This is a genomic window from Virgibacillus sp. LDC1 (genome assembly GCF_025792345.1).
Lineage (GTDB): Bacteria > Bacillota > Bacilli > Paenibacillales > Paenibacillaceae > Paenibacillus_AQ > Paenibacillus_AQ lautus.
The window spans coordinates 1-55,022 of sequence record NZ_JAOXLZ010000009.1; the positions used below are offsets into that span (position 1 = coordinate 1).

Below are 55,022 nucleotides of genomic sequence, written 5' to 3' on the forward strand. Positions count from 1 at the left end.
TCACCCGTCCGCCGCTAACCTTCAGGAATGCAAGCACTCCATCAAGTCCGCTCGACTTGCATGTATTAGGCACGCCGCCAGCGTTCGTCCTGAGCCAGGATCAAACTCTCCAATAAAGTGTTTGACTTGCTCATTTCTTAACTGACGAGAATTTGTTCAATTCTCTATTTCAACGTCCCACCAAAGTGGTTCGTTTTACTCACTCGTTGTTCAGTTTTCAAAGATCAATCTGCGTTTCTCTTTTGTCATCCGCATCTCAGCGGCGACTTTTATAATATATCATACTTCCTATCAACTTTGCAAGTACTTTTTTTAAAAAAGTTTTTTGAAGTTTGTTTTGAAGTTTGATGGCCGCCGGTAGGCGGCATCACCTTCGAAAAGGAAGCGAAAATTAATTTACCATATACTCAGCCGGTTAGTCAACACTTTTTCGCAGAATTAATGTTTGATTTGCGGAAACTTCCCGTTACGCGCATATTTGGAGAGTTCTTTCTGCGGGGCAAACCGGGCATACATGCGGAACACCGTTTTATATCGGTTAGCTATAGCCTGCCTGATGTTTTGGTCCAATCGTTGGTCGCTCAAATCCAGCAGCATCTCATCCAGTTCTTTTCGCAGTACATAATCAAGCTCTTTGCACTCTTTTTCATTGAATAGCATTCCCAGCATGATAGGACCTCCTTGTATAGTTAAGCGAACATGTAACGTCACTCCATCGGATTAAAGCTTCTCTTGCCTATGTAATGGTGATTAACCGTGTTGGCGGGATCTCTAAACCGAATGTATGCTGTCTGCGCATGATGATGAACGCCCTGTCCACGCAGCTCTCTCTTTACTCTGCTAAGCTGCTTTATTAGGTATGCACAATTTCAGGGAAAATTATGACATCAGCCACAACGTAATTGTACTTTCGATCATTGCGGCAACGAGCAGCAGCAAGACAACCCATAAGGAGGCAGTACCCAGCTTACGCCAAAAGCCGCGCCACTCCGCGCCTATCCCGCTTCTGCGCTCGCCTGTCGCCGTTACGCTTCTTAACACCAGCCCGCCAAAAGCAAGACCATATCCGCAAGCGATCACTATGACCGGTATCTCGATGATCCCATGAGGCAGCAGTCCTTTCACAATCAGATCAAACAGACTCTCTCCGCTCTCCCCCACGACTTTCAGTAAGAAACCAATCACCATACCATTGATGACCAGGAAGAAGAACGGTATCACGCCAAGCAGCAGGCCTGAGAACATGACCAACACACTCTTAATGCTGTTGTTAAGAAAGATAAAGACAAAGAAGCTCCATTCCGGATGCTCGGAGGAACCCAGCTGCTGGCTAATCTCCCCTAATCCTTGAAGCTGACCTAGAAGGAATTGTTCGAACCCCTCTGAACTCGCTCCCGCCACGATTCCGGCTATAAATAAGACCGCTGCCAAGAGCAATGCCTTCCGGATGGATCCTAAATCTCTGAGAAAATTGCTAAAACGTAACATTCGAGAACCTCCTAAATTGGTATAACTGGCAAGTACGAGCATATGTTGAAAGTAAACAAGCTATTGCACACTGAAGGGAGAGGGGCGTACGTATTATGAATTCTTTTTATGTATTCAACGGCAGAAAGATTAAGCGGTTTTTCTTCGTTCTTGCCGCAGCGATCTTTGCAATCGGCGTTATTTATGTGGAGAGTGACAACATCTCGGTCTTCTCCGAGAACAACCCGTCAGCGATTTACAGCGTGTCTACGGACAAGAAACAGATCGCGTTAACGTTTGACATCAGCTGGGGCGAAAAACGCGCAGAGCCTATTTTACAGGCCTTAAAGGACAATGGAGTTCAAAAAGCAACCTTCTTCCTGTCTGCGCCATGGAGCAAAACGCATCCCGATATCGTGAATGCCATTAAGGAAAGCGGATATGAAATCGGGAGCCACGGCTTCAAACACGATAATTACAGCACGCTCACCGATGAGGAAATACGCAAGCAGATTTCTTCGGCACATACTATTTTAACCGCAATGACCGGACAAGAACCCAAATTAATACGGATGCCTAACGGAGATTTTGACAAAAGAGTGCTCGGTATAGCCCAAAGCCTTAACTACACGGTGATCCAGTGGGATACTGATTCCAGAGACTGGAAGAATATCGGCGTCGAGAAAATTGTGGACCGCGTAGTCTCCAAAGCGCACCCGGGAGACATCGTGCTGATGCACGCCAGTGACTCCGTGAAACAAACCCATGAAGCACTCCCACTTATCATCAAGGAACTTCGTAATAAAGGCTATGAGTTCGTTACGGTAACCGATCTGCTTCAACAGGGCAGCACCCAAGGCACCGAGGTTCGCGATCACGCTTCATTGCAGAAGAGCATCGAGGATGCAGGTGGACTATAAACTCTCGAGGAAGTCCTCCTGTAATTGAATAATGCTTAACAAAAAAAGAGCTAAGGTGTTAGCTCTTTTTTTCGTCCTGTGTAACTTTATGAAGCGTCAGAATTTGGTATGCATTACAGATCAGCAATGGTACCACCATAAAGATCGTGGCGTTGCTGACTCCAATTTGCAGTACACCGATAATCTCCACAATGGAAATCGCCATCATAAAGAAAAGGGTTGGAATCCATGCATTAGCATTCGTACTCTTCACTTTAAGATAAGCCACGACAACGGCAATAATCAAAATGGAAATACCCAAAATCAAATCTTGCTGCAAGCTAGTGGATCCGCCGACAAAGGTACGGAAGAACATCAGCTCCAGCAATGCTAGAACAGCCAACACAATCTGAATGTATTGCCAGGTTTTCCTGCGGAAAATGCCTATCCCCATATAATTTAAAGTCAGGTACGCAAAAAAGCCCATCTGGGAGTATACGCTCACCAGTGCCCCAGAGCCCAACAAAATCAGCGGGTATATCAATAAATCGGCCATTCCCGTGAATTCGATCGCGCCGTTAAACAACTGCAGGATCAGACCTACAATTAATGCCGCCACTGCCCCAACGAGCAGCGTTTTCAAAAACAATTTAGACCACTTTCGTAAGCTCAACTAACTTCCACCCCCACAGATCATTATTTTACCAACGTTCACAATAAAAAACCATTCTGAATCCGACATATTTCTGCAAATCCATCACATACTATGCGAAGAAGCGTAAGAAAAACATCTATCGGCGTACTTTTACAGAGGACTGACCGCATGCAGAGGATGTTTTTCTTGCGATTATCGAATTTGTTCAGCTCCGCTGAAAACTTATAAATTCAATGATCTTGAAAAAGGAGGACAACGGTAATGAAGTGGCCGTTATTTCGTTTATGTATTATCGTCATCGTTGCTGCCGTGGTGCTTACCGCTTGTGGTGCAGAACAAAGCTCGTCCCCGCAGCTCGGATATAAAGAGATCAAGTCCATGGTGGTCGACATTCTCAAAACCGATGAAGGTAAAAAGGCGGTAGAGGAAGCGCTTGGCGGCGGATCCGGCGGTTCCTCCGGCAGCGGCGGCTCGATGGGAATGCGGATGATGTCCGCCCAGTCAGGGGATCAAATTCGGATGGCAGTTAAGGATACACTGGTGTCGGAGGAATATAAGAAGGAAATTGAGAAGATTATGACCGATCCGCAATTCGCCGGTGATTTTGCGAAAGCCATCAATTCCGAGAGCAAGCAGCTGCATATGCAGCTCATCAAGGACCCAACGTATCAAAAAGCGATTCAGGATATGTTAAAGTCTCCGGATGTGATGAAATCGTTTCTTGAATTGACCAATACCCCGGATTATCGCAAACAGTCCATGACCGTCATGCAGGAAGCTATGCAGAACCCGCTGTTCCGCATGGAGGTGCTGGAACTGCTCAAAACGGTTGTGAAAGACGAACTTCAGCCTAAAGTGGAGAAGAAAAAACAAGGCGAAGGACAGGGACAAGAAGAGCAAGGCGGCGGTGGCGAAGGTGGCGGCGAAGGCGGTGAAGGTGAAGAAAGCGGAGAAGGCGGAGGCGGCGGAGGCGGCAGCTAAGCAACAACTCCCCATAAACGAAAACAAGCTCCCTACCTAGGGAGCTTGTTTCATAATATGGAACTTTTCTAAACGGATTCCTCCAGCTTAGCGGCAATTCTTGCGGCTATCTCATCGTAGATCCCTGCGCTCTCGGTACCTGCCTTATACACCGATGGGGAGAAATCAGGCTCTGATGGGTGGTTGTCCGGCGCGCCTAACGGAAGCTGCGCAAGCAGCTCGGTATGAAGCGTCTCGGCAAGCTTTCCGCCGCCTCCACGACCAAATACATAATCCTTCTCCCCGCCATGGGAACAGACATAATAGGACATATTCTCCACGACGCCCAAGATTTCGTGATCGGTCTGCAAGGCCATCGCGCCCGCTCTGGCGGCAACAAAAGCCGCGGTAGCATGCGGGGTGGTTACAATGATCTCTTTGCTCTGCGGAATCATCTGATGCACGTCAAGCGCTACGTCCCCTGTGCCTGGCGGCAGGTCCAGCAGCATGTAATCCAGATCCCCCCAAGCGACATCCGCGAAAAATTGACGCAGCATTTTGCCAAGCATCGGTCCGCGCCAAATCACCGGACTATTCTCCCGGATGAAGAAACCCATGGACATCACCTTGACACCAAAACGCTCAACCGGATGGATGACGCCCTCTTCGGTTACGGACGGCCCCTCTTCAATGCCCATCATGTCCGGTACGCTGAAGCCATAAATATCCGCGTCAATCAAACCAACCTTCTTGCCTTGGCGAGCCAAAGCTGCAGCTAAATTCACCGTAACGGTGGATTTGCCAACGCCGCCTTTGCCGCTTGCAATCGCAATGAAATGAACGCCGGACTGCTCGCTAAGGAGCGTATTCTGCTCCATGCCGGCAGCATGCCCTTTGGTTAGCTTCTCACGATCGTTATCTTCCTCCCGGGTTGCTCCGCTAACAGCGTTGTCTAGAGGGCGCATGCGGATATGTATATCCTCCGCCCCCATAGCTTCAAGAATTTCTCTGATCTGCGCTTCCAGGGAAGCGCGTACATCTTCACTACTGTAAGTCACGGATAATCGGACCGTGCGTTCCTTTACAACAATATCTCGAATACGCTGGAGCTCCATCAGGCTCTTCCCGGTTTCGGGATCGCGTAAAGGCTGGAGTATCTCCTGTACCGTTTCTCTAGTCAGCATATAAGCACCTCTGCTCTATGTAATGGAATAGACAGTGTTTCGATTTCATGTCCATTATACCATTACTCTGCAGCTTGTGACGACTCGTTGGTGGACTCTCCGGAGGTATAACGCAGAATGCCATTATACACGGAAGCTGCGACCTTTCTCTGATATTTCTCATCACGGAGCAATTCGGATTCCTCTGGATGGGACAAGAAACCGACCTCCACCAGTGCAGATGGCATGCGCAGGGCCTGGAGCAAAAATACCTTATCATCCGTTTTGGCCAGACGCTGCGTATTCTCCAGGTTATGTCTGATTTCAGCCTGAATCCATTCGGCGAGTTTTTTACTTTCCCCGTTATTCGGAGGGAAAAAGGTCTGCGCCCCTCTCCATCGATTGGACGGAATGCTGTTCAGATGCATGCTGATAAACAGATCTGCTTTACTGTCCTCGATCATCCGCACGCGTTGTTTGAGGTCTTCCGTTTTACGCTTGGAATAGCCCTTTGTGCTTTCTGCAGCCAGATCGTAATCTCCTTCTCTTGTCATAATGACGAGCGCGCCTGCCTGCTGCAAATAATCCCTTAAATACAAGGTGATCGCCAGGTTTACATCCTTCTCTATGACACCTTGTCGGCTTACTGCCCCGCCATCTGGTCCGCCATGTCCTGCATCAAGGGCGATGACTTTGCCGGCAAGCGGCAAACTCCAGGTATTCGACGTTTTGGCAGATGGGATTTCGTATGTTACAACGATAATGAGCAGTGCCAGCAGCACAGCTCCAATCATGGTTTGCTTGATTCTCTTCAACGATATCCACACCGTAACCTTGTCCGTTCTCCGCCTGGACATAACAAAACCACCTCGTCCCATGAGTTGTTCTACTCCATCATATGGGACAAGGTGGCTATTTATGCCTTTGTTATACCGTAATCTGCTCTTTCATGCCTTCGATCAGCACTTGCGCGACTTCCGGACGCGTAAATTCCGGCGGTGGGCACTGCCCTTCGCGAAGCAAGCCACGGACTTTCGTTCCCGACAAGGTCAGATGATTTTCCTTAGGGTGCGGACATGTTTTGCTTGAGGCCATGTTTCCGCAAGTGGTGCAGAAGAAGCTGTGCTCGAAGAACAGCGGGGTAATACCCAACTCTTCAGCAGTGAAATTCCTGAAAATTTCCTGCGCCTCATACGTACCGTAATAGTCACCGACTCCTGCGTGATCCCGGCCAACGATAAAATGGGTGCATCCATAGTTTTTCCGAACTATAGCATGAAATACAGCTTCCCTAGGTCCCGCATAACGCATAGCAGCCGGAAATACGCCCAGGAAGGTGCGATCCGCGGGATAGTAGTTCTCCAGCAAGGTCAGATAGCTCTTCATTCGCACATTGGCAGGAACGTCATCCGATTTGGTCTCTCCTACAAGCGGATTGAGGAATAATGCGTCTACAATCTCCATTGCACTCTTCTGAATGTATTCATGTGCACGGTGAACCGGATTACGCGTCTGAAAGCCGACAACCGTATTCCAGCCCTTGGCTTTGAACTGTTCGCGGGTCTCTGCCGGATCAAAATAAAATTCGCCAAACCGTTCAGGCTGTGGACGATTTAATACTTGAATCGGCCCGCCTACATAAGTAGAATGACGTTCAAAAAGCTTTTTCACGCCTGGATGCTCCGGATCATCGGTCTTAAATACTTGAACAGCCTCGACTTGCTGATCCACCTGGTAGACGCTCTCTACATCGATAACGCCATAGACGACCCCATCTTCTTCGCCTACAAGTGCCGCCTTCTCGCCGACGACAAGTTTAGCCGCTGTCTGCTCATCAACAGCCAGTGTGACCGGTATGCTCCACACCGTACCGTCCGATAAACGCATAGAGGAAACCACAGACTTGTAATCCTGCTCGTTCAGAAATCCTTGCAATGGTGAAAATGCCCCGACCCCGATCAGATCCAGGTCCGATATGGTCCAGGCGTTTACAGGGACTTTATGAAGAGTCTCGACCTGTCTCAATAAATCTTCACGCTCTGCTCCTTGGGCTACCCGCTGTACCAGCGTACCGCCATGAGGGAGTATGGCTGTCATGAATAATTCCTCCTTCTTATGCTGTAACTATACGATCCTAAGTCGTTCATGATTGGTTTATTTATGAAGTCCGCACTCCGTCTTCTCATGACCTGACCAACGTCCAGCACGTGGATCTTCGCCTGGCATGACCTGTCGTGTGCAATGTTCGCAGCCAATGCTTGGATAATTCTGATCATGCAGCGGGTTGTAGATGATCTCGTTAGCTCGGATGTAGTTCCACACATCCTCGCTAGTCCAGCCTGCGATCGGATTGAACTTCACCAATCCGAACTTGGTATCGTACTCAATCTTCTTCGAATTAGCTCGGGTAGGTGCTTGATCTCTTCGTATCCCTGTAATCCAAGCCTCATATTGAGACAGAATCCGAGTCAATGGTTCTACCTTTCGGATGTTACAGCACTCCGTCGGGTTGACGCTCCATAATGCTTCACCATGCTGAGCCGCTTGCTCTTCCGGCGTAATGAGCGGAGAGACCCGCACAAATTCCAGGCCATAACGTTCGGCCATACGATCCCGCGTCTCGTATGTCTCCTTGAAATGAAAATCGGTATCCAGATAAAAAATATCCGTCGACGGGCTAATCTTTTGAATCATATCCACCAATACCACATCTTCTGCTCCAAAACTGCAAGCAAACGTTATATTGGGAAATGTCTTGATCGCAAATGCGATGACTTCCTCTGCCGATGCATGCTCAAGCTCTTCTGCTTGCACTCGGATCAAATCCTCTTTCTCCAGCAAATTCATGATTGGATGCCTCCCCCGTAATTATTCCCGATAATCCTACTGAAATAATATGAATTAAATACAGTATAAAACATTCCTAATAAATGTCAACCATCAAATCGATACCAATAAAAACGAAAAAACCCTTCCTGCACAAGCAGAAAGGGCCTTCCTTCTCTTCAATTTCCAAACATTTTGACAAATACCAATCTAGTCTGTTGTTGCCACCGATACCTCTTTAGCTCTAGTACCAGCACTGGCACTTTTCCCTTCCGAATCCTCCGGTTTGGGAGCCGATCCCTGATTCGAGGTCCGCAGTGGAATTTCTTTTAAGAAGAATACGAGCAGCAGTGCGACTACGAGAACTAACGTCCCTGTGAGGAACACCATCGACAATGTATTTCCAAGTGCATCGCGGATACTATCGATCATTTGTACGAATAATGGCTGTACCTCCGCAGGAAGACTTGCCTGCGTCTGCTCAATCAGCGGTTTATTCATCAGTGTCTGCGGATTGGCGAAGGAGAGCATCTGCTGAGCCAGCTGTGGATCCACAGAGCTAAAATCCGGTGCATTAGCTGACTGAAGAGCTTCCTTCAGATTCTTTGTCAGGTTGTTCGACATAACCGTACCCATGACCGCGATCCCGATCGTCCCCCCAAGATTACGGAACAATTGGGATGAAGCCGTTGCTACACCGAGCTCATTGTGGGGTACCGCATTCTGCGTAGCCAGTGAGAATACCGGCATACCCAAGCCAAGACCGATACCGAAAATAATGGTACTAACCACAGTAAGCCAGATGTTGTCCATGAACACCATAATTCCCATACCGACCATCATAATTGGAACTCCAAGAAGTGCGTACCGTTTGTACTTACCACTCTTCGCAATGAGTTGACCTGCTACGGCACTTGTACCCATCATGAAAATCGACATGGGTATAGTTACATAACCCGCATAGGTTGGTGAGATACCAAGTACACCTTGAACATAGAAGGAAATATAAATCATGGCACCCATCAAACCAAAGTTCATAAAAAATCCAATCAGATTAGAAACCGTAACGACACTATTTTTAAACAAACTAAGTGGCAATACAGGTTCCTTCGCTTTCATCTCTACCAAGATAAAGATAAGAGCCGATACAACCGAAGCTGCGATGAGTCCAATAATCTCCGGCGATCCCCAAGGATATTCCGTACCTGCCCAAGAAAAGGCCAGCAGTAAAGGAACGATAGACGTTGTAAGGAACAGAGAGCCCAGATAGTCAATGGACTGTCCAGGTTTGCGTTCAACCTTCGGAAACAGCGTCCAGATCATGATAAAGGCCACTACACCCAGCGGCAGGAAGATCCAGAACAACCAACGCCATTCGATGTTATCGACCAGATACCCGCCTAGCGTAGGACCAAGGACACTGGAAAAACCGAATACCGCGGTCATCAGCCCCATCCATTTACCACGTTCCCGAGGAGGGAATAAGTCCCCGACCGACATAAATGCGGTTGACTGGATAATACCGGCACCTATACCTTGAATACCACGGTAAATAATGAATTGGTACACGTCTGTGGATGTGCCTGTTAGGAACGCCCCTAACATGAAAAATAATATACCGATCAAAATAAACGGCTTACGTCCGAACATGTCGGACAGCTTACCCACCAATATCGTTGCGATCGTTGATGTTAACAAATAAATGTTGATGGTCCATGTATAATAATCCATACCATCGAGAATGGCGATAATCCGCGGCATTGCGGTGCTTGTTATCGTCTGGTTAATGGCTGCGAAGAACATCGCAGCCATGATCGCTATCATAATTGAAATTTTACGTTTAAGCGTTAAATGCTCCATGCTCCACCTCTACCCATTGTGATTGTCTTTATCTATGTTTGACAGCATCAAGGAGAAGATTCTTCTCAAATGCTGAATGTCTTCCTCAGAGAGGAAGTTAAAAAAACCTTGAATCATTTCCTTCTGATCCTTCTTCACTTTCTTAATGATCTCAAGACCCGGTTCCAAGAGCGTGATGTTGACAACTCTGCGGTCATCCTCAGCGCGTTCTTTCTGCAGATATCCTTCTGCAACCAATTTATCCGTCAGTCCGGTTATAGCCGGCGGTGTCAGTGACAAGACTTCAGCAAGCTCCGATACCTTCAGAGGCCCGCGCAGCTTTAATACATACAGTACCTGAAATTGAGGAAAGCTTAAATTGTATTTCCCGGCGCTCGACTTGTTCCATTCCTGAGAAATGTTCTTCATCAGTGCCCGGAACATCGACGACACCTTAAAAATCTCTTCATTGCGATCCAACTATATCCCCCCTTCCTTGCTCCGAAAATTACTTATTTAATTAATGATTAAATATTAATTATTTAAGTGCTTAATTAATTCGCAATAAATAATATATCTCTATTTACATATCAAGTCAAGTGGTTAACGATGTAAGAACATCCATATGCATATCCTTCTATCCGCAGGTTGTGCACACATGTGAACAACCTACCCACATTTGGCGAACGAATTCCAAGTGTGTTGTCAATGATGTGCATATCTTTGTGGACAAACTACTTTCTGATAACGTAAAAAAGCCCTTGACCATAATGGCCAAGGGCTTGGTAAATCGGAAATATTAACGCTTGGAGAACTGAGGAGCGCGACGAGCTGCTTTAAGACCGTATTTTTTACGTTCTTTCATACGAGGGTCGCGAGTCAGGAATCCAGCTCTTTTCAGAGAAGGACGGAATTCTGGATCTGCTTTCAGAAGAGCACGGGAGATACCGTGACGAATTGCTCCAGCTTGACCGGAGATGCCGCCACCATGAGCGATGACAAGCACGTCATATTTGCCCAGTGTTTCTGTCAGATTCAAAGGTTGTTTAACGATCAGTTTGAGTGTTTCCAAACCGAAATATTCATTAATATCACGTTTATTGATGACAATGCGTCCTTCACCCGGTACGAGGCGTACACGTGCTACCGAGTGTTTACGACGACCTGTCCCATAGTATTGTACTTGTGCCATGAAACTGTCCTCCTTTTTAATTAACCGCGAAGTTCATAAACTTCTGGTTTTTGTGCTTCATGTGGATGTGCTGTGCCTGCATATGCTTTCAGTCTCAGCTTCATTTTCTCGCCCATGCGAGTTTTAGGAAGCATTCCGTGAACCGCGCTTTCGATTACGCGCTCTGGGTATTTAGCAATCAGGTCTTGAGCTGCAGTTACTTTCAATCCACCTGGATGCAGGGAGTGACGATAGTATTTCTTGTTCTCCATCTTTTTGCCAGTGAGGTGGATTTTCTCGGAGTTGATAACAACCACGAAATCCCCTGTGTCAACATGTGGAGTGAATTGAGGCTTATGTTTGCCGCGGATCAGAGCCGCAACTTCACTTGCCAAACGGCCAAGCGTCTTGCCTTCGGCATCAACGATGTACCATTTGCGCTCAACTTCATTTGGCTTCGCCATATAGGTGGTACGCATGTATAGTTCCTCCTTGTATTCGTCCGAAAATCATCATTAATTTTCATTATTTATCTTCGATCATGTTTAAAGCATTGTCATGGTGTTGCAGTCTTGCATTCGGTATTTTCTTAACCGGGGCTGTGGGAGAGCCGTTAAGAAAACACAACTTATATAATACAGGATTACGCCCACTTCCGCAAGTGTTTTTTGGTTTTCCACCTTACACCATGCGTGTTATTCAAACAAGTCACCCATCACGTCCAGAAGCGATTTCTTCTTCTTTTTGTGATCGCCTGGTCCGTGGTCTAAATATCGACGGTCATTGAGGTTAACCCTTCTCGGCGATATCATACTCCACTTCCCATAACATCAGGCCCTTGCCCATAGCTGTTGGACCGGCTGCTGCCCGGTTTTTGGCTTCCAGTATGACCAACATGTCATCCGGATGGCGCTTACCTTCCCCTACCTCAATCAACGTCCCCATAATAATCCGAACCATATGCTGCAGAAACCCATTCCCGGATACATACGTATGAATGACTCCTTGATCTCTCGTGCCCGGACGGCACATGGACGTATCCTTCTCGATCCAAGCATCAAAAATAGTACGAACATGGGACGGCTTCGTCGACTTCCGTGACGCAAACGTTGTATAGTCATGCGTTCCGATCAGATGAGAAAGTCCCTGCTCCATCGCTGCGATATCCAGTTTCCCATGATGGTGGATCTGGTACCGCCGGTTAAATAGATCCGGATATTGGTTTGCATTGATGGTAAAACGATAGGTTTTCCGTTTCGCTGCGTGGCGGGAATGGAATTCCATAGGTACCTCCATCGCATCCGAAACCACGATATCTTCCGGCAGCCAAGTGTTTAATGCCATACACCAACGCTCTACGGGAATTGGAGAAGCTGTGTAGAAATTGAATACCTGGGCACGAGCATGCACCCCGGCATCTGTCCGGCCAGAAGCCGTAATCTTAAGCTGTTCACCAGACAAACGGCGGATCGCTTCCTCCAAATAATCCTGAATCGTGTGACCACCGGGCTGGGTCTGAAAGCCGTTATAATCGGTACCGTCGTAACTGACCTTCATCAGAAGATTACGCATTGCTGACCTCCTGAGTGCTTTCATCGAAATACGCCGCAACAACGAAAGCCTGTACACATTATAAGAAAACATCAATCGCGGCTTTTCTCAAGGATGAGCGACCGCGATTAGAAAGTAGGTTTTCTTGGGATATAGAATTGCATCAGCTTCGCTGACAACCTATAAATTCTATATTTATCAAAAAAGAGCCCCATAGGAGCTCCTTTTCATCATGTTAAGCCGAACCCTTCGAGTCAGCCACATGACTAGAAGGTCCCCGTTATTGTTGCCCATGGAGTAGTCGAGACGAGTCGAACCAAATGATCGACTATATCTCGCACCACTTCCCGTTCATGGCTCCAAGAATAAACATCTACGGAGCCGGGCATACATAACTACAGTCACTTCAATGGAACAAAGCTAATTTACGCGCGATCTACCAGTTCCAAGTAAACCATTGGAGCTGCGTCACCACGACGAGGACCCAGTTTCAGGATACGAGTGTATCCGCCTGGACGCTCGGAGTAACGAGGAGCGATTTCGGAGAACAATTTTTGGATTGCATCTTGTTCACCGTCTACTGTTTCACGACGCACGAATGCAGCTACTTGACGACGAGCGTGAAGATCACCTTTTTTTGCTTTTGTGATCAACTTCTCAGCGATCGAACGAACTTCTTTCGCTTTGGCTTCAGTCGTTTGAATGCGCTCATATAAGAAAAGGTCGGTTACCAGGTCACGGAACAACGCTTTACGCGCACTGGAATCGCGGCCCAACTTTTGGTATGCCATGTGTTTTTTCCCTCCTTTGCTAAGCTAAGCCGAATCTATGCTATTCTTCCGTACGAAGTCCCAGGCCCAACTCTTCAAGCTTCTCTTGAACTTCCTCCAAGGATTTGCGTCCGAGGTTCCGGACTTTCATCATATCCTCTTCGGTTTTCGTGGTCAGCTCTTGTACCGTATTAATGCCGGCACGTTTCAAGCAGTTGTAGGAACGAACGGAAAGATCCAGCTCTTCGATCGTCATTTCAAGCACTTTTTCTTTCTTGTCTTCTTCTTTCTCAACCATGATCTCCGCATCCTTCGCTTCGTCGGTCAGACCTACGAAGAGGAACAGATGCTCAGTCAAGATTTTCGCGCCGAGACTAACAGCTTCTTCCGGGCGGATGCTGCCATCCGTCCAAATTTCAAGCGTCAGTTTATCGTAGTTGGTTACTTGACCAACACGCGTATTTTCCACACCGTAGTTAACACGGCTAATCGGAGTATAGATCGAATCGACGGGAATGACGCCGATAGGCTGGTCATCGCGTTTGTTCCGATCCGCCTGGACATAGCCACGACCGCGACTGGCAAAAATACGCATATGAAGTCTTGCACCAGGGCCGAGCGTTGCAATATGAAGATCTGGGTTCAGAATCTCCACATCACTATCCGCACGGATGTCACCAGCAGTAACAACCCCTTCACCCTCCGCATCAATCTCGAACACTTTCTCTTCATCGGAATGAATTTTCAGAGACAAAGCTTTCAGGTTCAGGATGACCTCGGTCACGTCTTCCATGACACCCGGAATCGTGGAAAATTCATGCAGTACGCCATCGATTTGAATCGATGTGACTGCAGCTCCCGGTAGTGAGGATAACAAGATGCGGCGAAGCGAGTTCCCCAGCGTCGTGCCATACCCTCTCTCCAGAGGCTCAACTACGAATTTCCCATAGGTTCCATCTTCATTGACATCAACGGTCTCAATTTTCGGCTTTTCGATTTCAATCACGCAAGTACCCCTCCTTCAAACGTCGCTCCTATATGAAACTGTCATCTTATCCAGTAATCCATGTAGTAGTATGCCTAAACAACCATTATTAGCAGATTGCAACGGATTTATACCACATTAACAGGATGACTTCATTATACGCGACGACGTTTTGGTGGGCGGCATCCGTTATGTGGAATTGGTGTAACGTCTTTGATCAGGTTTACTTCGAGACCTGCTGCTTGCAGAGAACGAATTGCTGCTTCACGACCAGCACCAGGACCTTTAACCATTACTTCCACCGCTTTCATACCGTGTTCCATAGCCGCTTTGGCAGCTGTTTCAGCAGCCATTTGCGCAGCGAACGGGGTCGACTTACGGGAACCTTTAAATCCAAGGCCGCCGGAGCTTGCCCAAGAAATCGCGTTTCCGTGAGGATCCGTAATCGTTACGATTGTATTGTTGAATGTGGAGCGGATATGAGCCACGCCACTTTCAATATTTTTGCGGTCACGACGTTTAGTACGTACGACTTTTTTTGGTTTAGCCATTGTCTATTATCCCCCTTTCTTATTTCTTCTTGTTCGCTACGGTACGACGAGGACCTTTACGTGTACGAGCATTCGTTTTAGTACGTTGACCACGAACAGGCAATCCACGACGGTGACGAATACCGCGGTAGCAGCCGATCTCCGTGAGACGTTTAATATTTAAGGAAATTTCACGACGCAGGTCACCTTCTACCTTAACCATACCATCGATCGTTTCGCGCAATTTGCTGACTTCATCTTCTGTCAAATCACGGACACGAGTGTCTGCATTGATTCCAGTTTCTTTCAGTACTTTCTGGGAAGTCGTTTTACCGATTCCGAAAATGTAAGTCAAGGCGATCTCAACGCGTTTGTCACGTGGCAAATCCACACCAGCTATACGAGCCATTTTACGCTACACCCCCTTCTTTAACCTTGTTTTTGTTTGTGTTTCGGATTTTCACAGATAACCATTACGTTCCCTTTGCGGCGAATGACTTTGCATTTTTCGCAAATAGGCTTTACAGAAGGTCTTACCTTCATGCTAATTACCTCCTCCAAGTTTTACATTGTAAAACCAGCTTCGAAACTAAAGTAGTTTGTTACCGCTGCTGAGTTTTACGTCAGTAAAACCGCTTCGCAGCTTTCCTTGATTCCCCAGGGGAACCTTGAATCTATTTACGGTACGTGATACGACCTTTGGTTAAATCATACGGCGAGAGTTGAACAACCACTTTGTCTCCTGTAAGGATACGGATAAAGTGCATCCGCAGCTTTCCGGAAACATGAGCGAGAATCTGATGACCATTCTCCAGCTCGACTTTAAAGGTAGCATTCGGCAACGGCTCAATGACCGTTCCTTCGACTTCAATGACATCTTCTTTAGCCACAGTTAGTCTCCTTTCTGATCTGCCTTGGATTTATCGGATACAAACCGGTCCAGTGCGAAACGCAGTTTACCGTTTGTAACCCGACCGCTTTCTTGCAAACTGTTTACCACTTCACTGCTAATGTAGGATTGAGGTTCAAGATGAAGAACATTCTTCTTCTTGGCCCCGTCAAACTTGCGTTTGTCCCCATCCGCAATCAACACGAACCTGCTGTCCTCAATCGAAACGATAACGGCATACTGTCCGGCATCTCTACCTTTCAGTATCTTAACAATCTGACCGGGTTGAAGCATGACTTCATTATTCATGTTATCACCCTATTCCGGCAGCTTCGTCAAAATTTCCATGCCATCCGGCGTGACTGCTACCGTATGCTCGAAGTGAGCACATAGTGAGCCGTCTACCGTTACAACCGTCCAGTTGTCTTCCAGCGTCTTGACATTCCGTTTACCCGCATTGACCATCGGCTCGATCGCGAGCACCATGCCCGGTTTGAGTCTTGGTCCGCGGTCTGGGATGCCATAGTTCGGAATTTGCGGATCCTCATGCAGATCGGTACCCACACCATGACCAACGTATTCCCGGACGACAGAGAACCCTGCATCCTCGATGTGACGCTGTATGGCATGAGAGATTGTAAACAAGCGGACATCGGGTTTGATTAGCGCAAGTCCAGCATAGAGCGATCCTTCCGTTACGTCCAGCAGACGCTGGGCTTCTTCGGAAATTTCTCCTACAGCGTAGGTCCATGCCGAGTCACCATGGTAACCCTGGTACTGTGCACCGATATCAAACGTAACGATATCGCCCTCGATTAATTTGCGTTTGCCTGGAAATCCATGCACCAATTCTTCGTTGACTGATGCGCAAATGCTGGAAGGAAATCCGTTGTAGCCTTTAAAAGATGGCACAGCGCCTTGGCTTCGAATGAACTTGTCGGCCATAAGGTCAAGCTCCCCGGTCGTAATGCCCGGTTCTACATGAGCGGCAAGGAGTTTGTGGCATTCCGCCACGATCCTTCCTGCCTCTCTCATCAAGCTCAGTTCCGTTTCGGATTTACAAATGATCATTATACTTAACCTCTCAGTGTAGACGCAATTTGTGATGAAACCGCGTCGATTTCCTGATCACCATCGATTTGACGCAAAAGACCTTTGTTCTCATAAAACGTGAGGAGTGGTGCTGTTTTGTTGATATATTCGTCTAAACGAATGCCGACGCTCTCTTCGTTATCATCGGAGCGCTGGTACAATTCGCCGCCGCATTTATCACAAATGCCTTCCTGTTTAGGAGGATTAAAGATCACATGATAAGTCGAACCACAGTTTTTGCAAATCCGGCGGCCGGTAAGGCGAGCCAGAAGCTTTTCCCGATCAACTTTCAGGTTGATGACGTGATCGAGACCAGTATTCAAGCGGGCGAGAATCTCATCCAGCGCTTCCGCTTGCGAAAGGGTTCTTGGAAAACCGTCCAATAAAAAACCTTTTTCGCAATCGGACTGCTGCAAACGCTCCTCCACAATACCAATCGTTACGTCATCCGGTACCAGCAGCCCCTGATCCATGAATTCCTTCGCTTTAATCCCGATGGGAGTTCCTTGTTTGATCGCCAGACGAAATGCATCGCCTGTTGAAATATGAGGAATACCGAATTCATTCACGATGTTTTCTGCTTGCGTCCCTTTTCCTGCCCCAGGAGGACCCATGAATAAGATGTTCACCTTACGTCACTCCCTCCCCTTGATTGACTAGCAAGAACAACACAATAGGCGCCGGGAAGCGATACAGACCACTCGCCGGAACCTATCGCCTATTTATTGATAAAACCTTTGTAGTGACGTTTGATCAGTTGGCTTTCGATCTGCTTCATCGTATCCAGTGCAACACCGACCACGATCAAGAGGGACGTACCACCAATCTGAACTGTACGAGGAAGACCTGCAAGTGATCCAAAGAACACCGGAAGCACGGAGATCACGGCCAGGAACAATGCTCCTGTCATGGTCAAACGGGTCATAACCCGAGTCAGATACTTCTCGGTAGCTTTACCAGGACGAATGCCCGGTACATAGCCGCCGTTCTTCTTCATATTATCAGCCATTTGGTTCGGGTTCATCTGCACGAAGGTGTAGAAGAACGTGAAACCAATGATCATGAGTACATACAGTACCATTCCAAGCGGGCTGTCATAAGCCAGGTTCGCCGTAATCCACTTTGCCCAATTCATGTGTGCCCAGAAGCTGGCGAGGATAACCGGGAATTGCAGCAATGACATCGCAAAGATTACCGGAATAACGCCTGCTCCGTTAATCTTGAGTGGAATGTGTGTGTTCTGTCCGCCGTACATTTTGTTTCCTACAACACGCTTCGCGTATTGAACCGGAATCTTACGGATACCTTGCTGAATGAATACAACGCCGGTAATGATCAAAATCAAAATCAGAAGGATGATAACACCCTTCAGAATGTTCATAAACACTTGACCATCCTGAATGAAGTTCGATTCAATCGTTGTCCGAATGTGCATTGGAATACCAGCAGCGATACCAGCAAAGATAATGATCGAAATACCGTTACCGATTCCGCGTTCCGTAATCTGTTCACCGAGCCACATCAAGAATGATGTACCTGCAGTAAGCACGATCGCGATAACAACAAAGTCGATAAAGGTTGCTCCAGGAACCATTTCGGCACCATACAGGCGGTTAAACCCGACGGACATACCGAACGCCTGAATCAAACCCAATATTACCGTACCATAACGAGTAATTTGAGCCAACTGCTTCTTCCCGTGTTCCCCTTGTTTGTTCCATTCCGCAAACTTTGGAATGACGTCCATCGATAGCAACTGTACGATAATGGACGAAGTAATATATGGAAATATCGAAAGGGCGAAGATCGAAAACTGCGATAGTGCGCCCCCCGAGAACGTGTTAAGAAGACCGAACAACTCATTGCCTGCCTGATTCGTCTGGGTAAAAACATCTTTGTTAACACCGGGAACCGGAACAAATGATCCAATACGGAAGATGATCAGAACGAATAAGGTGAACAAGATACGCTTGCGAAGGTCATCCACACGCCATATATTTTTCAGGGTCTTAAACATTAGATCACCTCGGTTTTACCGCCGGCAGCCTCGATCTTCTCTACCGCAGATTGAGAAAACTTATTAGCTTTTACAGTCAAAGAAACGGTAACTTCACCGTTGCCAAGAATTTTGATTCCGCTCTTTGTATTGTTAACAATACCGCTCTCAACCAAAACTTCTGGAGTCACTTCAGTACCTGCTGCAAAGCTGTTAAGTTCTTCGATGTTCACAATCGCGTACTCTTTCCGAGTTGGGTTTACGAAACCGCGCTTCGGAAGACGACGATACAATGGGTTCTGTCCACCTTCGAAGCCTGGACGTACACCACCGCCGGAACGAGAGTTTTGTCCTTTGTGACCGCGACCCGACGTTTTACCCGTACCGCTACTAGTACCGCGTCCAACGCGCTTGCGTTCTTTGCGGGATCCAGGTGCTGGGCTCAGCTCATGTAACTTCATCGTTCGTTGCACCTCCTTAATATGTCCGGGAATAAACTGCCCGGGATTAACCTTCGATTTCTTTAACAGAAACCAGGTGATTTACTTTCTTGATCATTCCGCGAATTGCAGCATTGTCGCTTTGAACCACGGAATGGTTGATTTTGCGAAGTCCGAGTGTTTTCACGGTTGCACGCTGATCCTCTGGACGACCAATCACGCTGCGTACGAGGGTGATTTCAAGTTTAGCCATGAGATTCCCTCCTTAACCCAACAGCTCTTCGACGGATTTGCCGCGAAGCTTGGCAACATCTTCAACACGCTTCAGGCGGGACAACCCTTCCAAAGTCGCATTGACCATGTTCATGGAGTTCGAAGAACCTAGAGATTTTGTCAAAATGTCGCCTACGCCAGCCAGTTCAAGTACTGCACGAACCGGTCCGCCAGCGATAACTCCAGTACCTTCAGATGCCGGCTTCAACAATACTCGGCCTGCTCCGAAGTGACCTGTTACGAGGTGAGGAATAGTTGTTCCAACAAGTGGAATGTGAATCAGGTTTTTCTTAGCATCTTCAATACCTTTGCGGATTGCATCCGGTACTTCGCCTGCTTTACCGATACCTGCTCCTACCCAACCTTTGCCATCACCGACAACTACCAGTGCGCTAAAGCTAAAGCGACGTCCGCCTTTTACAACTTTAGCAACGCGGTTAATGTTTACTACTCTTTCAGTCAGTTCTAAAGTGTTAGGATCTACACGCAAGTCGTTTACCTCCTTTTGAAAATATCTTAGAATTCAAGGCCTGCCTCGCGAGCTGCCTCTGCAAGTGCTTGAATACGTCCATGATACAAGTAGCCACCACGATCGAATACGATCACTTTGTAACCTTTGTCTGCAGCACGTTTTGCAACGAGTTCGCCGACTTTACGAGCGGATTCAACGCTTCCGCCGTTCTTGATGTCGTTAGCCAGTTCTTTATCCAGCGTAGAAGCTGATGCCAAAGTCACGCCAGCCACGTCGTCGATCAATTGAGCATAGATGTGTTTCGAAGAACGGAACACGTTCAGACGTGGACGTTCTGCTGTGCCTTGGATTTTCTTACGGACACGCAGGTGTCTTTTCAGACGAGCTTTGTTCTTGTCTTGTTTCGTGATCATGCTTCCATTTCCTCCCTTCAGTTTTGCCTTAAGAGCTTCACTTTTAGACGCATCGGGTAAGTATGGGAGAAGAAGTAAGTTATCCACCAAGTGAATCCCCGGTTAACTAACTTATTTCTTCTTACCAGCTTTACCTTCCTTACGGATAATGCGTTCACCTTCGTATTTAATACCTTTACCTTTGTATGGCTCAGGCTCACGTACGGAACGAATCTTAGCAGCGTATGCACCTACGCGCTCTTTATCGATACCGCGAACCGTGATTTTCGTGTTTGCCGGTACGTCGAACTCAATACCTGGCTCCGGTGTAATTTCAACTGGGTGGGAGTAACCCACGTTCAGAACGATTTTATCTCCGGATTTGCTTGCACGGTATCCGACACCTACCAACTCAAGGTTTTTCGAGAATCCTTCAGTTACACCGTTGACCATATTCGAGACAACGCTGCGGGTCGTGCCGTGAAGAGAGCGATGTGTTTTGTTGTCGGAAGGACGAACAACATTGATCTCGTTGTTTTCTACTGTAATTTGCATGTCTTTATGCAGTTCACGAGTCAAGGTACCTTTAGGTCCTTTAACAGTGATTACAGTGTTATCCAGTGTGACTTCCACACCGTTTGGAATAGCAATTGGTTTACGACCAATACGGGACATTCATTACACCTCCTATCTTGTGACGTTGATTACCATACGTAGCAGAGAACTTCTCCGCCAGCTTTGGATTGACGAGCTTCTTTGTCGGTCATAACTCCCTTAGACGTGGAGATGATCGCAATACCCAAACCACCAAGTACGCGAGGTACTTCGTTGCTCTTCGTGTAAACGCGAAGACCTGGTTTGCTGATTCTTTTCAGACCTGTGATTACACGTTCGTTGTTGGAGCCATATTTCAGGAATACACGAATGATCCCTTGTTTATTGTCTTCCACAAACTCTGCATCACGGATGAAGCCTTCACGCTTCAAAATGTCAGCGATTTGTTTTTTAATCGTCGAAGCAGGCATTTCTACTGTTTCGTGGCGAACCGTGTTCGCGTTACGAATACGAGTTAGCATATCTGCAATTGGATCGGACATAGTCATGTAGGATAAACCTCCTTCCCGTTTATAAACTTCTTACCAGCTTGCTTTTTTCACGCCAGGAATCTGGCCTTTATAAGCTAATTCACGGAAACAAATTCTGCAAATTTTAAACTTCTGCAGTACCGAATGTGGGCGACCACAACGTTCACAACGGGTATATGCCCGTACTTTGTATTTCGGTGTACGTTGTTGTTTAACTTTCATCGAAGTTTTTGCCACTTAGCCTGACACCTCCTAAATAGTTTCGGAGAAAAGGACAACCGTCTTATTTCGCGAAAGGCATGCCCAGTTGAGCAAGCAGTTCACGGGATTCTTCGTCGGTTTTAGCAGTCGTTACGATAACGATATCCATACCGCGAACTTTATCCACTTTGTCATACTCAATTTCAGGGAAAATGAGTTGCTCTTTCAGACCGAGCGTATAGTTACCGCGTCCGTCAAATGCTTTGGTGGACACGCCTTGAAAGTCACGTACACGTGGAAGTGTAACGTTGAACAGCTTGTCGAGGAAGTAGTACATACGCTCACCGCGCAATGTTACCTTCACACCGATTGGCATGTTCTCACGCAGTTTGAATCCCGCGATAGATTTCTTCGCACGGGTGATAACCGGTTTTTGACCAGCAATCAGCTGCATGTCGTTCACAGCGGAATCAAGCACCTTTGAGTTAGCTACAGCGTCACCTACACCCATGTTGATGACAACCTTCTCGATTTTTGGTACTTGCATTACTGTCTTATAGCTAAACTTCTGCATCAGAGCAGGAGTTACTTCGTTCAAAAAACGTTCTTTCATTCTTGCTGCCATGATTCAAGGACCTCCTTTCTAAACCGTCTTATTTATCGATAACTTCTCCGGATCTTTTTGCTACGCGAACTTTTTTGCCGTTGTCCAGTACTTTGTAACCGATACGGGTTACTTTTCCGCTCTTCGGATCAACGTGCATAACGTTCGATACATGGATCGGAGCTTCCTTCTCGATGATACCGCCTTGTGGGTTCATTTGGTTTGGCTTCTGGTGCTTCTTGATCATGTTCACACCTTCAACCAAAACACGATTTTCACGAGGGTACGCTGCGATGACACGGCCTTTTTTGCCTTTGTCTTTACCGCTGATGACGATAACTGTATCATCTTTTTTCACGTGCAGTTTGTTGCTATGGGATTCCAGAACTTTTTTCACTTTAGGCATTCGTTACACCTCCTATGACTAGCCAGTTCAACTATTTATCGGGTTCCCGAAAAGTTACGTCACTTTTTGGGGTGTTATTAGATTACTTCCGGAGCCAAGGAAACGATTTTCATGTAGTCTCTTTCGCGAAGTTCGCGAGCAACTGGTCCGAAAATACGAGTTCCGCGTGGGCTTCTGTCGTCTTTAACAACAACAGCTGCATTCTCGTCAAATGAGATGTAAGATCCGTCTTTACGACGTACAGAACGTTTCGTACGAACGACTACCGCTCTTACTACATCACCCTTTTTGACAACGCCGCCTGGTGTTGCTTGTTTGACGGAACATACGATCAAATCACCGATTTGAGCTGTACGACGACCAGTACCACCCAATACGCGGATACACATCAGTTCCTTCGCACCGGAGTTGTCAGCAACAGCTAAACGTGTAAATGGTTGAATCATTTAAATTTCCTCCTTCCATCAAAAACTGATCATATCTTAGATGATAACCGCTTTTTCAACCACTTCTACCAATCTCCAGCGCTTGTCTTTGGAGAGAGGGCGAGTTTCCATGATTTTAACGGTATCTCCGATTTGAGCTTGATTGTTCTCATCATGCGCTTTAAATTTTTTCGTGTATTTAATGCGTTTGTGATACAAGTCATGCTTCTTATAAGTTTCAACAGCTACAACAATGGTTTTATCCATTTTATCGCTGACAACTTTACCAATTTGCACTTTACGAGCATTGCGTTCTTCGCTCATTTGTTAGCCTCCTTCCTGAATACAGAACACGACGTTTCTGTTTCATTAACTAATCCCAAGTTCTCTTTCACGGATAACGGTTTTAGCACGAGCTATTTCTTTGCGAACGTCACGGATCCGAGTCGGGTTGTCAAGCTGGCCTGTGGCCAATTGAAAACGGAGGTTAAAGAGTTCCTCTTTAAATCCGGCGATTTTTTGCTCGATTTCTGCAGTGGTTAAGTTGCGCAGTTCATTAGCTTTCATTTGCTTCACCACCCACTTCTTCACGTTTCACAAACTTCGTTTTAACAGGCAGCTTGTGAGCGGCGAGACGCATCGCTTCGCGGGCGATTTCCTCGGACACGCCTCCAAGTTCAAACATGATCTTGCCTGGTTTTACAACGGCAACCCATTTCTCAACGTTACCTTTACCGCTACCCATCCGCACTTCGAGAGGCTTTTGAGTAATCGGCTTATCTGGGAAAATCTTGATCCATACTTTACCGCCACGACGGATGTAACGAGTCATCGCGATACGAGCAGCTTCGATCTGACGGTTCGTGATCCAGCCTGGTTCTGTAGCTTGCAGACCGAATTCGCCGAAGTTCAGTTCAGTACCGCCTTTAGCTTGACCTCTCATATGGCCGCGCTGTTGTTTGCGGTGTTTTACACGTTTTGGTACCAACATGATTAGTTGCCTCCTTCCTGAGCAGCTTGTTTCTTAGCCGTAGGAAGAACCTCTCCACGATAGATCCATACTTTCACGCCGATACGGCCGTAAGTCGTATGCGCTTCTGCTGTACCATAGTCGATGTCTGCACGAAGCGTATGAAGTGGAACAGTTCCTTCACTGTAGCCTTCCGTACGAGCAATCTCGGCTCCGCCAAGACGTCCGCTGACCGATGTTTTAATCCCTTTTGCTCCAGAGCGCATAGTTCTTTGAATCGCTTGTTTCAGTGCACGACGGAAAGATACACGACGTTCCAACTGTTGTGCAATGCTTTCAGCAACAAGAATAGCGTCCAGTTCAGGGTTTTTGATTTCAGAAATGTTGATGTGAACTTTTTTACCGCCGGCAATTTTAGTCACTTGTCCGCGCAGTACTTCTACTTCGGAACCACCTTTACCGATAACCATACCTGGCTTCGCAGTGTGGATCGTCACGTTCACACGATTAGCCGCTCTCTCGATTTCAATACGGGATACAGCGGAGTCTTTCAATTTATTTTTCAGGTATTCACGGATTTTCACGTCTTCCAGCAAAAGATCACCGAAGTCTTTGCCTGCATACCATTTGGATTCCCAATCACGGATAATACCGATACGGAGTCCTACTGGATTTACCTTTTGGCCCACACGTTTTCCCTCCTTATTTTTCAGCTACCACCAAAGTAATGTGGCTGGTGCGTTTATTGATCCGGCTTGCACGTCCCATCGCACGCGGGCGGAAACGTTTCATAGTCGGTCCCTGGTTGACATAAGCTTGCGTCACAACCAATTTAGTTACATCCAAAGAGTAGTTATGCTCAGCGTTTGCGATAGCCGAGTTCAAAAGCTTCTCAACAACCGGAGATGCAGCTTTCGGAGTGTGACGAAGAATTGCGATCGCTTCGCCGACTTGCTTACCGCGGATCAAGTCAACAACGAGTTGAGCTTTACGAGGAGCAATACGAATCGATCTAGCATGTGCTTTTGCTTCCATATGTTTAACCTCCTCTCAAACAAAGAGCTTCATTAATTATCTTCTTGTTTTCTTATCATCTTCATGACCTTTGTAAGTACGAGTTGGAGCAAACTCACCCAACTTGTGTCCTACCATGTCCTCTGTTACATATACAGGTACATGCTTACGGCCATCGTATACTCCGAACGTGTGACCGATAAATTGCGGGAAAATAGTGGAGCGGCGGGACCAGGTTTTGATCACAGCCTTTTTGCTTGCGCTGTTCATGTCCTCCACTTTTTTGAGCAGATATCCGTCAATAAAAGGTCCTTTTTTCAAACTACGGCTCATATTGAAATCCTCCCTTCACCAAATTGTCTCGTTACCTTCGAGCCTGTCACGAAGTTATGCACTTAATCGCGCATTACTTCGTGCGGCGGCGAACGATATATTTGTCAGAAGCTTTACCTTTTTTACGTGTTTTGTAACCAAGGGTTGGTTTACCCCATGGAGACATAGGCGATTTACGTCCGATTGGAGCGCGGCCTTCACCACCACCGTGAGGGTGATCGTTAGGGTTCATTACCACACCACGTACTTCAGGGCGTTGTCCAAGCCAGCGGCTACGACCAGCTTTACCGATTTTGATCAACTCATGGTCTTGGTTACCCACAGAACCAATGGTTGCACGGCAAACTTTCAGGATGCGGCGAACTTCACCGGAAGAAAGACGAACAGTTACGTACTTATCTTCTTTACCGAGAAGTTGAGCTTCTGTACCAGCAGCACGAACCAATTGTCCGCCTTTACCTGGTTTCAATTCAATGTTGTGGATAACGGTACCTACCGGAATGTTTTCCAGTGGAAGTGCGTTACCGATCTTGATGTCAGCACCTACTCCAGATACTACTTGGTCTCCAACTTTCAGACCTTTAGGAGCGATGATATAACGCTTTTCACCATCTACATAGTGAATCAGAGCGATGTTGGAAGTACGGTTCGGGTCGTATTCGATTGTAGCAACGCGACCTGGAATGCCGTCTTTATTCCGTTTGAAGTCGATGATACGGTATTTACGTTTGTGTCCGCCGCCATGGTGACGAACCGTAATTTTACCTTGGTTGTTACGGCCAGCTGTTTTGCTCAGCGGAGCCAGCAACGATTTCTCCGGCTGATTCGTGGTGATTTCTTCGAAAGTCGACACGGACATGTTGCGTCGAGCCGGGGATGTCGGTTTATACTTTTTAATAGGCACTGAATTTTCCCTCCTTACTTAAAAAATTCTTATTCAACCGATTCAAAGAACTCGAGCGGTTTGCTGTCTGGAGCCAAAGTCACGATTGCCTTTTTCCATTCGGTTGTGTAACCGGAATAACGGCCATAACGCTTTGGTTTAGCAGGGACACGCATCGTATTCACGTTCGATACTTTAACTTTAAAAATAGCTTCGACAGCTTGCTTGATCTCGGTCTTGTTAGCACGGATATCCACTTCAAAAGCATATTTCAGCTCTGCCATGTAGTCAGCCGTACGTTCCGTGATCACCGGGCGCTTGATTATATCGCGTGGGTCTTTCATTACGCGAGCACCTCCTCTACCTTCTGAACTGCTTCCTTCGTAATGATCAGTTGATCGTACGACAGTACGTCAAGAACATTAATGCCGTCAGCCGCTACGAATTTCACACCAGGAATATTACGTGCGGAAAGGGCTACATTATCATCATAGCTTGGAGCAACGATCAGAGCTTTACGGCCTACTTTCAGGTTGCTAAGAATGTTAGCAAACTCTTTCGTTTTCGGCGTATTCAGCGTCAATTGATCCAATACGATAATTGCGTTGTCAATCACTTTGGAAGACAAAGCGGATTTGATAGCCAAACGACGAACTTTCTTAGGAAGTTTAAATGTGTAGCTGCGCGGAGTCGGTCCAAATACCACGCCGCCGCCTTTCCATTGTGGAGAACGGATCGAACCTTGACGAGCACGGCCAGTACCTTTTTGTTTCCAAGGCTTACGTCCGCCGCCGCGTACTTCAGAACGTCCCTTTACTTTGTGGGTACCGCGACGAAGGGAAGCGCGCTGCAGCAATACTGCGCTGTGCAGTACGTGTGCGTTCGGCTCGATGCCGAATACAGCTTCATTCAATTCTACTTCGCCAACTTGGCTACCGCTGACATTATAAAGTGCTACTTTAGGCATTGTTTGTTCCTCCTTTCTTTAGGCGATTATTTCTTCACCGTTTCTTTGATTTGAACAAAACCTTTTTTAGGTCCAGGAATGGAGCCTTTTACAAGGATTACGTTACGCTCTGCATCGACTTTAACAACCTCGAGCTTTTGAATCGTAACTGTCTCATTGCCCATGTGACCTGGCAGGCGTTTTCCTTTAGGAACACGGTTTGCCTGGATCGAACCCATGGAACCTGGTCTACGGTGATAACGGGAACCGTGAGACATTGGTCCGCGGCTTTGGCCCCAACGTTTGATTACACCTTGGAAACCTTTACCCTTGGAAATACCCGTTACGTCAACAAATTCGCCTTCTGCGAAGACATCAGCCTTCAGCTCTTGTCCAACCTCGACACTCGCGAGGTCAACACCGCGAATTTCGCGAACGTAGCGCTTAGGCGCAGTGTTTGCTTTTTTCGCATGGCCTGCTTCTGGTTTGTTAGATCTGTTCTCTTTCTTATCAGAGAAACCGACTTGAATCGCTTCGTATCCGTCGTTTTCCAGATCTTTCTTTTGAAGAACAACACAAGGACCTGCTTCGATAACCGTTACAGGAATTACAACACCCTCAGGGGTAAACACTTGAGTCATTCCGAGCTTTCTACCTAAGATACCTTTCATGTTGACACCTCTTTTCTCTTCTCTAATTCGTTATGCAATGCTTACAGTTTGATTTCGATATCTACACCGGACGGCAGGTCCAAGCGCATCAAGGCATCCACAGTTTGTGGAGTCGGGTTCACGATGTCGATCAAGCGTTTATGTGTACGCATTTCGAACTGTTCCCGAGAATCCTTATACTTGTGTACCGCACGGAGAATGGTAATTACTTGTTTCTCAGTTGGAAGCGGGATCGGACCGGATACACCAGCACCCGAACGTTTTGCTGTCTCAACAATTTTCTCAGCGGATTGATCAAGAACTCTGTGGTCGTATGCTTTCAAGCGAATACGAATTTTTTGCTTTGCCATTTTATTCCCTCCTTCTATCGCCCAATTTGGTATCGGACATACTCCGCGAAAATTTTCCAACCACCTGCCTCATGGCAAAGGGGCCGGGTGTGTCGGTAACCTCTCGCATCATCGCAACGTCGCAGAACAACATTCACTATTATATATAAAAGATAGGCGTATTGCAAGCACTAATTCATAATTAATATGTATTTGCATCTTTAACCGGAAGTTGCAGGACTTGGTTAATAGATTCCATCGTTTCCGCATATCATATTGTACCGAGATCTTTCTTCTATATAATAGATTGTCCCGAATCTAAGTGCTGACATCCACCAGAGATTGTAAACAGGTAATTTGGGCTGAGTCCAATAGAAAAAGAGCCTGATCCAAAGGACCAGACTCTTTTATCAGGACATCACATTGTTGCTCGTTACAATACACTGTTGCTATATTCAAGGCTATTCGTAAGCCTTAATTATTTAATGATGGTAGCAACGGAACCAGCACCTACGGTACGGCCGCCTTCACGAATGGAGAATTTAGTTCCTTCTTCAATCGCGATTGGGTTGATCAGGTTAACCGTTACAGTGATGTTATCACCAGGCATAACCATTTCAGAACCCTCTGGCAAGTTGATCACACCAGTTACGTCCGTAGTACGGAAGTAGAACTGTGGACGGTAGCCAGTGAAGAAAGGCTTATGACGTCCGCCTTCTTCTTTGCTAAGTACGTATACTTGAGCTGTGAACTCTGTGTGTGGTTTAACGGAAGCAGGCTTAGCAAGTACTTGACCGCGCTCGATTTGAGTACGCTCAACACCACGAAGCAATGCACCGATGTTGTCACCAGCTTGTGCGGAATCCAGCAATTTACGGAACATCTCAACGCCCGTAACAACGGATTTCTTAGTTTCTTCAGCGATACCAACGATTTCGATCTCGTCACCAACTTTGATCGTACCACGCTCTACACGACCTGTAGCAACGGTACCGCGACCAGTGATGGAGAATACGTCCTCGACAGGCATCAAGAAAGGCTTGTCAGTGTCGCGCTCAGGCAATGGGATGTACTCGTCGATTGTTTTGAACATTTCAACGATTTTTTGTGCCCATTCGCCTTCTGGGTTTTGCAGAGCTTCACGAGCGGAACCACGAGTGATCGGAGTGTCGTCGCCTGGGAAGTCATACTCGCTCAGCAGGTCGCGAACTTCCATCTCAACCAATTCCAAGAGCTCTTCGTCTTCAACCATGTCGCATTTGTTCAAGAATACAACGATGTAAGGAACGCCTACTTGGCGGGACAACAGGATGTGCTCGCGAGTTTGCGGCATTGGGCCGTCAGCTGCGGATACAACCAGGATCGCTCCGTCCATTTGAGCAGCACCAGTGATCATGTTTTTAACATAGTCAGCGTGACCTGGGCAGTCAACGTGTGCATAGTGACGAGTATCAGTTTCGTATTCAACGTGGGAAGTCGAAATTGTGATACCGCGCTCGCGCTCTTCTGGAGCTTTGTCGATTTGGTCGAAAGACATTGCAGCACCACCGTAAGTTTTGGACAATACAGATGTGATTGCAGCTGTCAAAGTTGTTTTACCATGGTCAACGTGACCGATAGTACCGATGTTAACATGGGGTTTCGTACGTTCGTATTTAGCCTTTGCCATTTGAACAATTCCTCCTTAAGGGGATATATATGTTAGGCCGGAAGCGGAGTTAACGGGATGTTGGTCCCGCCTCCTATCCAGCAGGTAAAACGTTATTACTCTCCGCCTTTGATCTTGGACACAATTTCATCGGAGATATTCTTAGGAACTTCTTCGTAGTGGGAGAGTTCCATGGAGAACACACCGCGTCCTTGTGTACCGGAGCGAAGGGTAGTGGAGTAACCGAACATTTCGGAAAGAGGCACTTTCGCACGGATAATTTGAGTACCACCACGGGAGTCCATACCTTCGATACGTCCACGGCGGGAGTTCAGCATACCCATTACGTCGCCCATGTATTCCTCAGGCACGGTAACTTCAACTTTCATGATTGGCTCAAGCAGGACAGGCTTACACTTGTCTTTAGCTGCTTTCAAAGCCATGGAACCGGCGATTTTAAACGCCATTTCATTGGAGTCAACATCATGGTACGAACCGTCGACGATCGTTGCTTTAACGTCAACAAGCGGGAAGCCGGCGAGTACACCGTTCTTCATTTGCTCTTCAATACCTTGCTGTGCAGGACCAATGTATTCTCTTGGTACCGAACCACCGACAACTTTGCTGTCGAATTGGTTACCGCTACCTGGTTCCAGAGGTTCGAACTCAACCCATACGTGACCGTATTGTCCACGACCACCGGACTGACGAACGAATTTACCTTCAACGCGAGCTGGTGTACGGAATGTTTCGCGGTAAGCTACCTGTGGTTTACCCACGTTAGTTTCTACCTTGAACTCACGACGCATACGGTCGATGATGATGTCCAAGTGAAGCTCACCCATACCTGCCAGGATCGTTTGGCCTGTTTCTTCATCAGTATGCGCACGAAGAGTTGGATCCTCTTCAGTCAACTTACCGAGAGCCACACCCATTTTATCTTGGTCAGCTTTTGTTTTAGGCTCAACTGCGATTTCGATAACCGGATCAGGGAAGTTCATGGACTCCAAGATAACCGGGTTTTTCTCATCACATAGTGTATCACCTGTACCCGTATCTTTCAAACCTACGGCAGCTGCGATATCTCCGGCGAATACTTCGGAAATTTCTTGACGGCTGTTCGCATGCATTTGAAGGATACGACCAATGCGCTCACGCTTGCCTTTAGTTGCATTCAGTACGTAAGAGCCGGATTGCAGTACACCGGAATATACGCGGAAGAATGTCAGCTTACCAACATAAGGGTCCGTAGCGATTTTGAATGCCAAAGCCGAGAACGGCTCTTCATCGGAAGAATGCCGAATAGCTTCAGTTCCGTCTTCAAGGGTACCCTTGATGTCTGGAACGTCAGTTGGAGCCGGCAAATAATCGATTACGGCATCAAGCATCAACTGAACACCTTTGTTACGGTAAGAAGATCCACAGATAACCGGGAAGATCTTAACTTCGACAACACCTTTACGCAGAGCAGCTTTCAACTCAGCGATGGTGATTTCTTCACCTTCAAGATATTTCATTGTCAAGTCTTCGTCAAGTTCTGCTACCTTCTCAACCAACTCGTTGCGAAGCTCTTCCACTTGATCCTTGAATTCTGCTGGAATTTCGGTTTCTTCGATATTTTGACCGAGGTCATCCTTATACATATAAGCTTTTTCCTCGACAATATCGATGATGCCAATGAAATCATTCTCTGCACCGATCGGAAGCTGAATCGCTACCGCATTCGCTTGCAGACGCTCTCTCATATCTTTAACTACGTTCAAGTAGTCGGCACCGATAATATCCATTTTGTTTACGTATGCGATCCGCGGAACTCCATAACGGTCTGCTTGTCTCCAAACCGTCTCCGACTGAGGTTCAACGCCCTCTTTCGCACTGAATACACCTACTGCCCCATCCAATACACGAAGGGAACGTTCAACTTCTACTGTGAAGTCAACGTGCCCCGGGGTGTCGATAATATTAACGCGATGACCCTTCCAAGAAGCGGTAGTCGCAGCGGATGTAATCGTGATACCGCGCTCCTGCTCCTGCTCCATCCAGTCCATTGTAGCTGCACCCTCGTGAACTTCCCCGATTTTGTGCGTACGGCCTGTATAGAACAAAATCCGCTCTGTAGTGGTCGTTTTACCAGCGTCAATATGCGCCATGATCCCGATATTACGTGTATTTTTCAAGGAGAACTCTCTTGTCGCCATGCGAATAGTCTCCCTTCAAAATTAGAAGTATTAATTAGTTGCTGGATCCTACCAACGGTAGTGAGCAAACGCTTTGTTCGCTTCAGCCATTTTGTGTGTATCTTCGCGTTTCTTAACGGAAGCGCCTGTGTTGTTGGAAGCATCGATGATCTCAGCCGCCAAACGCTCTTCCATGGTTTTCTCGCCGCGGTTGCGGGAGTAGTTTACGAGCCAACGTAATCCAAGGGATGTACGTCTCTCTGGTTTAACTTCGATTGGAACCTGGTAGTTAGCACCGCCGACACGACGAGCTTTTACTTCCAATACTGGCATGATGTTCTTGATAGCTGCTTCAAACACTTCCATCGGATCATTACCAGTACGTTCCTTGATGATGTTGAATGAATTGTAAAGGATGCTTTGAGCAACACCTCTTTTACCATCCAACATGATGCGGTTGATCAGACGAGTTACCAGCTTGCTGTTATACACTGGATCTGGCAGCACGTCTCTTTTAGTTACTGGACCTTTGCGTGGCATGGATATCCCCCTTTCTTCAGTCATGAGTCATGTTACGAAAACATGAGCATCAATTAGCTTTTTGCTTTAGGACGCTTCGTGCCGTATTTGGAACGAGCTTGCATCCGGTTGTTTACACCAGCGGTATCAAGTGCGCCGCGAACGATATGGTAACGTACACCCGGAAGGTCTTTTACCCGTCCACCGCGAACCAATACAACACTGTGCTCTTGCAAGTTATGTCCGATACCCGGAATGTAAGCCGTCACCTCAATGCGGTTCGTCAAGCGAACACGAGCATATTTACGAAGTGCGGAGTTCGGTTTTTTTGGCGTCATTGTACCTACACGAGTGCATACACCGCGTTTTTGCGGAGCGCTCAAGTCGGTCTCCTCACGTTTCAAAGCGTTAAAACCTTTTTGAAGAGCTGGAGATTTCGATTTGTAAACTTTGGCTTGACGGCCCTTGCGAACCAGTTGGTTAATTGTTGGCATGCTAGCCACCCCCTTCCCGTATTTATCATTCGATTACAAACCCCGTTTAAGTCCACAGACCCAGGCGGTTCATAAAAGAACAAATGAAAAGTTTTTGCCGAGAGAAGTAACGTCTTCTCCAACAAAAACGATTTCTCAAATCATGATTTCAAGACAGCTACCATAGCTGCACCAACTTCAATACCGCATGCTTCTCCAAGCTCTATCATCGTGGGTACATAGTTGATATGCACGCCATTCTTATCACACTCGGATACGACTTTTGAAATCAAACGTTGGTCGCAATCTTCGGCCACATAAACCTCTGCAGCCAAACCGGATTCAACGGCCTTCATCGTTTGTTTGGTGCCAATCTTGATGTGTGCATCCTGTAATCCTTTATCATTAGACACAAGTCATTCCTCCAAAAGAACAGGGAACAAAGAAACTATTCACGCACCTTTGCTATATTAGCATCTGCCCTAATCGATGTCAAGCTATTAAATGAGGAAAAAAGAAACTTTGGGACGGAGAGCTTCCGCATCTTAAGATACGGAAATTCCCCATCACCTGACTGTCTCTTAATCTATAGAAGCTGTTTCGAGTTCCTGACTTTCGTCATTCACATCGTTTTGTCCCGTGAACTTCACGCTGCGATAACGGTTCATACCGGTACCTGCAGGGATCAGTTTACCGATGATAACATTCTCTTTCAGACCAAGCAGCTGATCGACTTTACCTTTAATGGCAGCGTCAGTCAACACGCGAGTCGTCTCCTGGAAGGAGGCTGCTGACAAGAACGAATCGGTTTCAAGAGATGCTTTTGTAATCCCGAGGAGAACCGGTTTGGCAACCGCAGGTTCTTTCCCGGAGAGAATAGCATCTTTATTTGCTGCTTCGTATTCATGCATATCCACGAAGGAGCCTGGCAGCAGGTTCGTATCTCCCGCATCAACGATACGGAATTTACGCAGCATCTGTCTGATCATAACTTCAACGTGTTTATCGTTAATTTCTACGCCTTGGTTACGGTATACGCGTTGTACTTCCTGTAGGATGTAGTTCTGCACGCCACGGATACCTTTGATGCGAAGCATTTCCTTCGGATCAATGGAACCATCGGTCAGTTCATCCCCAGCTTCAATTTGCTTGCCTTCGCTTACGCGCAGACGGGAGCCATAGGTAACCGCGTAAACCTTAGTCTCAGCTTCACCTTGTATTTCGATTTCACGACGGTCTTTCGTTTCGCGGATCTCTTTAACCACGCCGTCGATCTCACTAATGGTCGCTTGACCTTTAGGATTACGGGCTTCAAAGAGCTCCTGGATACGCGGAAGACCTTGCGTAATATCATCACCGGCAACGCCGCCTGTGTGGAACGTACGCATCGTGAGCTGTGTTCCCGGTTCGCCGATGGATTGAGCCGCGATAATACCAACCGCTTCACCAATCTCAACATGCTTACCAGTAGCCAGGTTACGACCGTAACATTTTTTGCAGACGCCATAACGTGCACGACAGCTCAAGATGGAACGGATTTGAAGCTTCTCAACGCCAGCTGCTACGATTTCTTCAGCTTTGTCGGAGTCAATCAATTCGTTACGATTTACGATGATCTCTTTCGTTTCCGGATGACGGACGGTTTCAAATGCATAACGTCCCTCAATACGGTCATAGAGATCCTCGATAACTTCTTTACCGTCCTGAATACGGCTAACCGTAAAGCCTTTATCCGTGCTGCACTCATCTTCGCGAACGATAACATCCTGGGCTACGTCAACAAGTCGACGAGTCAAGTAACCGGAGTCAGCGGTACGAAGCGCTGTATCGGCAAGTCCTTTACGCGCACCGTGCGTGGACAGGAAGTACTCGAGTACCGTCAGTCCTTCACGGAAGTTCGATTTGATTGGGAGTTCGATGATACGTCCCGACGGGTTCGCCATCAGACCCCGCATACCGCCGAGCTGAGTGATCTGCGATTTGTTACCACGTGCTTTCGAATCAACCATGAGCATGATGGAGTTAAAGCGGTCCATCGATTTCATGAGTACATCCGTAATATCGTCCTTGGTCTTGGACCAGATATCGATAACACGGTCATAACGTTCTTCATTCGTAATCAAGCCGCGGCGATATTGGTTCGTTACCACTTTAACCTTCTCGTCGGACTCTTTCAGAATTTCATTCTTCTCGTCAGGTACGATAACGTCGGATACCGCAACGGTTACGCCTGCACGAGTAGAGTAGGTGAAACCGAGCTGCTTGATTTTATCCAAAATCACAGAGGTTTCCGTGGTATGGTACGTTTCGAAGCAGCGTGCAATGATGGAACCCAGATATTCCTTACCAACAGCACCGCTGATTGGCAGTTCCTGAATCACTTTTTGAATATCTGCGCCCTTCTCGTATACGAAATACTTCTCAGGCGTGCCTTGCAGCAAGTTCGTACGAGTCGCTTCATTGATGTAAGGGAAGCTGGCAGGGAAAATCTCGTTAAAGATAATCCGGCCGATCGTCGTAACCAAAATCGCATCCTGCTGTTTTTCCGTAAAGCTGGTCTTGCCCAGGGCTTTAACCGGAATCGCTACGCGTGCATGCAGACCGGCTGCTTCACGCTGATAAGCGGAAACCGCTTCGTTCACGCTGCCCAGAATCATGCCGGTACCTTTCTCTTCCTTGTTATCCATCGTTAGATAGAAGGAACCCAGTACCATATCCTGAGACGGCGTAACAACCGGCTTGCCGTCTTTCGGGTTCAGAATGTTACCCGATGCCAGCATCAACAGACGCGCTTCAGCTTGAGCTTCAGCGGACAAAGGAACGTGAACCGCCATTTGGTCACCGTCAAAGTCAGCGTTATATGCTGTACATACGAGCGGATGGAGACGGATCGCATGGCCCTCAACCAGAATCGGTTCAAATGCTTGAATACCGAGTCTGTGAAGCGTCGGTGCACGGTTCAGAAGAACCGGATGCTCTTTAATGACCTCTTCGAGCACATCCCATACTTCTGGACTTACACGTTCTACTTTGCGTTTCGCACTCTTGATATTATGAGCCAGGCCTTTGTTGACCAGTTCTTTCATAACGAACGGCTTGAAGAGCTCAAGCGCCATTTTCTTAGGCAGACCGCACTGGTACATTTTCAGGTAAGGACCTACAACGATAACGGAACGACCGGAATAGTCAACCCGTTTACCGAGCAAGTTCTGACGGAAACGTCCTTGTTTACCTTTCAGCATGTGGCTGAGGGATTTAAGCGGACGGTTACCTGGGCCTGTGACCGGACGACCGCGACGGCCGTTATCGATCAATGCATCGACAGCTTCCTGCAGCATGCGCTTCTCGTTCTGTACGATAATATCCGGCGCGCCGAGATCCAGCAGTCTTTTCAGACGGTTGTTCCGGTTAATGACACGACGGTACAGATCGTTCAAGTCGGAGGTCGCAAAGCGTCCACCATCAAGTTGAACCATCGGGCGAAGCTCCGGCGGAATGACCGGCAGCACATCCATGATCATCCACTCCGGATTGTTGCCGGAGTTACGGAACGCCTCAATCACTTCCAGGCGTTTGATGGCCCGGTTGCGGCGCTGACCCTGTGCAGTGCGCAGTTCTTCCTTAAGGAACTCAAGCTCTTTGTCAACATCGATGTCTTGAAGAAGCTTCTTAACCGCTTCAGCACCCATGCCGGCCTGGAATCCGTAGCCGTACTTCTCACGATAGCTGCGATATTCCTTCTCGGACAACAGCTGCTTCTTCTCCAGCGGTGTATCTCCTGGATCGGTTACAACATAAGATGCGAAGTAAATGATCTCTTCCAGAGATCTTGGGGACATATCCAGAGCCAGACCCATACGGCTTGGAATGCCTTTGAAATACCAAATATGCGATACAGGAGCCGCAAGCTCGATATGGCCCATCCGTTCACGACGGACTTTAGCGCGTGTTACTTCAACGCCACAGCGATCGCAGACTACTCCTTTATAACGGACACGCTTATACTTACCGCAATGACATTCCCAGTCCTTCTGCGGACCGAAAATCCGTTCACAGAACAGGCCTTCTTTCTCCGGCTTCAATGTACGGTAGTTAATCGTTTCCGGCTTCTTCACCTCTCCGCGAGACCAAGAGCGAATTTTTTCCGGTGAAGCAAGACCGATTTTCATGTACTCAAAATTGTTAACGTCCAACAAGGAGCAACCCTCCTCAACCTAGTCCTATTTATGTGCTATACGACCATAACACCACCGCCGACTTATAAGCCGACGGGGGTGAATGATTGACCGTTATTCCACTCCGACTTCAGTGCCTTCCAAGTTAAGGCTCAGTTTATCACCTTGAGCATCGTCTTCGTCGTCGAGTTCTTTCATCTCGATTTCCTCTTCATTCTCGCTCAGGATTTTGACGTCCATACCGAGAGACTGAAGCTCTTTAATCAATACCTTGAACGATTCAGGAACACCCGGTTCCGGAACGTTCTCGCCCTTGACGATGGATTCGTAGGTTTTCACCCGGCCGACCACGTCATCCGACTTGACGGTAAGAATTTCTTGCAGCGTATAGGCAGCACCGTAAGCTTCAAGTGCCCACACTTCCATCTCACCGAAGCGCTGTCCGCCGAACTGAGCTTTACCACCCAGCGGCTGCTGCGTAACGAGTGAGTATGGTCCCGTAGAACGGGCGTGAATTTTATCATCAACCATGTGCGCGAGCTTGATCATGTGCATGACGCCGACGGTAACTTCACGTTCAAAACGTTCACCCGTCCGTCCGTCGTACAATACGGTCTTACCATTGCGCTGCATGCCTGCTTCTTCCATCGTATCAAACACGTCATACTCGCTTGCACCGTCAAATACCGGTGAAGCCACGTGAATGCCGAGCTGGAGCGCAGCCATACCCAAGTGAACCTCGAGCACCTGACCGATGTTCATCCGTGACGGAACCCCTAGAGGGTTCAACACAACTTGAACCGGCGTGCCATCTGGCAGGAACGGCATATCTTCTTCAGGCAAAATACGGGCAACGACACCTTTGTTACCGTGACGTCCGGCCATTTTGTCACCTTCGGAGATTTTACGTTTCTGTGCGATGTAAACGCGAACCAGTTGGTTAACGCCCGGCGGCAATTCGTCGCCGTTCTCACGTGTAAACACCTTAACATCTACGATGATCCCGTCACTACCGTGAGGAACGCGCAGCGAGGTATCGCGTACTTCGCGAGCCTTCTCACCGAAGATCGCATGCAGGAGACGCTCTTCTGCCGTCAGTTCGGTTACACCCTTAGGTGTTACCTTACCCACGAGGATGTCTCCGGCGCTGATTTCGGCACCGATGCGGATGATTCCGCGCTCGTCAAGGTTCTTCAACGCTTCTTCCCCTACGTTAGGAATATCACGCGTAATTTCTTCCGGTCCAAGCTTCGTGTCACGAGCCTCGGATTCGTACTCCTCGATATGAATCGAAGTGTACACGTCCTCTTTGACCAGTTTCTCGGAGAGAAGAATCGCATCCTCGTAGTTGTAACCTTCCCAAGTCATGAACGCAACAACGACGTTGCGGCCCAGTGCCAATTCACCCATCTCTGTGGATGGACCGTCTGCGAGGATGTCACCTTTTTTGATTACATCGCCGCGTTTAACGATTGGACGTTGGTTGATGCATGTTCCTTGGTTCGAACGCATAAATTTGTGTAATTTATGTTTAATAAGATCGCCTTTGACTTCTTGTCCGTCGACATTTTCCACACGGCGGACCCAGATTTCATTAGCGGATGAACGTTCGATAATCCCGTCATATTTGGACACAATACATACACCGGAGTCTTTTGCAGACTTGTGTTCCATTCCGGTTCCGACCAGCGGAGCTTTAGGAATAAGAAGCGGAACAGCCTGCCGCTGCATGTTGGATCCCATCAGCGCGCGGTTGGAGTCATCGTTCTCAAGGAACGGAATGAGCGCCGTCGCTACCGACACGACCTGCTTAGGCGATACGTCCATGTAGTCTACACGGTCGCTCGGCATAGGAAGGATGTTATCGGATTGCTTGTTATAACGGACGATAACCATTTCGTCAGCGAATGTTCCGTCTTCGTTGAGTTCGGCGTTCGCCTGGGCAACGATATAGTTATCCTCTTCATCTGCAGTCAGGTAATCGATTTGGTCCGTTACTTTACCGGTCTTCGGATCCACCCAACGATACGGAGCTTCAATGAAGCCATATTCGTTGATGCGCGCAAACGTCGACAAGGAGTTGATCAGACCGATGTTCGGTCCCTCCGGCGTCTCGATCGGACACATACGGCCATAGTGACTGTGGTGAACGTCCCGCACTTCAAAGCCCGCACGCTCACGCGTCAAACCGCCGGGTCCGAGAGCAGACAGACGACGTTTATGCGTCAGTTCCGCAAGCGGGTTCGTCTGATCCATGAACTGGGACAGCTGGGAGCTGCCGAAGAACTCTTTAATCGATGCGATAACCGGACGTATGTTGATGAGCGCCTGCGGCGTAATCACATTAGCATCCTGAATCGACATTCTTTCACGAACGACACGTTCCATCCGGGACAAACCGATACGGAACTGATTTTGAAGCAATTCGCCTACGGAGCGCAGACGACGGTTACCCAGGTGGTCGATATCATCCGTGTTGCCGATTCCATGCAGCAAGTTGATGAAGTAGCTGATGGAAGAAATGATATCTGCCTGCGTAATATGCTTCACGGATTTATCAATGTTTGCGTTCGCGATGACCTTCACGACTTTTGCATCCTCGATTGGAGAGAATACATCGATCGTTTGCAGCGGGATATCCTCGCTGTCCATTACGCCGCCGGTAACATGATAATTCTTAAAGCCTACGCTCTTCTCAAGGTAAGGCATGATCTCGTCCAAAAGACGGCGATCTACGGTTTGACCAGCTTCCGCAATGATCTCACCCGTATCGGTGTCTATCAAACTCTCTGCCAAACGTTGATTAAAGAGACGGTTCTTAATATGAAGCTTCTTGTTGATCTTGTAGCGACCAACGTTAGCCAAATCATAACGCTTCGGATCGAAGAAACGGGCAACGAGAAGGCTCTTCGCATTCTCCAGTGTTGGCGGCTCGCCCGGACGAAGGCGTTCATAGATTTCGATGAGCGCTTTTTCCGTAGAGTCGGTGTTGTCTTTATCCAGCGTGTTTTGAATATATTCATCATTGCCCAGAAGATCCAGAATCTCGGCATCTGTACCAAAACCAAGTGCACGTAAAAGTACCGTTACAGGGATTTTACGGGTGCGGTCGATCCGGACATAGATAATGTCCTTCGCGTCCATCTCCAGTTCCAGCCAAGCGCCGCGGTTAGGGATAACTGTTGCAGTGTACGTCGTCTTACCGTTTTTATCCACTTTTGTGCTGAAATAGACGCTGGGAGAGCGAACCAACTGGCTGACAATAACCCGTTCGGCACCATTGATAATGAATGTTCCGGTTTCCGTCATTAACGGGAAGTCTCCCATGAACACTTCCTGCTCCTTGACCTCTCCGGTCTCCTTGTTAATGAGCCGGACTTTCACGCGGAGCGGCGCCGCATAAGTAACGTCGCGTTCTTTCGCGTCATCGACGGTGTATTTCGGTTCTCCAAGGCTGTAGTCAATGAACTCTAGTACCAAATTACCTGTGAAATCCTGGATCGGCGAGATGTCCTGGAACATTTCGCGGAGTCCTTCCTCCAAAAACCATTCATAAGATTTTTGTTGGATTTCAATCAGGTTCGGAACTTCGAGTACCTCGTTAATACGAGCATAACTTCGCCGAGTGCGTCGACCATATTGAACAAGATGTCCTGCCAACTTAAACTCACCCCTCATGTCTACTCACTTTAAAAATTTCATTGCGAACCTCTGTTTGTAACACTATAATGGAACATACAGAGTACACTCCCATAAATAGAGAAAAGCCCTTATCGAATACCTTTTCGAAAAAAGAGCAGCTTATCCATGGTTATGATAATCATCTCATATCCTGTAGATTTGCCCAAAATGTACATATTATACGTCAATATGATCGACTTTATGCATCTTTCCACACATTAAGTCTTGACATTTCAGTCAACTAAAGACAAAGAGACCATCCTAATACTGACATTTTATAATAATACCATACCAGCATACCCAAGTCAACAGCCTAGTCGAACTATTTTAAGAAGATTTAGTCGCTTTAAATATCCGGTATCCTTTATCCTTTGTTACTTCCTCTACCTGATGAAATAAACTCTCCAGTTTCGCTTTCGCTGAAGGCGCGCCTTGCTTCTTCTGAATCACAACCCACAGCTGCCCATCCTCGCGCAAATGCTTCCACGATTCTTCGAATATGGCATGTACCGTCTCTTTCCCGGCACGAATCGGCGGATTGGTTAGAACCACGTCAAATTGCTGACCCTGCACCGCAGCAAACAAATCGCTCTCCAAGATGGTCACATTAGATATACCGTTACGTTTTGCATTCTCCTTGGCTAATTCGACAGCACGGCTATTGATGTCGATCATCGTCACATGGCCTTGCGCAGCCATTCTTGCCGCCGACAAACCGATCGGACCATATCCGCAGCCTACATCCAACACTTCGGCATGCTGGCTAAAGTTCATAGCCTCTATTAATACCTTGCTGCCATAATCCACGCCGCTCTTAGAGAATACGCCCGCGTCACTGATAAAGTTGAAAGTCTGCCCCCGAAGCTCCGTCTTTAACTCCTTACGGTCATGAGCAATTTCCGGCTGATTCGAGTAATAATGTTGATTCGGCATCATTTCCTCCGTCTTGAATCAAAGTCTGCCCGCCTGAGCTATTACGCTCTTAAGCGCTCTTATCCCCAGTATAACCTTTCTTGCGGTGAATCAGTACCCCGTGATCTCCCCGCCACAATAACAAACCCCTTGAACAAATATTCAAGGGGTTTGATTCTTGCTGCGTGAATCTCAAGAAGCTAATTACTTAACTTCTACGGATGCGCCTGCTTCTTCCAATTTAGCTTTAACAGCTTCTGCTTCTTCTTTAGCTACTTTTTCTTTCAATGGTTTTGGAGCGTTGTCAACCAGTTCTTTTGCTTCTTTCAAGCCAAGACCTGTGATTTCGCGAACCACTTTGATTACGTTGATTTTGGACGCGCCTGCGCTAGTCAGGATTACGTCAAATTCGGATTGCTCAGCAGCTTCAGCTGCACCAGCGCCACCTACAACAGCTACTGGAGCTGCAGCAGTTACACCAAATTCTTCTTCGATTGCTTTTACGAGATCGTTCAGTTCCAGAACGGACATACCTTTAATTGCTTCCAAGATTTGCTCTTTGCTCATTGGGTTGAACCTCCATTTATTATTAAGATTTTATAGTTGTTGTTACACAGCTTTAGCAAGACAAAGCTTATGCGCCTTGTTCTTCCTTCTCAGCAACAGCCTTAACTGCAAGCGCGAAGTTGCGCACTGGAGCTTGAAGCACGCTGAGGAGCATGGAGAGGAGACCTTCGCGGGACGGAAGTTCTGCCAGAGCTTTAATTTCGCTCTCTCCGATTACACGGCCTTCTACTACGCCGCCTTTCAATTTCAACGCGTCGTTTTTCTTAGCAAAATCGTTGAGGATTTTTGCTGGAGCGACAGCGTCATTGGTACCAAATGCAACAGCTGTAGGACCAGTCAAGACTTCGTCCAGATCAGTCAGCTCTGCTGCCGCAGTTGCACGGCGAAGCAGCGTGTTTTTCAGTACTTGGAACTCGACGCCAGCTTCACGAAGCTGTTTACGAAGTTCAGTTACTTGCGCAACGTTCAATCCGCGATAGTCAGCAACTACTGTCGATACGCTTTCGCGCAGCTTAGCAGCAACGACATCAACCGCTTCTTGTTTCGCTTGAATCACTTTTGCGTTTGCCAATGATTACACCTCCTGGTTGTATTAGTAGCGTAAGAGCACCAAGCTCTCCACTCTTCCTACGGGCACTAAAAAAGCCTCCGTAGAATCACGAAGGCCTGATGAATCATCATTTGGCCGGTGTAACCGGACAAATTGTTGACGTTCTATCATAACACCTCGGTAGGAAATTAAGCCTGCTTAGGGCACCTACTGTCTACGGTAAGCATATTCAACTTTAAGGGTCAGTCTCGAAGACTCACAACTTTTACATAATATCAAACCTCATTGACCAAAGTCAATGGTAATATTATCTGTAAACGGTTGTGTTCACGCGAGCGCTTGGTCCCATTGTCGAGGAAACAGCGATACCTTTCAGGTATACACCTTTAGCAGCAGCTGGTTTCGCACGATTCAATGCATCGATGAGAGCTTTAAGGTTCTCATTCAATTGAGCTGCATCGAAAGACACTTTGCCGATTGGCGCGTGAATTTGACCTGCTTTGTCCAGACGGTACTCGATTTTACCGGCTTTGATTTCTTGAACAGCCTTAGCAACATCGAATGTAACCGTACCAGCTTTAGGGTTAGGCATCAGGCCTTTACCACCGAGCAGACGGCCAAGTTTACCGACTTCACTCATCATATCAGGTGTAGCTACGCAGACATCGAACTCGAACCAGCCTTGTTGAATTTTGTTGATCATGTCTTGATCGCCAACAAAATCAGCGCCAGCAGCTTCTGCCTCTTTCGCTTTTTCACCTTTTGCAAATACCAGAACGCGTTGTGTTTTACCTGTGCCGTGAGGCAAGACAACAACACCACGAACAGCCTGGTCTTGTTTACGTGGGTCTACACCCAAACGTACAGCCGCTTCAACAGTTTCGTCGAATTTGGCAGTTGCAGCCTTCTTCACAAGCTCTACAGCTTCCAAAGGCTCATAAGTTGCTTCGCTGTCAATCAGCTTCGCAGCTTCAACGTATTTCTTACCGTGTTTAGCCATGTTTGTTTTCCTCCTTTGTGGTGTTAGCGGAAATTCCTCCCACATAATCCGAACCTAGTCCGGTTTCAATCGAAAGACAATTAGTCTTCGATTGTGATACCCATACTACGGGCAGTACCTTCTACCATCTTCATTGCAGCTTCAACAGATGCAGCGTTCAGGTCAGGCATTTTTGTTTCAGCGATTTGACGAACAGCGTCACGCTTAACGGTAGCAACTTTCTTCTTGTTAGGCTCGCCGGATCCTTTTTCGATCTTAGCAGCCACACGAAGCAGAACAGCAGCCGGTGGAGTTTTAGTGATGAATGTAAAGGAACGATCTTCAAACACCGAAATTTCAACCGGAATGATCAGACCAGCTTGATCAGCAGTACGTGCGTTGAACTCTTTACAGAATGCCATGATGTTGACACCCGCTTGACCCAATGCAGGACCTACTGGAGGAGCCGGATTCGCTTTACCTGCAGGAATTTGCAGTTTCACAATCTTGATAACTTTCTTAGCCATGGTTGACACCTCCTTGCATCAATAGTGGTAGCGGACGCTTTGATACGCCCTCCCACAAGAAACCTGAAGAATTAGATCTTCTCCACTTGAGTATAATCCAACTCCAGCGGGGTTTCCCGTCCAAACATGTTGACGTGAACTTTCAACTTGCTCTTTTCAGCCAAAATCTCTTCCACGGAGCCCACAAAATTCGCAAAAGGACCAACCTTGATACGAACGGATTCCTTGATGTCGAATTCGATCTTCGGTTTCGGCTCTTCCATGCCCATATGCTTCAGAATCTGTTCTACTTCTTCTGGAAGCAAAGGCGTCGGTTTAGAACCGGACCCTGTCGAACCAACAAAACCGGTCACTCCTGGTGTATTGCGGACAACATACCAAGAATCATCGGTCTGAATCATTTCGACCAAGACATATCCCGGGTAAACTTTACGCATGACGGTTTTTTTCTTGCCGTCTTTGTTTACGATTTCTTCTTCCATCGGAACAAGAACGCGGAATATTTTGTCCTCCATGCCCATGGACTCGACACGTTTTTCCAAATTGGCTTTGACTTTATTCTCATACCCAGAGTAGGTATGAACTACGTACCATCTTTTTTCCATATCAAGCCACCTGGGACCCTTCTAAATTATCGCTTCGATCACAGCGGAAATACCGATGTCTACAACCCAAAAATAAATCGTGACAAACACAATGGTGCCGAGAACAATTAAAGTATAGTTCGTCAGTTCTTTACGATTAGGCCAGCGAACTTTTTTAAGTTCCGCCCAGCTTTCAGAGAAAAAGGAAAACAGAGACTTGAAACCACGTTTCACGCCGACTACACCTCCAAAAGAAAACTATCTGGTTTCGCGATGAGGAGTTTGCTCGTTACAGAACTTGCAAAATTTCTTCATCTCCATGCGGTCGGGGTGATTTCGCTTGTTTTTGGTGGTTGTGTAGTTTCTTTGTTTGCAGCTTGTACAAGCCAAAGTGATAATTACCCGCATGATGTGCACCTCCCGAAGACGTCCTTCTTTGTCAGAAGAATCGATATTGATCCTAGTAGAAACAACCTTGTTCTCATCGAAACCCGGTTATTTCTGCGAGATGAATAAAACCGTTGTTCCAAAAGCTGTAACAACGATCCATTCATAAAACACGCGAATTTAGGCCTACCTAAAACACTTTATCACAAGGATAGCGCCATTTCAAGCCTTTTTCTCTCTGATTGCGGGCTGCAATAAATGCCATTGCCAGCTAAACCAGGGAATGAGTCCCCGGAATATTGTAAACAACTCGCTGTAAAAAACTGTGGCGTTTCACAGTCTTTGTCCATTCTGCATAGCATTTAGTCTATATCCAGTATGTTCAATCTTCCAACAGATGAAACACCAAATATTACACATTTTGCGTTTTGCGAAAATGGACATCTTTGAATATCGTCCTATCCTATCTGCCAACAAATGATAATAACGACAAAGGATACGCAGATCCTTCGCCGGCCATTCTGATTTAAAAACGATCAGGCAATTAAAAAAAGGCTCTGATTGAGCCTTCTGCTTCTTATCCGACGCTTGCTATTAATTATCCCTGACTTCCAGATAACGTTCAAGCTTTCGCTTTACCCGTTGGAGTGCATTGTCAATCGATTTTACATGACGCCTTAAATCTACCGCAATCTCTTGATAGGATCGACCGTCCAAATAGAGCATCAGGACTTTTCGTTCCAGATCGCTTAAGATTTCTGACATCTTGTCTTCCAGGCCGACAAATTCCTCTTGATTAATGATCAGTTCCTCTGGATCGCTTACCGCAGTACCGCAAATGACATCCAGCAGCGTACGGTCCGAATCCTCATCATAAATCGGCTTGTCCAATGAGACATACGAATTGAGCGGAATATGCTTCTGTCTCGTAGCGGTCTTAATTGCCGTAATAATCTGTCTGGTAATGCAGAGCTCGGCAAAGGCCTTGAACGAGGACAGCTTATCCCCTTTAAAATCACGAATTGCCTTGTACAGCCCGATCATGCCTTCCTGGACAATATCTTCCCGGTCAGCACCAATCAGAAAATAAGAGCGGGCTTTAGCACGTACAAAATTCCGGTATTTATTGATCAAATACTCCAGCGCCCCGCTATCACCCTCGCGGACCGCCTCGACAATGTCTTCATCGCTTATCACATCATACCCTGACAACATGACTTCCTTGAGGTCCACACTCAATAGAATCCCTCCGGCCCGGAACGCACGGTAGCCCGTCACTCGCTTGAAATATATGACAAGTATATATGATGTCTACTAGACCGTCAACCACGTTCTACCTAAAATAGACTGATAATAACATTTAATGTAAACTTTTTCGTAGATTCATATACCGTTTCATTCTCCAAATGAGCCGACCTTTCGTCCCTATTGTGTAAAACAGCACTATTCCCTTCGCCAGCGCTCGAACATCTGTCTCACATCCGGCGGCAGCTTCCCGTCAAGTGTATTCCTGCTCTTGGTCTGCTCTTTCGTTATTTTCTGCTTCACTTCGCGCTCGCTCTGCTCCACTTCGTTCAGCAATTCCCGGGCGGACAGCCGGAGTGCTCCCCGAGCAAAAATCACGTGCTGCTCAATTAAATCGCTGGTCGCCACATAAATTTTTCGCCGGCGGTGGCTGAACTCTCCGACTAACCGTTCAATGCACTCATCGGCCGTTTCCTTCTCCTTCGTAAAAAACACCTGAACCTTGCCTTGCGTGTAGGATTTCCCCAATCCAGGAACCCGGTATGCGTCAAAAATCACCACGACTCTGAGGCCTGAATACGCCTGGTAATCCGCTAATTTCTCAAGCAGCATGTCTCGCGCTTCATGCATGCTGCTATTGGCGAGCTTCGCAAGAAATGGCCAGCCGCCGATCATATTATAACCGTCGACCAGCAGCACATCCCGCCAATCGGCCATCATTGCTAACCTTGAAGGCGGCGACGGCGAAGCACTTCGTACATGACGACACCTGCGGCAACCGAAGCATTAAGCGAGTTGATTTTTCCGGCCATCGGCAGTTTCACAAGCACATCGCATTTCTCACGGATCAGACGCCCCATCCCTTTATTCTCATTACCGATAACGATAGCGACCGGTCCGTCAAAAACCTCGGTGTCATACAATTCCTGTACCGCGTCAACGACGGTGCCGACAACCCACACGCCCATTTCCTTCAGCTGATCGATGGTTTGGCCCAGATTGGTCACTCTGGCTACGGGCACATACTCTACTGCGCCGGCGGATGTTTTGGACACCGTTGCCGTAACTTGTGCCGATCTGCGCTTAGGCAGTATGACGCCATGAGCACCCGTGCAGTCTGCCGTTCGGAGAATCGAACCCAGATTGTGCGGATCCTCGATCTCATCAAGAAGCAGCAGGAAAGGCGGTTCGCCTTTTTCCTCCGCGACCTTCAGCAAATCTTCCACTTCCACATAAGCATAGGGTGCCGCTTGGGCAACCACGCCTTGATGCTGAACCCCCGGAACCATCTGATCCAGCTTGCGTTTGTCCACATGCTGAATGACAATGCCCAATTTCTTCGCTTCCGCGATGATCGGCAGGGTCAGATGCTTTTGCGCATTTTCGGCAATCCATATTTTGTTGATCGTACGTCCTGATTTGAGCGCTTCCGTTACGGAGTGCTTACCAGCCACTACTTCCTCTTCTTGCAACATGTAGGTCTCCTCCTGCATATCAGCCGGCGTCCCCTGAAGAAACACCGGCTGTATCGTTTCAATGTTGATGCCATATTGTCCTACGGTCTATTTAACAGACCCCTCAATAAACTCGATGCTCTTCCCGATGAGCTCACGGAGACGGTCCTGCTCCCCCGTATAATATAAATACCCAACAAGCGTCTCAAATGCCGTTGCATGCCGATATTCGAGAACGTCTGCATTTTTGGGGATGCTGCCTGATTTGGCATTGCGTCCCTGACGAACAACATCACGCTCTTCTTCCGTCAGCTCCGGATCCAAAAAAGCCAATATCCGACTCTGTGCCTTCGCCGACACAAATCCTGTTGCCGTCCGGTGCAAGTGATGAGGGCGGAGATTCGCTCTTGATATCAAAAACTGCCGCACCGCCACCTCATAAATGGCATCCCCGATATAGGCAAGCACGATCGGCGGGATTAACCGGGCGGGCTTTGACGGCGGAAAATCGAACCAGCCTACTGCGGGATCATGATGCTCAGGCCCGCTCATTTACGCCGCCAGCGCATACCTTGCGCCGTATCCTCAAGCACGATGCCTTCGTCCGCCAGCTTGTCGCGGATTTCATCCGCTCGGGCCCAGTTTTTATTCTTCCGGGCTTCGATACGTTCGGCAATCAGAGCTTCAATCTCCTCATCCAGCAATTCATCCGTGCCTGTATTTACGATGCGCAGCACGCCGTTCATATCGTTGAAAGCGCGCAGCACTTCATACAGGTCCGCCGCAGGAATCGAAGCCTCCTTCAGCAGCTGATTCGCCTCGCTGGCCCATTGGAACATGGCGGTGATGGCGTCCGGCGTGTTGAAATCATCCTGCATTTTCTGGTGAAATTCGACAAGCACGGCCGATATTTTATCCGCAACTTCCTGGCTTACGTTATCGTCCTTCGAGCCGATCGCAGTACTCAATCGATGCTCGACATTAGCCGCCGCATTCGCGAGGCGGTCCACGCTGTTCTGCGCCTGCTCCATCACCTCATCGCTATAATTCAGCGGGTTGCGGTAGTGGGTGGACAACATGAAATAGCGGATCGCTTCTTTCGTATATTGTTCACGAAGTTCCTTAACCAATACACCATTTCCTAACGATTTCGACATTTTCTCGTTATTGATGCGGATATATCCATTGTGCATCCAATAGTTCGCCAGCGGTTTGCCCGTCAGCGCCTCGGACTGCGCAACCTCGCATTCATGGTGCGGGAACTGCAGATCCTGGCCGCCGCCATGGATATCCAGCGTATCCCCGAGATAACGACGGGCCATGGCAGAGCACTCAATATGCCAGCCCGGGCGGCCGTCGCCCCAAGGACTGCTCCAATAGATCTCTCCGGGCTTCGCGGCTTTCCATAGAACGAAGTCCTCCGGGTTTTCTTTCCGCTTATCCACCTCAATCCGGATACCGAATTGCAGCTCATCGAGATTTTGCTGGGACAGCTTGCCGTAATCGTCAAATTTGCGGGTCCGGTAGAATACATCTCCCCCGTTCTCATAAGCAAAGTCGCGGTCAATGAGTTCCTGGATGAATTCGATAATGCTCTCCATATTGTCCGTTACCCGCGGATTTAATGTCGCTCTTGGTATGCCGAGACCGTCCAGATCCTCGTAATAGGCGTTAATAAACTTATCCGCAACCTCCGGAACGGTAGTCCCGGTTTGCTCGGCTTTCCGGATCATTTTGTCATCCACATCCGTAAAGTTCACCACGTAATTCACATCATTACCCTGATTCTCAAAGTAAGCTCGAACCACGTCGAAAAAGATCATCGGCCGAGCATTCCCGATATGGATATAATCGTACACGGTAGGACCGCACACGTAGATCTTTACTTTCCCAGGTTCCTGAGCAACAAATGTTTCTTTCATACGGGTTAGCGTGTTATAGATTTGCAGTGCCATAGGGTATCATCTCAATCCTTTCATTCCATCGCTTATTATTCCTTCACGGCTTACGCGCTTACTCTTCTTTGACCGAAGACACAGCAGCCTCGGGTACCATGCCTTGAGGCTGGTTTCGTTTGCTCTCATGAAGCTCCGCCCGGAGCTGATCGATCTCCTTCTGCATCGAACGGAGCATATCCACAATCGGATCGGGCAGATTCGTGTGATCCAGCCGGTCGCGCACCCGCTCCCCGTTCTGTTTCACAATTTTCCCCGGATTGCCGACAACGGTGCTGTTTTGGGGAACAGGCCTTAATACGACTGCATTGGAACCAATGTTACAGTTATCCCCAATCGTAAAGGAACCTAGCACTTTCGCCCCCGATCCGATGACCACGTTGTTACCGATGGTTGGGTGCCGCTTGCCTTTTTCCTTACCGGTTCCACCGAGGGTAACCCCCTGGTAGATCACCACGTCATCCCCAATCTCACAGGTCTCTCCAATGACAACCCCCATCCCATGGTCAATGAACAGCCGATGCCCGATACGGGCTCCCGGATGAATCTCGATCCCTGTCATAAACCGGCTGAACTGGGATATCAACCGGGCCAGCGTATACCATCGCCGCTTAAATAATGCATGAGCTACCCGGTGCGCCCACAGTGCGTGAAGCCCCGAGTAGGTGAATACCACTTCAAAAAGTCCCCGGGCAGCCGGGTCATTCTCGAACACTGTCCGAATATCCGATTTCATTTGTTTAAACATGAACGCTCCCTCTTTCCCCTCTTCCAATCGCGCATGCAACTTGCTATCCATCGTTATTCCTGTAAATAAAAAACGCCCCTGCAGCTTATCGCTGCAGAGGCGCTAGACCGCGGTTCCACTCTGCTTAGAACCGGCACAAGCTTCCTCCCTTCGTCAGGGACGGATTCTACCGATTCTCTTCATGTCATTAACGGCAGACGACCGGCATGATCTAACGATTGTGTTCGCTTCAACCATGCAGCTCACAGGTGCATTTCCGCTGCAGGCGACGGGACAACTCTCAGCCGGCAAATTCAAGTGGTCCTTGTCTTCTGCCGATTGTCCTCTCTGGAACGTGCCTGTTTTACGCGTACTTCTCCTGATCGTAGCTTTTAATACGTTTTATATTTGTAGATCTAGGTGAGGGAAACAACGCTCTATAGAACGCTGCGCTGACGGATTGTGCTTCCGATCGCTGTTGCCTTCCGATTTCTTTAACGATATCACATAGGTGGAAATCGGAAGACAAAGGCGAACGCTTCGCTTCTACAGCATAATTCCGTCCTCTCCGCTGCTTCTCCGTATGAGTTGTTGCTACCTAACCTAGATCAAAGAATATTTCACTTATAGTTTGGTGTAATTATAACTGATCATATACGGGCTGACAAGGAACGTTTATCGGGGAAGCCGCCCGAATTATGCGCCTTTGATCTGAGAGCGCAAACGGTCAAGCACGCGATCCCTGCCCAGCAGCCAGATCGTCTGGTTCAGGTCGCGGCCATGGGTTTGTCCCGTCAAGGCTACGCGGATCGGCATAAAGAGCTGTTTGCCCTTAAATCCGGTCTCTTTCTGGACTTCCTTGATCAGCGCCGCAATCTTCGGAGCGTTAAACTCATCACTCTGCTCGATCTTCGCAAGGAATGCCGACAATACGGCTGGCACCTGCTCGCCGCCCATCACTTCAATCCCTTCAGCGTCCAGCTCCAGATGCGTACGGAAGAACACTTCCGACAGATCCACGATATCCGAAACAGCGGTCATCTGCTCCTGATAGAGCGCGACGAGCGCGCGCGCCCATTCCTCTTGCTCGGCCGTAAGCTCGGACGGCAAGCGGCTGGCTTTCTGCAAGTGCGGAATGGCTAGATCCGCAATCCGATCCGGATCCGCATTCTTGATGTACGTGTTGTTGAGATGAGCCAGCTTGTTCGTATCGAATACCGCTGGGCTCTTGGATAGACGATGCTCATCAAAGATCGAGATCAGCTGCTCTTGGGAGAAGACTTCCTCTTCCCCTTCGGGAGACCAGCCAAGCAGCGAGATGAAGTTGAACAGCGCTTCAGGCAAATAGCCAAGCTGGTCATACTGCTCAATGAACTGGATGATCGATTCATTACGCTTGCTCAGCTTCTTGTGATCCTCGCCCACGATCAAGGTCATATGTCCAAACTGAGGCGGCTCCCAGCCAAAAGCTTCATAGATCATCAACTGACGCGGCGTATTGGAGATATGGTCCTCCCCACGGAGCACATGGCTGATCTTCATCAGATGATCGTCTAATGCTACCGCGAAATTGTAGGTAGGAATGCCGTCTTTTTTGACGATGACGAAGTCGCCCGTCTCTTTGCTGTTAAACGAAATCGTGCCCTTCACCATGTCATCGAACGTGTAGATACGATCTTCCGGAACGCGGAAGCGGATGCTCGCCACACGGCCTTCAGCCTCAAGCGCTTGCCGCTGCTCTTCCGTCAAATCCCGGTGCTTTCCGGAATAGCGCGGCGTTTCGCCGCGAGCCATCTGCTCTTCCCTCTCCTGCTCCAGCTCTTCCTCCGTGCAGTAGCAGCGGTAAGCAAGCCCTCGATCCAAGAGATCCTGCCAATATTCTTTATAAATATCAAGACGCTCGGTCTGGCGATAGGGTCCGTACTCGCCTCCGACATCCACGCTCTCATCCCAGTCCATGCCCAGCCATTTCAAGTATTTCAGCTGGCTTTGCTCTCCGCCTTCTACGTTGCGTTTTACATCCGTATCCTCGATGCGGATAATGAATTTCCCGTTGTTCTTGCGGGCGAATAAATAATTGAATAATGCCGTTCTGGCATTGCCGATATGTAAATGTCCCGTTGGACTCGGTGCATAGCGCACGCGGACTTCTCCGGTCATTGTAACCCCTCCGCTTCCCTATTCTTTCAAAATTCCCAGCTCAAAAAACTCCCTTATTGAACACATACTTCAAGATGATAGCATACCTTTTACGAGGCAGACAACCGATTGCGCGGCGATTCCTTCGCCCCTACCGGTAAACCCGAGCTGCTCGGTTGTGGTCGCCTTCACGTTAACCTGCTCCACCTCGGCATCCAGCGCTTTGGCGATCACTTCCGCCATTTGCGGAATATAGGGTGCCATCTTCGGCTTCTGTGCAATTATCGTAGAATCGATATTTCCAAGTGTATACCCGCGTTCCTTCGCCATGACCCATACCTGTTCCAAAAGCTTCAGGCTGTCGGCGTCTTTAAAGGCAGGATCGTTATCGGGAAAGTGACGACCAATGTCGCCAAGCCCAAGCGCCCCCAGGATCGCGTCCGTTACGGCGTGCAGCAGCACGTCAGCGTCGGAGTGCCCGAGAAGCCCCTTGTCATAAGGAATCGTAACGCCTCCGATAATGCACGGCCTTCCTTCTACGAGCTGATGTACGTCAAACCCCTGTCCTACTCGAATCATCCCATGTCCTCTCCCTTACGATTCTGTAAAAAAGCTGCATATTCCAGATCCTCCGGTGTGGTGATCTTAATATTGCTGTATTTCCCCTCCACCACGGTTACCGGATGTCCTGCTCGCTCCATCAGCATGGCATCGTCAGTGCCTGTAAACCCATCCTTCGCTGCAGCCTCATGTGCAGACAGCAGATCGGAAAGACGAAAAGCCTGTGGGGTCTGGACGGCCCACAGACTTTGACGGTCCGGGGTTCCTGTAATCAACCCCTCACCGTTCACCTGTTTAATCGTATCCTTCACGGGAACCCCAAGTACCGAGGCGCCCTCACGGATTGCCGCATCGCGGCAGGATTCAATTTCCTCTTGCGTTACAAACGGCCTTACGCCGTCATGTATCATTACCCACTCTGAAGAAATTTGCTTGATGCCTTGGTATACGGACTGCTGCCTCTCGCTTCCCCCCGGAATTACAGCGGACACCTTGTCCAAACCGTATTCCTGAATCCAGGATTCGCAGCGAGGGACATCCTCCATCCCCGTCACAAGCACAATTTCCTGCAGCCATGGTATCCGGCTGAATGCTTCAAGCGTATGAACGATAATGGGCTTTCCGTTCAGAGCCAGGTACTGCTTGCTCTCCCGGGTGCCCATTCTCGTTCCTTTTCCCGCCGCTACAATGACAGCGCCAAAGTTACTCATCAAGCACCAAACTCCTGTCTCACCCAACACGTCACAAACGGACGAATAGCGGATATGTATATCCCCATCATACCCCTTTACTGGGCTTTTTCCAACAGTTTTGGTTTCGCGAAGATCATCCGGCCCGCCGAGGTTTGCAGTACGCTGGTAACGAGCACCTCCATCATCGTGCCGATGTACTCGCGACCGCCCTCCACGACGATCATCGTGCCGTCATCCAAATAAGCGACGCCTTGACCATGCTCCTTGCCGTCCTTGATAATCTGCACCAAAATTTCTTCCCCTGGCAGGACCACCGGTTTCACTGCGTTGGCGAGATCATTAATGTTTAACACCGACACGCCCTGCAGCTCACAAACCTTATTCAAGTTAAAATCATTCGTAACTACTTTGCCTTGAAGCACTTTGGCCAGTTTCACCAGCTTGCTGTCGACTTCGGATATTTCCTCAAAGTCGCCTTCATAAATGAGTACCTTGACGTCCAGCTCTTTCTGGATTTTGTTCAAAATATCAAGGCCGCGCCGACCGCGATTTCGCTTAAGAAGGTCGGAAGAATCCGCAATATGCTGAAGCTCCTCCAGAACAAACTCAGGAATGACAATCGTTCCTTCGATAAATCCGGTTTTGCAAATATCTGCAATTCTCCCGTCAATAATGACACTCGTATCCAAAATTTTATGTTCCTCTATGCGCCGGCCCTCAGGCTCAGCAGCTTGACTCCACTTGCCCGACATCCACAGGGAAGCCAGTTCATCCTTCTTCTCCAGTCCAATGCGAAACCCGATATAACCGCCGAGCAGCGTAATGCCAACCTG

72 protein-coding genes, 1 rRNA gene and 1 other annotated feature (1 of these 74 running past the window's edge) are annotated in these 55,022 nt (G+C 47.9%); of the genes, 4 read left to right on the top strand and 69 right to left on the bottom strand.

Annotation, left to right across the window (positions count from 1 at the left end):
• The 3 genes from OHJ21_RS31745 to OHJ21_RS31755 all read right to left on the bottom strand — a co-directional run.
• A 16S ribosomal RNA gene (locus OHJ21_RS31745) occupies window positions 1-116 on the bottom strand; the annotation flags it as partial.
• A gap of 322 nt (window positions 117-438) precedes the next feature.
• Window positions 439-669 carry a hypothetical protein gene (locus OHJ21_RS31750; protein WP_009592811.1) on the bottom strand — a complete coding sequence of 77 codons (231 nt, stop codon included), beginning with the start codon at window positions 667-669 and terminating at the stop codon, window positions 439-441.
• A 210-nt stretch (window positions 670-879) separates the two neighbouring features.
• Window positions 880-1,488, bottom strand: coding sequence for a stage II sporulation protein M (locus OHJ21_RS31755; RefSeq protein ID WP_326114795.1), 609 nt, complete (start codon window positions 1,486-1,488; stop codon window positions 880-882).
• 95 nt (window positions 1,489-1,583) lie between these two features.
• On the opposite strand from OHJ21_RS31755, the gene pdaB reads away from it, so the two are divergent.
• A complete protein-coding gene (gene pdaB, locus OHJ21_RS31760) occupies window positions 1,584-2,387 on the top strand; it encodes a polysaccharide deacetylase family sporulation protein PdaB (protein WP_100541535.1) in 804 nt (267 codons plus the stop codon).
• A 58-nt stretch (window positions 2,388-2,445) separates the two neighbouring features.
• Here the strand turns inward: pdaB and OHJ21_RS31765 are convergent, their stop codons facing one another.
• A complete protein-coding gene (locus OHJ21_RS31765) occupies window positions 2,446-3,039 on the bottom strand; it encodes a KinB-signaling pathway activation protein (protein ID WP_100541536.1) in 594 nt (197 codons plus the stop codon).
• 243 nt (window positions 3,040-3,282) lie between these two features.
• Here OHJ21_RS31765 and gerD point away from each other — a divergent pair, with 243 nt between their 5' ends.
• Window positions 3,283-4,002 (top strand): spore germination lipoprotein GerD, encoded by a 720-nt coding sequence (gerD, locus tag OHJ21_RS31770; protein ID WP_486022287.1) that lies wholly within the window; start codon window positions 3,283-3,285, stop codon window positions 4,000-4,002.
• 68 nt (window positions 4,003-4,070) lie between these two features.
• Here the strand turns inward: gerD and OHJ21_RS31775 are convergent, their stop codons facing one another.
• The 8 genes from OHJ21_RS31775 to rplM form a co-directional block, all read right to left on the bottom strand.
• On the bottom strand, window positions 4,071-5,165 hold the full coding sequence (locus tag OHJ21_RS31775) for an Mrp/NBP35 family ATP-binding protein (RefSeq protein ID WP_100541538.1): 1,095 nt from the start codon (window positions 5,163-5,165) through the stop codon (window positions 4,071-4,073).
• Window positions 5,166-5,227: 62 nt separating this feature from the next.
• Window positions 5,228-6,001: an N-acetylmuramoyl-L-alanine amidase CwlD gene (cwlD, locus tag OHJ21_RS31780; RefSeq protein ID WP_100541539.1), complete on the bottom strand. Its 774-nt coding sequence runs from the start codon at window positions 5,999-6,001 to the stop codon at window positions 5,228-5,230.
• Between the two features lie 70 nt (window positions 6,002-6,071).
• A complete protein-coding gene (gene sat, locus OHJ21_RS31785) occupies window positions 6,072-7,241 on the bottom strand; it encodes a sulfate adenylyltransferase (RefSeq protein WP_486022289.1) in 1,170 nt (389 codons plus the stop codon).
• A 57-nt stretch (window positions 7,242-7,298) separates the two neighbouring features.
• A complete protein-coding gene (locus tag OHJ21_RS31790) occupies window positions 7,299-7,991 on the bottom strand; it encodes a phosphoadenylyl-sulfate reductase (protein WP_100541541.1) in 693 nt (230 codons plus the stop codon).
• Between the two features lie 189 nt (window positions 7,992-8,180).
• Window positions 8,181-9,830, bottom strand: coding sequence for an MDR family MFS transporter (locus OHJ21_RS31795; protein WP_326114801.1), 1,650 nt, complete (start codon window positions 9,828-9,830; stop codon window positions 8,181-8,183).
• 9 nt (window positions 9,831-9,839) lie between these two features.
• The gene (locus OHJ21_RS31800) at window positions 9,840-10,289 is read right to left on the bottom strand and encodes a MarR family winged helix-turn-helix transcriptional regulator (RefSeq protein ID WP_100541543.1); all 450 of its coding nucleotides are present in this window, start codon (window positions 10,287-10,289) and stop codon (window positions 9,840-9,842) included.
• A gap of 319 nt (window positions 10,290-10,608) precedes the next feature.
• Complete coding sequence (gene rpsI, locus OHJ21_RS31805; RefSeq protein WP_006212891.1) at window positions 10,609-11,001, bottom strand: 30S ribosomal protein S9; 393 nt, start codon at window positions 10,999-11,001, stop codon at window positions 10,609-10,611.
• A gap of 20 nt (window positions 11,002-11,021) precedes the next feature.
• The gene (gene rplM / locus OHJ21_RS31810) at window positions 11,022-11,459 is read right to left on the bottom strand and encodes a 50S ribosomal protein L13 (protein ID WP_100541544.1); all 438 of its coding nucleotides are present in this window, start codon (window positions 11,457-11,459) and stop codon (window positions 11,022-11,024) included.
• A 62-nt stretch (window positions 11,460-11,521) separates the two neighbouring features.
• Between rplM and OHJ21_RS31815 the strand changes: the two genes are divergently transcribed.
• Entirely contained in the window at window positions 11,522-11,767 is a 246-nt protein-coding gene (locus OHJ21_RS31815; RefSeq protein ID WP_165789789.1) for a hypothetical protein, read from the top strand.
• A gap of 2 nt (window positions 11,768-11,769) precedes the next feature.
• Here the strand turns inward: OHJ21_RS31815 and truA are convergent, their stop codons facing one another.
• The 53 genes from truA to cysE form a co-directional block, all read right to left on the bottom strand.
• Window positions 11,770-12,552: a tRNA pseudouridine(38-40) synthase TruA gene (gene truA, locus OHJ21_RS31820; RefSeq protein ID WP_100541545.1), complete on the bottom strand. Its 783-nt coding sequence runs from the start codon at window positions 12,550-12,552 to the stop codon at window positions 11,770-11,772.
• Window positions 12,553-12,956: 404 nt separating this feature from the next.
• A complete protein-coding gene (gene rplQ / locus OHJ21_RS31825; protein ID WP_071221011.1) occupies window positions 12,957-13,322 on the bottom strand; it encodes a 50S ribosomal protein L17 in 366 nt (121 codons plus the stop codon).
• 40 nt (window positions 13,323-13,362) lie between these two features.
• On the bottom strand, window positions 13,363-14,307 hold the full coding sequence (locus tag OHJ21_RS31830; protein WP_071221012.1) for a DNA-directed RNA polymerase subunit alpha: 945 nt from the start codon (window positions 14,305-14,307) through the stop codon (window positions 13,363-13,365).
• 134 nt (window positions 14,308-14,441) lie between these two features.
• Window positions 14,442-14,837, bottom strand: coding sequence for a 30S ribosomal protein S11 (gene rpsK, locus OHJ21_RS31835; protein ID WP_009589209.1), 396 nt, complete (start codon window positions 14,835-14,837; stop codon window positions 14,442-14,444).
• 19 nt (window positions 14,838-14,856) lie between these two features.
• Window positions 14,857-15,225 carry a 30S ribosomal protein S13 gene (gene rpsM, locus OHJ21_RS31840; protein ID WP_006212897.1) on the bottom strand — a complete coding sequence of 123 codons (369 nt, stop codon included), beginning with the start codon at window positions 15,223-15,225 and terminating at the stop codon, window positions 14,857-14,859.
• 20 nt (window positions 15,226-15,245) lie between these two features.
• A complete protein-coding gene (gene rpmJ / locus OHJ21_RS31845) occupies window positions 15,246-15,359 on the bottom strand; it encodes a 50S ribosomal protein L36 (RefSeq protein WP_003333770.1) in 114 nt (37 codons plus the stop codon).
• Between the two features lie 131 nt (window positions 15,360-15,490).
• Window positions 15,491-15,706, bottom strand: coding sequence for a translation initiation factor IF-1 (gene infA, locus OHJ21_RS31850; protein WP_006212898.1), 216 nt, complete (start codon window positions 15,704-15,706; stop codon window positions 15,491-15,493).
• Window positions 15,707-15,708: 2 nt separating this feature from the next.
• On the bottom strand, window positions 15,709-16,014 hold the full coding sequence (locus OHJ21_RS31855; RefSeq protein WP_100541546.1) for a KOW domain-containing RNA-binding protein: 306 nt from the start codon (window positions 16,012-16,014) through the stop codon (window positions 15,709-15,711).
• Window positions 16,015-16,023: 9 nt separating this feature from the next.
• Entirely contained in the window at window positions 16,024-16,776 is a 753-nt protein-coding gene (gene map, locus OHJ21_RS31860) for a type I methionyl aminopeptidase (protein WP_006212900.1), read from the bottom strand.
• A gap of 5 nt (window positions 16,777-16,781) precedes the next feature.
• Window positions 16,782-17,426 (bottom strand): adenylate kinase, encoded by a 645-nt coding sequence (locus tag OHJ21_RS31865; RefSeq protein ID WP_486022312.1) that lies wholly within the window; start codon window positions 17,424-17,426, stop codon window positions 16,782-16,784.
• A gap of 89 nt (window positions 17,427-17,515) precedes the next feature.
• Window positions 17,516-18,814 (bottom strand): preprotein translocase subunit SecY, encoded by a 1,299-nt coding sequence (gene secY, locus OHJ21_RS31870; RefSeq protein ID WP_100541548.1) that lies wholly within the window; start codon window positions 18,812-18,814, stop codon window positions 17,516-17,518.
• Window positions 18,814-19,254: a 50S ribosomal protein L15 gene (rplO, locus tag OHJ21_RS31875; RefSeq protein WP_006212903.1), complete on the bottom strand. Its 441-nt coding sequence runs from the start codon at window positions 19,252-19,254 to the stop codon at window positions 18,814-18,816. The genes secY and rplO overlap by 1 nt, the downstream gene beginning before the upstream one ends.
• Window positions 19,255-19,300: 46 nt before the next feature.
• A complete protein-coding gene (gene rpmD / locus OHJ21_RS31880) occupies window positions 19,301-19,486 on the bottom strand; it encodes a 50S ribosomal protein L30 (RefSeq protein WP_006212904.1) in 186 nt (61 codons plus the stop codon).
• Between the two features lie 12 nt (window positions 19,487-19,498).
• Entirely contained in the window at window positions 19,499-19,996 is a 498-nt protein-coding gene (gene rpsE, locus OHJ21_RS31885) for a 30S ribosomal protein S5 (protein ID WP_009589212.1), read from the bottom strand.
• Window positions 19,997-20,022: 26 nt separating this feature from the next.
• Window positions 20,023-20,391 (bottom strand): 50S ribosomal protein L18, encoded by a 369-nt coding sequence (rplR, locus tag OHJ21_RS31890; protein ID WP_071221017.1) that lies wholly within the window; start codon window positions 20,389-20,391, stop codon window positions 20,023-20,025.
• A gap of 111 nt (window positions 20,392-20,502) precedes the next feature.
• Entirely contained in the window at window positions 20,503-21,045 is a 543-nt protein-coding gene (rplF, locus tag OHJ21_RS31895; protein WP_071221018.1) for a 50S ribosomal protein L6, read from the bottom strand.
• Window positions 21,046-21,074: 29 nt separating this feature from the next.
• The gene (rpsH, locus tag OHJ21_RS31900) at window positions 21,075-21,473 is read right to left on the bottom strand and encodes a 30S ribosomal protein S8 (RefSeq protein ID WP_006212908.1); all 399 of its coding nucleotides are present in this window, start codon (window positions 21,471-21,473) and stop codon (window positions 21,075-21,077) included.
• Between the two features lie 33 nt (window positions 21,474-21,506).
• The gene (locus OHJ21_RS31905) at window positions 21,507-21,692 is read right to left on the bottom strand and encodes a type Z 30S ribosomal protein S14 (protein ID WP_074961883.1); all 186 of its coding nucleotides are present in this window, start codon (window positions 21,690-21,692) and stop codon (window positions 21,507-21,509) included.
• Window positions 21,693-21,738: 46 nt separating this feature from the next.
• A complete protein-coding gene (rplE, locus tag OHJ21_RS31910; RefSeq protein ID WP_007132558.1) occupies window positions 21,739-22,281 on the bottom strand; it encodes a 50S ribosomal protein L5 in 543 nt (180 codons plus the stop codon).
• Between the two features lie 28 nt (window positions 22,282-22,309).
• Window positions 22,310-22,666 (bottom strand): 50S ribosomal protein L24, encoded by a 357-nt coding sequence (rplX, locus tag OHJ21_RS31915; RefSeq protein ID WP_006212910.1) that lies wholly within the window; start codon window positions 22,664-22,666, stop codon window positions 22,310-22,312.
• Between the two features lie 77 nt (window positions 22,667-22,743).
• The gene (gene rplN / locus OHJ21_RS31920; protein WP_006212911.1) at window positions 22,744-23,112 is read right to left on the bottom strand and encodes a 50S ribosomal protein L14; all 369 of its coding nucleotides are present in this window, start codon (window positions 23,110-23,112) and stop codon (window positions 22,744-22,746) included.
• A gap of 36 nt (window positions 23,113-23,148) precedes the next feature.
• Window positions 23,149-23,415 (bottom strand): 30S ribosomal protein S17, encoded by a 267-nt coding sequence (gene rpsQ, locus OHJ21_RS31925; protein ID WP_009589223.1) that lies wholly within the window; start codon window positions 23,413-23,415, stop codon window positions 23,149-23,151.
• Window positions 23,416-23,460: 45 nt separating this feature from the next.
• Window positions 23,461-23,658: a 50S ribosomal protein L29 gene (gene rpmC, locus OHJ21_RS31930; protein WP_007132561.1), complete on the bottom strand. Its 198-nt coding sequence runs from the start codon at window positions 23,656-23,658 to the stop codon at window positions 23,461-23,463.
• Complete coding sequence (gene rplP, locus OHJ21_RS31935) at window positions 23,648-24,082, bottom strand: 50S ribosomal protein L16 (protein WP_009589221.1); 435 nt, start codon at window positions 24,080-24,082, stop codon at window positions 23,648-23,650. Before rplP ends, rpmC begins: the two co-directional genes overlap by 11 nt.
• 2 nt (window positions 24,083-24,084) lie before the next feature.
• The gene (gene rpsC / locus OHJ21_RS31940) at window positions 24,085-24,750 is read right to left on the bottom strand and encodes a 30S ribosomal protein S3 (RefSeq protein ID WP_006212915.1); all 666 of its coding nucleotides are present in this window, start codon (window positions 24,748-24,750) and stop codon (window positions 24,085-24,087) included.
• 13 nt (window positions 24,751-24,763) lie between these two features.
• Window positions 24,764-25,096, bottom strand: coding sequence for a 50S ribosomal protein L22 (rplV, locus tag OHJ21_RS31945; RefSeq protein WP_015737624.1), 333 nt, complete (start codon window positions 25,094-25,096; stop codon window positions 24,764-24,766).
• Between the two features lie 36 nt (window positions 25,097-25,132).
• Entirely contained in the window at window positions 25,133-25,408 is a 276-nt protein-coding gene (gene rpsS / locus OHJ21_RS31950) for a 30S ribosomal protein S19 (RefSeq protein WP_023964919.1), read from the bottom strand.
• Between the two features lie 73 nt (window positions 25,409-25,481).
• Window positions 25,482-26,312 carry a 50S ribosomal protein L2 gene (gene rplB / locus OHJ21_RS31955; RefSeq protein WP_006212918.1) on the bottom strand — a complete coding sequence of 277 codons (831 nt, stop codon included), beginning with the start codon at window positions 26,310-26,312 and terminating at the stop codon, window positions 25,482-25,484.
• A 29-nt stretch (window positions 26,313-26,341) separates the two neighbouring features.
• Complete coding sequence (gene rplW / locus OHJ21_RS31960) at window positions 26,342-26,635, bottom strand: 50S ribosomal protein L23 (RefSeq protein ID WP_100541549.1); 294 nt, start codon at window positions 26,633-26,635, stop codon at window positions 26,342-26,344.
• Window positions 26,635-27,258, bottom strand: a complete 624-nt coding sequence (rplD, locus tag OHJ21_RS31965; RefSeq protein WP_009589231.1) for a 50S ribosomal protein L4 — start codon at window positions 27,256-27,258, stop codon at window positions 26,635-26,637. The genes rplW and rplD overlap by 1 nt, the downstream gene beginning before the upstream one ends.
• A gap of 26 nt (window positions 27,259-27,284) precedes the next feature.
• Window positions 27,285-27,908, bottom strand: a complete 624-nt coding sequence (gene rplC, locus OHJ21_RS31970; RefSeq protein ID WP_009589211.1) for a 50S ribosomal protein L3 — start codon at window positions 27,906-27,908, stop codon at window positions 27,285-27,287.
• A gap of 41 nt (window positions 27,909-27,949) precedes the next feature.
• The gene (gene rpsJ, locus OHJ21_RS31975) at window positions 27,950-28,258 is read right to left on the bottom strand and encodes a 30S ribosomal protein S10 (protein ID WP_009589214.1); all 309 of its coding nucleotides are present in this window, start codon (window positions 28,256-28,258) and stop codon (window positions 27,950-27,952) included.
• A gap of 457 nt (window positions 28,259-28,715) precedes the next feature.
• Complete coding sequence (tuf, locus tag OHJ21_RS31980; RefSeq protein WP_100541550.1) at window positions 28,716-29,906, bottom strand: elongation factor Tu; 1,191 nt, start codon at window positions 29,904-29,906, stop codon at window positions 28,716-28,718.
• A gap of 95 nt (window positions 29,907-30,001) precedes the next feature.
• On the bottom strand, window positions 30,002-32,083 hold the full coding sequence (gene fusA, locus OHJ21_RS31985; protein ID WP_486022319.1) for an elongation factor G: 2,082 nt from the start codon (window positions 32,081-32,083) through the stop codon (window positions 30,002-30,004).
• A gap of 48 nt (window positions 32,084-32,131) precedes the next feature.
• Window positions 32,132-32,602: a 30S ribosomal protein S7 gene (rpsG, locus tag OHJ21_RS31990; RefSeq protein ID WP_006212929.1), complete on the bottom strand. Its 471-nt coding sequence runs from the start codon at window positions 32,600-32,602 to the stop codon at window positions 32,132-32,134.
• A 53-nt stretch (window positions 32,603-32,655) separates the two neighbouring features.
• Window positions 32,656-33,075: a 30S ribosomal protein S12 gene (rpsL, locus tag OHJ21_RS31995; protein ID WP_006212930.1), complete on the bottom strand. Its 420-nt coding sequence runs from the start codon at window positions 33,073-33,075 to the stop codon at window positions 32,656-32,658.
• Between the two features lie 140 nt (window positions 33,076-33,215).
• Complete coding sequence (locus OHJ21_RS32000; protein ID WP_006212931.1) at window positions 33,216-33,467, bottom strand: ribosomal L7Ae/L30e/S12e/Gadd45 family protein; 252 nt, start codon at window positions 33,465-33,467, stop codon at window positions 33,216-33,218.
• Window positions 33,468-33,635: 168 nt separating this feature from the next.
• Window positions 33,636-37,250 carry a DNA-directed RNA polymerase subunit beta' gene (rpoC, locus tag OHJ21_RS32005; RefSeq protein ID WP_100541552.1) on the bottom strand — a complete coding sequence of 1,205 codons (3,615 nt, stop codon included), beginning with the start codon at window positions 37,248-37,250 and terminating at the stop codon, window positions 33,636-33,638.
• 93 nt (window positions 37,251-37,343) lie between these two features.
• Window positions 37,344-40,889, bottom strand: a complete 3,546-nt coding sequence (gene rpoB / locus OHJ21_RS32010) for a DNA-directed RNA polymerase subunit beta (protein ID WP_100541553.1) — start codon at window positions 40,887-40,889, stop codon at window positions 37,344-37,346.
• A 348-nt stretch (window positions 40,890-41,237) separates the two neighbouring features.
• Window positions 41,238-41,843, bottom strand: coding sequence for a class I SAM-dependent methyltransferase (locus tag OHJ21_RS32015; protein ID WP_486022322.1), 606 nt, complete (start codon window positions 41,841-41,843; stop codon window positions 41,238-41,240).
• Between the two features lie 183 nt (window positions 41,844-42,026).
• Window positions 42,027-42,389 (bottom strand): 50S ribosomal protein L7/L12, encoded by a 363-nt coding sequence (rplL, locus tag OHJ21_RS32020; protein WP_076326231.1) that lies wholly within the window; start codon window positions 42,387-42,389, stop codon window positions 42,027-42,029.
• 67 nt (window positions 42,390-42,456) lie between these two features.
• Window positions 42,457-42,960, bottom strand: a complete 504-nt coding sequence (gene rplJ, locus OHJ21_RS32025) for a 50S ribosomal protein L10 (RefSeq protein WP_009591975.1) — start codon at window positions 42,958-42,960, stop codon at window positions 42,457-42,459.
• 58 nt (window positions 42,961-43,018) lie between these two features.
• Window positions 43,019-43,177: a sequence feature (ribosomal protein L10 leader region), on the bottom strand.
• A 69-nt stretch (window positions 43,178-43,246) separates the two neighbouring features.
• On the bottom strand, window positions 43,247-43,939 hold the full coding sequence (gene rplA, locus OHJ21_RS32030) for a 50S ribosomal protein L1 (RefSeq protein WP_009591966.1): 693 nt from the start codon (window positions 43,937-43,939) through the stop codon (window positions 43,247-43,249).
• Between the two features lie 80 nt (window positions 43,940-44,019).
• The gene (gene rplK / locus OHJ21_RS32035) at window positions 44,020-44,445 is read right to left on the bottom strand and encodes a 50S ribosomal protein L11 (protein WP_076326233.1); all 426 of its coding nucleotides are present in this window, start codon (window positions 44,443-44,445) and stop codon (window positions 44,020-44,022) included.
• A 71-nt stretch (window positions 44,446-44,516) separates the two neighbouring features.
• Window positions 44,517-45,050 (bottom strand): transcription termination/antitermination protein NusG, encoded by a 534-nt coding sequence (gene nusG, locus OHJ21_RS32040; RefSeq protein ID WP_006212939.1) that lies wholly within the window; start codon window positions 45,048-45,050, stop codon window positions 44,517-44,519.
• 21 nt (window positions 45,051-45,071) lie between these two features.
• Window positions 45,072-45,263, bottom strand: a complete 192-nt coding sequence (secE, locus tag OHJ21_RS32045) for a preprotein translocase subunit SecE (protein ID WP_006212940.1) — start codon at window positions 45,261-45,263, stop codon at window positions 45,072-45,074.
• A gap of 24 nt (window positions 45,264-45,287) precedes the next feature.
• Window positions 45,288-45,437, bottom strand: coding sequence for a 50S ribosomal protein L33 (rpmG, locus tag OHJ21_RS32050; RefSeq protein WP_006212941.1), 150 nt, complete (start codon window positions 45,435-45,437; stop codon window positions 45,288-45,290).
• A 573-nt stretch (window positions 45,438-46,010) separates the two neighbouring features.
• Window positions 46,011-46,655, bottom strand: a complete 645-nt coding sequence (sigH, locus tag OHJ21_RS32055; protein WP_006212942.1) for an RNA polymerase sporulation sigma factor SigH — start codon at window positions 46,653-46,655, stop codon at window positions 46,011-46,013.
• Window positions 46,656-46,859: 204 nt separating this feature from the next.
• On the bottom strand, window positions 46,860-47,378 hold the full coding sequence (locus OHJ21_RS32060) for an NYN domain-containing protein (RefSeq protein ID WP_100541555.1): 519 nt from the start codon (window positions 47,376-47,378) through the stop codon (window positions 46,860-46,862).
• A 5-nt stretch (window positions 47,379-47,383) separates the two neighbouring features.
• Complete coding sequence (gene rlmB / locus OHJ21_RS32065; RefSeq protein ID WP_113061177.1) at window positions 47,384-48,136, bottom strand: 23S rRNA (guanosine(2251)-2'-O)-methyltransferase RlmB; 753 nt, start codon at window positions 48,134-48,136, stop codon at window positions 47,384-47,386.
• Window positions 48,137-48,223: 87 nt separating this feature from the next.
• Window positions 48,224-48,667, bottom strand: coding sequence for a Mini-ribonuclease 3 (locus OHJ21_RS32070; protein WP_100541557.1), 444 nt, complete (start codon window positions 48,665-48,667; stop codon window positions 48,224-48,226).
• Window positions 48,664-50,070: a cysteine--tRNA ligase gene (cysS, locus tag OHJ21_RS32075; RefSeq protein WP_326120794.1), complete on the bottom strand. Its 1,407-nt coding sequence runs from the start codon at window positions 50,068-50,070 to the stop codon at window positions 48,664-48,666. The genes OHJ21_RS32070 and cysS overlap by 4 nt, the downstream gene beginning before the upstream one ends.
• A 58-nt stretch (window positions 50,071-50,128) precedes the next feature.
• Entirely contained in the window at window positions 50,129-50,818 is a 690-nt protein-coding gene (cysE, locus tag OHJ21_RS32080) for a serine O-acetyltransferase (RefSeq protein WP_100541559.1), read from the bottom strand.
• Between the two features lie 181 nt (window positions 50,819-50,999).
• Between cysE and OHJ21_RS32085 the strand changes: the two genes are divergently transcribed.
• Window positions 51,000-51,221, top strand: coding sequence for a hypothetical protein (locus OHJ21_RS32085; RefSeq protein ID WP_133120365.1), 222 nt, complete (start codon window positions 51,000-51,002; stop codon window positions 51,219-51,221).
• 272 nt (window positions 51,222-51,493) lie between these two features.
• Here the strand turns inward: OHJ21_RS32085 and gltX are convergent, their stop codons facing one another.
• The 4 genes from gltX to OHJ21_RS32105 all read right to left on the bottom strand — a co-directional run.
• On the bottom strand, window positions 51,494-52,957 hold the full coding sequence (gene gltX, locus OHJ21_RS32090) for a glutamate--tRNA ligase (RefSeq protein ID WP_100541560.1): 1,464 nt from the start codon (window positions 52,955-52,957) through the stop codon (window positions 51,494-51,496).
• Between the two features lie 69 nt (window positions 52,958-53,026).
• Window positions 53,027-53,515, bottom strand: a complete 489-nt coding sequence (gene ispF / locus OHJ21_RS32095) for a 2-C-methyl-D-erythritol 2,4-cyclodiphosphate synthase (RefSeq protein ID WP_100541561.1) — start codon at window positions 53,513-53,515, stop codon at window positions 53,027-53,029.
• Window positions 53,512-54,207 (bottom strand): 2-C-methyl-D-erythritol 4-phosphate cytidylyltransferase, encoded by a 696-nt coding sequence (gene ispD, locus OHJ21_RS32100; RefSeq protein WP_486022328.1) that lies wholly within the window; start codon window positions 54,205-54,207, stop codon window positions 53,512-53,514. Before ispD ends, ispF begins: the two co-directional genes overlap by 4 nt.
• 77 nt (window positions 54,208-54,284) lie before the next feature.
• Window positions 54,285-55,022: the 3' portion of a PIN/TRAM domain-containing protein gene (locus OHJ21_RS32105; RefSeq protein WP_100541563.1), read on the bottom strand. The gene runs 351 nt beyond the window's last position; the window shows 738 of its 1,089 coding nt (coding positions 352-1,089); the start codon falls outside the window, past its right edge — the gene reads right to left on this strand; its stop codon occupies window positions 54,285-54,287.

What these genes read in the sequence shown, in the direction of transcription:
- OHJ21_RS31750 (WP_009592811.1), bottom strand. Translation starts at nt 669, where the DNA reads ATGCTGGGAATGCTATTCAATGAAAAAGAGTGCAAAGAGCTTGATTAT.
- OHJ21_RS31755 (WP_326114795.1), bottom strand. Translation starts at nt 1,488, where the DNA reads ATGTTACGTTTTAGCAATTTTCTCAGAGATTTAGGATCCATCCGGAAG.
- pdaB (WP_100541535.1), top strand. Translation starts at nt 1,584, where the DNA reads ATGAATTCTTTTTATGTATTCAACGGCAGAAAGATTAAGCGGTTTTTC.
- gerD (WP_486022287.1), top strand. Translation starts at nt 3,283, where the DNA reads ATGAAGTGGCCGTTATTTCGTTTATGTATTATCGTCATCGTTGCTGCC.
- OHJ21_RS31775 (WP_100541538.1), bottom strand. Translation starts at nt 5,165, where the DNA reads ATGCTGACTAGAGAAACGGTACAGGAGATACTCCAGCCTTTACGCGAT.
- cwlD (WP_100541539.1), bottom strand. Translation starts at nt 6,001, where the DNA reads ATGTCCAGGCGGAGAACGGACAAGGTTACGGTGTGGATATCGTTGAAG.
- sat (WP_486022289.1), bottom strand. Translation starts at nt 7,241, where the DNA reads ATGACAGCCATACTCCCTCATGGCGGTACGCTGGTACAGCGGGTAGCC.
- OHJ21_RS31790 (WP_100541541.1), bottom strand. Translation starts at nt 7,991, where the DNA reads ATGAATTTGCTGGAGAAAGAGGATTTGATCCGAGTGCAAGCAGAAGAG.
- OHJ21_RS31795 (WP_326114801.1), bottom strand. Translation starts at nt 9,830, where the DNA reads ATGGAGCATTTAACGCTTAAACGTAAAATTTCAATTATGATAGCGATC.
- rpsI (WP_006212891.1), bottom strand. Translation starts at nt 11,001, where the DNA reads ATGGCACAAGTACAATACTATGGGACAGGTCGTCGTAAACACTCGGTA.
- rplM (WP_100541544.1), bottom strand. Translation starts at nt 11,459, where the DNA reads ATGCGTACCACCTATATGGCGAAGCCAAATGAAGTTGAGCGCAAATGG.
- OHJ21_RS31815 (WP_165789789.1), top strand. Translation starts at nt 11,522, where the DNA reads ATGTTTAAAGCATTGTCATGGTGTTGCAGTCTTGCATTCGGTATTTTC.
- truA (WP_100541545.1), bottom strand. Translation starts at nt 12,552, where the DNA reads ATGCGTAATCTTCTGATGAAGGTCAGTTACGACGGTACCGATTATAAC.
- rplQ (WP_071221011.1), bottom strand. Translation starts at nt 13,322, where the DNA reads ATGGCATACCAAAAGTTGGGCCGCGATTCCAGTGCGCGTAAAGCGTTG.
- rpsK (WP_009589209.1), bottom strand. Translation starts at nt 14,837, where the DNA reads ATGGCTAAACCAAAAAAAGTCGTACGTACTAAACGTCGTGACCGCAAA.
- rpsM (WP_006212897.1), bottom strand. Translation starts at nt 15,225, where the DNA reads ATGGCTCGTATAGCTGGTGTGGATTTGCCACGTGACAAACGCGTTGAG.
- rpmJ (WP_003333770.1), bottom strand. Translation starts at nt 15,359, where the DNA reads ATGAAGGTAAGACCTTCTGTAAAGCCTATTTGCGAAAAATGCAAAGTC.
- OHJ21_RS31855 (WP_100541546.1), bottom strand. Translation starts at nt 16,014, where the DNA reads ATGAATAATGAAGTCATGCTTCAACCCGGTCAGATTGTTAAGATACTG.
- map (WP_006212900.1), bottom strand. Translation starts at nt 16,776, where the DNA reads ATGATCATTTGTAAATCCGAAACGGAACTGAGCTTGATGAGAGAGGCA.
- secY (WP_100541548.1), bottom strand. Translation starts at nt 18,814, where the DNA reads ATGTTTAAGACCCTGAAAAATATATGGCGTGTGGATGACCTTCGCAAG.
- rplO (WP_006212903.1), bottom strand. Translation starts at nt 19,254, where the DNA reads ATGAAGTTACATGAGCTGAGCCCAGCACCTGGATCCCGCAAAGAACGC.
- rpmD (WP_006212904.1), bottom strand. Translation starts at nt 19,486, where the DNA reads ATGGCTAAACTTGAAATCACCCTCGTACGCAGCGTGATTGGTCGTCCA.
- rplR (WP_071221017.1), bottom strand. Translation starts at nt 20,391, where the DNA reads ATGATCACGAAACAAGACAAGAACAAAGCTCGTCTGAAAAGACACCTG.
- rplF (WP_071221018.1), bottom strand. Translation starts at nt 21,045, where the DNA reads ATGTCCCGTATTGGTCGTAAACCAATTGCTATTCCAAACGGTGTGGAA.
- rpsH (WP_006212908.1), bottom strand. Translation starts at nt 21,473, where the DNA reads ATGACTATGTCCGATCCAATTGCAGATATGCTAACTCGTATTCGTAAC.
- rplE (WP_007132558.1), bottom strand. Translation starts at nt 22,281, where the DNA reads ATGGCAGCAAGAATGAAAGAACGTTTTTTGAACGAAGTAACTCCTGCT.
- rplX (WP_006212910.1), bottom strand. Translation starts at nt 22,666, where the DNA reads ATGCCTAAAGTGAAAAAAGTTCTGGAATCCCATAGCAACAAACTGCAC.
- rplN (WP_006212911.1), bottom strand. Translation starts at nt 23,112, where the DNA reads ATGATTCAACCATTTACACGTTTAGCTGTTGCTGACAACTCCGGTGCG.
- rpsQ (WP_009589223.1), bottom strand. Translation starts at nt 23,415, where the DNA reads ATGAGCGAAGAACGCAATGCTCGTAAAGTGCAAATTGGTAAAGTTGTC.
- rpmC (WP_007132561.1), bottom strand. Translation starts at nt 23,658, where the DNA reads ATGAAAGCTAATGAACTGCGCAACTTAACCACTGCAGAAATCGAGCAA.
- rplP (WP_009589221.1), bottom strand. Translation starts at nt 24,082, where the DNA reads ATGTTGGTACCAAAACGTGTAAAACACCGCAAACAACAGCGCGGCCAT.
- rplV (WP_015737624.1), bottom strand. Translation starts at nt 25,096, where the DNA reads ATGGAAGCAAAAGCACATGCTAGATCGATTCGTATTGCTCCTCGTAAA.
- rpsS (WP_023964919.1), bottom strand. Translation starts at nt 25,408, where the DNA reads ATGAGCCGTAGTTTGAAAAAAGGACCTTTTATTGACGGATATCTGCTC.
- rplW (WP_100541549.1), bottom strand. Translation starts at nt 26,635, where the DNA reads ATGAAAGACCCACGCGATATAATCAAGCGCCCGGTGATCACGGAACGT.
- rplD (WP_009589231.1), bottom strand. Translation starts at nt 27,258, where the DNA reads ATGCCTAAAGTAGCACTTTATAATGTCAGCGGTAGCCAAGTTGGCGAA.
- rplC (WP_009589211.1), bottom strand. Translation starts at nt 27,908, where the DNA reads ATGAAAGGTATCTTAGGTAGAAAGCTCGGAATGACTCAAGTGTTTACC.
- rpsJ (WP_009589214.1), bottom strand. Translation starts at nt 28,258, where the DNA reads ATGGCAAAGCAAAAAATTCGTATTCGCTTGAAAGCATACGACCACAGA.
- tuf (WP_100541550.1), bottom strand. Translation starts at nt 29,906, where the DNA reads ATGGCAAAGGCTAAATACGAACGTACGAAACCCCATGTTAACATCGGT.
- fusA (WP_486022319.1), bottom strand. Translation starts at nt 32,083, where the DNA reads ATGGCGACAAGAGAGTTCTCCTTGAAAAATACACGTAATATCGGGATC.
- rpsG (WP_006212929.1), bottom strand. Translation starts at nt 32,602, where the DNA reads ATGCCACGCAAAGGTCCAGTAACTAAAAGAGACGTGCTGCCAGATCCA.
- rpsL (WP_006212930.1), bottom strand. Translation starts at nt 33,075, where the DNA reads ATGCCAACAATTAACCAACTGGTTCGCAAGGGCCGTCAAGCCAAAGTT.
- OHJ21_RS32015 (WP_486022322.1), bottom strand. Translation starts at nt 41,843, where the DNA reads ATGCCGAATCAACATTATTACTCGAATCAGCCGGAAATTGCTCATGAC.
- rplL (WP_076326231.1), bottom strand. Translation starts at nt 42,389, where the DNA reads ATGAGCAAAGAGCAAATCTTGGAAGCAATTAAAGGTATGTCCGTTCTG.
- rplA (WP_009591966.1), bottom strand. Translation starts at nt 43,939, where the DNA reads ATGGCTAAACACGGTAAGAAATACGTTGAAGCTGCGAAGCTGATTGAC.
- rplK (WP_076326233.1), bottom strand. Translation starts at nt 44,445, where the DNA reads ATGGCTAAGAAAGTTATCAAGATTGTGAAACTGCAAATTCCTGCAGGT.
- nusG (WP_006212939.1), bottom strand. Translation starts at nt 45,050, where the DNA reads ATGGAAAAAAGATGGTACGTAGTTCATACCTACTCTGGGTATGAGAAT.
- rpmG (WP_006212941.1), bottom strand. Translation starts at nt 45,437, where the DNA reads ATGCGGGTAATTATCACTTTGGCTTGTACAAGCTGCAAACAAAGAAAC.
- OHJ21_RS32060 (WP_100541555.1), bottom strand. Translation starts at nt 47,378, where the DNA reads ATGGCCGATTGGCGGGATGTGCTGCTGGTCGACGGTTATAATATGATC.
- rlmB (WP_113061177.1), bottom strand. Translation starts at nt 48,136, where the DNA reads ATGTTGCAAGAAGAGGAAGTAGTGGCTGGTAAGCACTCCGTAACGGAA.
- OHJ21_RS32070 (WP_100541557.1), bottom strand. Translation starts at nt 48,667, where the DNA reads ATGAGCGGGCCTGAGCATCATGATCCCGCAGTAGGCTGGTTCGATTTT.
- cysS (WP_326120794.1), bottom strand. Translation starts at nt 50,070, where the DNA reads ATGGCACTGCAAATCTATAACACGCTAACCCGTATGAAAGAAACATTT.
- cysE (WP_100541559.1), bottom strand. Translation starts at nt 50,818, where the DNA reads ATGTTTAAACAAATGAAATCGGATATTCGGACAGTGTTCGAGAATGAC.
- OHJ21_RS32085 (WP_133120365.1), top strand. Translation starts at nt 51,000, where the DNA reads ATGTCATTAACGGCAGACGACCGGCATGATCTAACGATTGTGTTCGCT.
- gltX (WP_100541560.1), bottom strand. Translation starts at nt 52,957, where the DNA reads ATGACCGGAGAAGTCCGCGTGCGCTATGCACCGAGTCCAACGGGACAT.
- ispF (WP_100541561.1), bottom strand. Translation starts at nt 53,515, where the DNA reads ATGATTCGAGTAGGACAGGGGTTTGACGTACATCAGCTCGTAGAAGGA.
- ispD (WP_486022328.1), bottom strand. Translation starts at nt 54,207, where the DNA reads ATGAGTAACTTTGGCGCTGTCATTGTAGCGGCGGGAAAAGGAACGAGA.